This is a genomic window from Streptomyces montanus, from assembly GCF_005786655.1.
In the GTDB taxonomy this organism is placed as follows: domain Bacteria; phylum Actinomycetota; class Actinomycetes; order Streptomycetales; family Streptomycetaceae; genus Streptomyces; species Streptomyces sporangiiformans.
The window spans coordinates 1-48741 of record NZ_VBZC01000054.1; the positions used below are offsets into that span (position 1 = coordinate 1).

44 protein-coding genes and 1 pseudogene are annotated in these 48741 nt (G+C 70.7%); 26 read left to right on the forward strand and 19 right to left on the reverse strand.

Annotated features, from left to right (window positions below; genetic code table 11):
* A partial coding sequence (gene nagZ, locus FE633_RS35555) for a beta-N-acetylhexosaminidase (protein WP_138049295.1) occupies nucleotides 1-1102 on the reverse strand: 1102 nt, incomplete at its 3' end.
* A gap of 237 nt (nucleotides 1103-1339) precedes the next feature.
* On the opposite strand from nagZ, the gene FE633_RS35560 reads away from it, so the two are divergent.
* Both FE633_RS35560 and FE633_RS35565 read left to right on the forward strand, forming a co-directional pair.
* Nucleotides 1340-2011 (forward strand): polysaccharide lyase family 7 protein, encoded by a 672-nt coding sequence (locus FE633_RS35560; RefSeq protein WP_138049296.1) that lies wholly within the window; start codon nucleotides 1340-1342, stop codon nucleotides 2009-2011.
* 103 nt (nucleotides 2012-2114) lie between these two features.
* The gene (locus tag FE633_RS35565) at nucleotides 2115-4430 is read left to right on the forward strand and encodes a glycosyl hydrolase family 95 catalytic domain-containing protein (protein WP_138049297.1); all 2316 of its coding nucleotides are present in this window, start codon (nucleotides 2115-2117) and stop codon (nucleotides 4428-4430) included.
* Between the two features lie 89 nt (nucleotides 4431-4519).
* Here the strand turns inward: FE633_RS35565 and FE633_RS35570 are convergent, their stop codons facing one another.
* The gene (locus FE633_RS35570; protein ID WP_138049298.1) at nucleotides 4520-5404 is read right to left on the reverse strand and encodes a PhzF family phenazine biosynthesis isomerase; all 885 of its coding nucleotides are present in this window, start codon (nucleotides 5402-5404) and stop codon (nucleotides 4520-4522) included.
* Nucleotides 5405-5463: 59 nt separating this feature from the next.
* Complete coding sequence (locus FE633_RS35575; protein ID WP_138049299.1) at nucleotides 5464-6075, reverse strand: hypothetical protein; 612 nt, start codon at nucleotides 6073-6075, stop codon at nucleotides 5464-5466.
* Nucleotides 6076-6168: 93 nt separating this feature from the next.
* On the opposite strand from FE633_RS35575, the pseudogene FE633_RS35580 reads away from it, so the two are divergent.
* The 7 genes and pseudogenes from FE633_RS35580 to FE633_RS35610 form a co-directional block, all read left to right on the forward strand.
* Nucleotides 6169-7080 (forward strand): annotated as a pseudogene (locus FE633_RS35580) (NAD(P)-dependent oxidoreductase); the annotation flags it as partial.
* A 416-nt stretch (nucleotides 7081-7496) separates the two neighbouring features.
* A complete protein-coding gene (locus FE633_RS35585) occupies nucleotides 7497-10070 on the forward strand; it encodes a sensor histidine kinase (RefSeq protein ID WP_138049301.1) in 2574 nt (857 codons plus the stop codon).
* A gap of 14 nt (nucleotides 10071-10084) precedes the next feature.
* Nucleotides 10085-10510, forward strand: a complete 426-nt coding sequence (locus FE633_RS35590; protein WP_138049302.1) for a roadblock/LC7 domain-containing protein — start codon at nucleotides 10085-10087, stop codon at nucleotides 10508-10510.
* 1 nt (nucleotide 10511) lies between these two features.
* Nucleotides 10512-10868: a DUF742 domain-containing protein gene (locus FE633_RS35595; RefSeq protein ID WP_138049303.1), complete on the forward strand. Its 357-nt coding sequence runs from the start codon at nucleotides 10512-10514 to the stop codon at nucleotides 10866-10868.
* On the forward strand, nucleotides 10855-11451 hold the full coding sequence (locus FE633_RS35600; RefSeq protein WP_138049304.1) for a GTP-binding protein: 597 nt from the start codon (nucleotides 10855-10857) through the stop codon (nucleotides 11449-11451). The genes FE633_RS35595 and FE633_RS35600 overlap by 14 nt, the downstream gene beginning before the upstream one ends.
* A 111-nt stretch (nucleotides 11452-11562) precedes the next feature.
* Nucleotides 11563-12672 (forward strand): phosphorylase family protein, encoded by a 1110-nt coding sequence (locus FE633_RS35605; protein WP_138049305.1) that lies wholly within the window; start codon nucleotides 11563-11565, stop codon nucleotides 12670-12672.
* Nucleotides 12673-12700: 28 nt separating this feature from the next.
* Nucleotides 12701-12949, forward strand: coding sequence for an effector-associated domain 2-containing protein (locus tag FE633_RS35610; RefSeq protein ID WP_138049306.1), 249 nt, complete (start codon nucleotides 12701-12703; stop codon nucleotides 12947-12949).
* Between the two features lies 1 nt (nucleotide 12950).
* Here FE633_RS35610 and FE633_RS35615 read toward each other — a convergent pair whose 3' ends face one another.
* The 12 genes from FE633_RS35615 to FE633_RS35665 all read right to left on the reverse strand — a co-directional run bounded on the left by FE633_RS35615 (nucleotide 12951) and on the right by FE633_RS35665 (nucleotide 24964).
* Nucleotides 12951-14831: an HEXXH motif domain-containing protein gene (locus tag FE633_RS35615; protein ID WP_138049307.1), complete on the reverse strand. Its 1881-nt coding sequence runs from the start codon at nucleotides 14829-14831 to the stop codon at nucleotides 12951-12953.
* A gap of 48 nt (nucleotides 14832-14879) precedes the next feature.
* Nucleotides 14880-15050 carry a hypothetical protein gene (locus tag FE633_RS47510; RefSeq protein ID WP_171060252.1) on the reverse strand — a complete coding sequence of 57 codons (171 nt, stop codon included), beginning with the start codon at nucleotides 15048-15050 and terminating at the stop codon, nucleotides 14880-14882.
* Nucleotides 15051-15160: 110 nt separating this feature from the next.
* Complete coding sequence (locus FE633_RS35620; RefSeq protein ID WP_246113981.1) at nucleotides 15161-15895, reverse strand: hypothetical protein; 735 nt, start codon at nucleotides 15893-15895, stop codon at nucleotides 15161-15163.
* A 276-nt stretch (nucleotides 15896-16171) separates the two neighbouring features.
* Nucleotides 16172-16543, reverse strand: coding sequence for a PadR family transcriptional regulator (locus FE633_RS35625; protein ID WP_138049345.1), 372 nt, complete (start codon nucleotides 16541-16543; stop codon nucleotides 16172-16174).
* A 307-nt stretch (nucleotides 16544-16850) separates the two neighbouring features.
* Nucleotides 16851-17978, reverse strand: coding sequence for a caspase family protein (locus tag FE633_RS35630; RefSeq protein ID WP_138049308.1), 1128 nt, complete (start codon nucleotides 17976-17978; stop codon nucleotides 16851-16853).
* 10 nt (nucleotides 17979-17988) lie between these two features.
* Nucleotides 17989-18342 (reverse strand): effector-associated constant component EACC1, encoded by a 354-nt coding sequence (locus FE633_RS35635; protein WP_138049309.1) that lies wholly within the window; start codon nucleotides 18340-18342, stop codon nucleotides 17989-17991.
* 191 nt (nucleotides 18343-18533) lie between these two features.
* Nucleotides 18534-18926 (reverse strand): hypothetical protein, encoded by a 393-nt coding sequence (locus tag FE633_RS35640; protein WP_138049310.1) that lies wholly within the window; start codon nucleotides 18924-18926, stop codon nucleotides 18534-18536.
* A complete protein-coding gene (locus FE633_RS35645) occupies nucleotides 18926-21430 on the reverse strand; it encodes a DUF4132 domain-containing protein (RefSeq protein ID WP_138049311.1) in 2505 nt (834 codons plus the stop codon). Before FE633_RS35645 ends, FE633_RS35640 begins: the two co-directional genes overlap by 1 nt.
* Before the next feature lie 80 nt (nucleotides 21431-21510).
* Complete coding sequence (gene msrB, locus FE633_RS35650) at nucleotides 21511-21918, reverse strand: peptide-methionine (R)-S-oxide reductase MsrB (protein WP_138049312.1); 408 nt, start codon at nucleotides 21916-21918, stop codon at nucleotides 21511-21513.
* A 61-nt stretch (nucleotides 21919-21979) separates the two neighbouring features.
* Nucleotides 21980-23368, reverse strand: coding sequence for a UDP-N-acetylmuramate--L-alanine ligase (gene murC, locus FE633_RS35655; protein WP_138049313.1), 1389 nt, complete (start codon nucleotides 23366-23368; stop codon nucleotides 21980-21982).
* A gap of 243 nt (nucleotides 23369-23611) precedes the next feature.
* Nucleotides 23612-24085: an indole-3-glycerol phosphate synthase gene (locus tag FE633_RS35660; protein WP_171060253.1), complete on the reverse strand. Its 474-nt coding sequence runs from the start codon at nucleotides 24083-24085 to the stop codon at nucleotides 23612-23614.
* Nucleotides 24086-24157: 72 nt separating this feature from the next.
* A complete protein-coding gene (locus tag FE633_RS35665; protein WP_138049314.1) occupies nucleotides 24158-24964 on the reverse strand; it encodes a pyrimidine reductase family protein in 807 nt (268 codons plus the stop codon).
* Between the two features lie 37 nt (nucleotides 24965-25001).
* On the opposite strand from FE633_RS35665, the gene zapE reads away from it, so the two are divergent.
* The 8 genes from zapE (at nucleotide 25002) to FE633_RS35705 (ending at nucleotide 32934) form a co-directional block, all read left to right on the forward strand.
* Nucleotides 25002-26096: a cell division protein ZapE gene (gene zapE, locus FE633_RS35670; RefSeq protein WP_171060254.1), complete on the forward strand. Its 1095-nt coding sequence runs from the start codon at nucleotides 25002-25004 to the stop codon at nucleotides 26094-26096.
* Nucleotides 26097-26305: 209 nt separating this feature from the next.
* Nucleotides 26306-26800, forward strand: coding sequence for a hypothetical protein (locus FE633_RS35675; protein WP_138049315.1), 495 nt, complete (start codon nucleotides 26306-26308; stop codon nucleotides 26798-26800).
* 149 nt (nucleotides 26801-26949) lie between these two features.
* A complete protein-coding gene (locus tag FE633_RS35680) occupies nucleotides 26950-27540 on the forward strand; it encodes a carbonic anhydrase (RefSeq protein ID WP_138049316.1) in 591 nt (196 codons plus the stop codon).
* Between the two features lie 50 nt (nucleotides 27541-27590).
* The gene (locus FE633_RS35685) at nucleotides 27591-29036 is read left to right on the forward strand and encodes a SulP family inorganic anion transporter (RefSeq protein ID WP_138049348.1); all 1446 of its coding nucleotides are present in this window, start codon (nucleotides 27591-27593) and stop codon (nucleotides 29034-29036) included.
* Nucleotides 29037-29283: 247 nt separating this feature from the next.
* Complete coding sequence (locus FE633_RS35690) at nucleotides 29284-30297, forward strand: slipin family protein (protein ID WP_246113982.1); 1014 nt, start codon at nucleotides 29284-29286, stop codon at nucleotides 30295-30297.
* 93 nt (nucleotides 30298-30390) lie between these two features.
* Nucleotides 30391-31764 (forward strand): PhoX family protein, encoded by a 1374-nt coding sequence (locus FE633_RS35695; RefSeq protein WP_138049317.1) that lies wholly within the window; start codon nucleotides 30391-30393, stop codon nucleotides 31762-31764.
* Between the two features lie 116 nt (nucleotides 31765-31880).
* Entirely contained in the window at nucleotides 31881-32066 is a 186-nt protein-coding gene (locus FE633_RS35700; RefSeq protein WP_138049318.1) for a hypothetical protein, read from the forward strand.
* An 85-nt stretch (nucleotides 32067-32151) separates the two neighbouring features.
* The gene (locus FE633_RS35705; protein ID WP_425473270.1) at nucleotides 32152-32934 is read left to right on the forward strand and encodes a peptidyl-tRNA hydrolase; all 783 of its coding nucleotides are present in this window, start codon (nucleotides 32152-32154) and stop codon (nucleotides 32932-32934) included.
* 4 nt (nucleotides 32935-32938) lie between these two features.
* Here FE633_RS35705 and FE633_RS35710 read toward each other — a convergent pair whose 3' ends face one another.
* A complete protein-coding gene (locus tag FE633_RS35710) occupies nucleotides 32939-34573 on the reverse strand; it encodes a CocE/NonD family hydrolase (RefSeq protein WP_138049319.1) in 1635 nt (544 codons plus the stop codon).
* Between the two features lie 186 nt (nucleotides 34574-34759).
* Here FE633_RS35710 and FE633_RS35715 point away from each other — a divergent pair, with 186 nt between their 5' ends.
* The 5 genes from FE633_RS35715 to FE633_RS35735 all read left to right on the forward strand — a co-directional run bounded on the left by FE633_RS35715 (nucleotide 34760) and on the right by FE633_RS35735 (nucleotide 41088).
* Nucleotides 34760-35476, forward strand: coding sequence for a TetR/AcrR family transcriptional regulator C-terminal domain-containing protein (locus FE633_RS35715; RefSeq protein WP_138049320.1), 717 nt, complete (start codon nucleotides 34760-34762; stop codon nucleotides 35474-35476).
* 322 nt (nucleotides 35477-35798) lie between these two features.
* Nucleotides 35799-37193 (forward strand): MbnB/TglH/ChrH family RiPP precursor modification enzyme, encoded by a 1395-nt coding sequence (locus FE633_RS35720; RefSeq protein WP_138049321.1) that lies wholly within the window; start codon nucleotides 35799-35801, stop codon nucleotides 37191-37193.
* Between the two features lie 407 nt (nucleotides 37194-37600).
* Complete coding sequence (locus FE633_RS35725; protein ID WP_138049322.1) at nucleotides 37601-38476, forward strand: DUF4142 domain-containing protein; 876 nt, start codon at nucleotides 37601-37603, stop codon at nucleotides 38474-38476.
* A gap of 103 nt (nucleotides 38477-38579) precedes the next feature.
* A complete protein-coding gene (locus tag FE633_RS35730; RefSeq protein ID WP_138049323.1) occupies nucleotides 38580-39350 on the forward strand; it encodes a TIGR04222 domain-containing membrane protein in 771 nt (256 codons plus the stop codon).
* Between the two features lie 148 nt (nucleotides 39351-39498).
* Nucleotides 39499-41088, forward strand: a complete 1590-nt coding sequence (locus FE633_RS35735) for an alpha/beta hydrolase (RefSeq protein WP_138049324.1) — start codon at nucleotides 39499-39501, stop codon at nucleotides 41086-41088.
* A 39-nt stretch (nucleotides 41089-41127) separates the two neighbouring features.
* Here the strand turns inward: FE633_RS35735 and hemQ are convergent, their stop codons facing one another.
* Nucleotides 41128-41859 (reverse strand): hydrogen peroxide-dependent heme synthase, encoded by a 732-nt coding sequence (gene hemQ / locus FE633_RS35740; protein WP_138049325.1) that lies wholly within the window; start codon nucleotides 41857-41859, stop codon nucleotides 41128-41130.
* A 4-nt stretch (nucleotides 41860-41863) separates the two neighbouring features.
* Nucleotides 41864-43333: a protoporphyrinogen oxidase gene (gene hemG, locus FE633_RS35745; protein ID WP_138049326.1), complete on the reverse strand. Its 1470-nt coding sequence runs from the start codon at nucleotides 43331-43333 to the stop codon at nucleotides 41864-41866.
* Between the two features lie 162 nt (nucleotides 43334-43495).
* On the opposite strand from hemG, the gene FE633_RS35750 reads away from it, so the two are divergent.
* Both FE633_RS35750 and FE633_RS35755 read left to right on the forward strand, forming a co-directional pair.
* Entirely contained in the window at nucleotides 43496-44500 is a 1005-nt protein-coding gene (locus tag FE633_RS35750) for a DUF4349 domain-containing protein (RefSeq protein WP_138049327.1), read from the forward strand.
* Between the two features lie 27 nt (nucleotides 44501-44527).
* A complete protein-coding gene (locus FE633_RS35755; protein WP_138049328.1) occupies nucleotides 44528-45925 on the forward strand; it encodes an FAD-dependent oxidoreductase in 1398 nt (465 codons plus the stop codon).
* A gap of 227 nt (nucleotides 45926-46152) precedes the next feature.
* Here FE633_RS35755 and FE633_RS35760 read toward each other — a convergent pair whose 3' ends face one another.
* Complete coding sequence (locus tag FE633_RS35760; RefSeq protein ID WP_138049329.1) at nucleotides 46153-46479, reverse strand: hypothetical protein; 327 nt, start codon at nucleotides 46477-46479, stop codon at nucleotides 46153-46155.
* A 113-nt stretch (nucleotides 46480-46592) separates the two neighbouring features.
* Between FE633_RS35760 and FE633_RS35765 the strand changes: the two genes are divergently transcribed.
* Together FE633_RS35765 and FE633_RS35770 are read left to right on the forward strand one after the other, a co-directional pair.
* Nucleotides 46593-47411 carry a rhomboid family intramembrane serine protease gene (locus tag FE633_RS35765; protein ID WP_138049330.1) on the forward strand — a complete coding sequence of 273 codons (819 nt, stop codon included), beginning with the start codon at nucleotides 46593-46595 and terminating at the stop codon, nucleotides 47409-47411.
* Between the two features lie 145 nt (nucleotides 47412-47556).
* Complete coding sequence (locus tag FE633_RS35770) at nucleotides 47557-48651, forward strand: serine hydrolase domain-containing protein (protein WP_138049331.1); 1095 nt, start codon at nucleotides 47557-47559, stop codon at nucleotides 48649-48651.
* The last annotated feature ends 90 nt before the right edge of the window (nucleotides 48652-48741 follow it).

Consider the following 48741-nt stretch of genomic DNA (forward strand, 5'->3'; position numbering starts at 1 on the left):
CCGGGGCGGTCCGGCCGCGGACCGCCCTGCGAGCGGCCTCCAGCCCGGTCTCGGCGTCCCACCCGGCGACCGCGCCCGGGGTCGCGTAGCGCTCGGCCAGCCGGAGGACCCGCGCGGCGGCCTGCCGTACCCGCTCCTCCGGCAGGGCCCCGGTGCGCAGCGCGTCGAGCACCGCGTCCCGGCAGGCGACCGTGGTCTCCAAGTCCGGGACGGCGACGATGACCTGGTCGGCGCCCGCGGCGAGGGCGAGCCGGGCGCCGGCGGCCTCGCCGTAGCGGTCGGCGATGGCCTTCATCTCCAGTGCGTCGCTGACCAGGACGCCGTCGAAGCCGAGTTCGTCGCGGAGCAGGCCGCTCAGGATGCGGGGGCTCAGGGTGGCGGGGCGGTCGGGGTCCAGCGCCGGGAAGACGACATGGGCGCTCATCAGCATGGGCACACCCGCGGCGACGGCGGCCCGGAAGGGGGCGAGGTCCAGATCGAGTTCGTCGTACGACCGTGGGTCGACCGCCATGTCGTGGTGGCTGTCGGTGACCGTGCCGCCGTGCCCGGGGAAGTGCTTGGCGCAGGAGGCGATGCCGCGCGCCTCGGTCGCGGTGATCCAGGCGTGCACGTGGCGGGAGACCAGATGGGGGTCGGCGCCGAAGGAGCGGGTGCGCACGATCGGGTTCCGCGGATGGTGCTGCAGGTCGGCGACGGGGGCGTACGAGGCGGTGATGCCGAGCGAGGCCAGATGTCCGGCCAGCGCGTCGGCGCACCGGGCGGTGACCTCGGTGTCGTCCACGGCTCCGAGCGCCCAGGAACCGGGAACCTCGGGCGCGCCCGCGTTCACCAGATGGCCGATGCCGCCACCCTCGTTGTCGATGCCCACCAGCAGATCGGGGCGGACCGCGCGCAGCTCCCGGGTGAGTTCCCGCACCTGCCGCGCGTCGCGCACATTGCGGGTGAACAGGATGACCCCGCCGAGACCGCGGTCGATGAGCCGTTTCAGGGTGTCGGGGATGCTCGTGGTGCCCTCGAATCCCGCGACGAGGCAGCGATGGACGGCCTCGTCCAGGTCGCGGGGCAGGGCCGGTCCGACGGGCGCGTGCTCGGAGTGGGTCACCCCGGGAATCCTCTGGCTCGTTCAGCCGAAAGTCAATGATTCGATGGATTACCGATTCAAAGAGGACGTCCGTCAACCCGCAACACGCCCTATAGACGCAGGTCCAGGCCAATCGCTTTACACATCGGATCTCTACCTGAACGTCCGCCATATTGACGCACTGCTGGACCAGTTCTACGTTGCGCCCAGGCGATAGCTCCGATGAATCTCATACATCCACCGACAGGAGCTTGTGACATGAACCCAACAAGACGGACGGTTCTCGCGGCCGGAGGCTTACTCGCCGGAGGCGCCGCCTGGGCGATGAGCCCGTCGACGTCCTCCGCCGCACCCGCGTCCCCCACGGACGGCTGGAAGAAGACCACGTTCACGTACGGCATGCAGAAGCCGTGGAACCTCGACCTGAGCGACCGGTACAGCAACAGCGGCGGCGTCCACCGGATGTGGGTGTACAGCACCGACGAGCCCATGTCGCAGAGCAGTTCCACCGATCCGCGCACCGAGATGCGCTGGAAGCAGGAGTACACGTCCGGGCGGCACATGTGGGACGCCGACGTGTACATCCCGTCCGGCACCGACGGCGCGACCTTCGTGCAGATCCTCCGGGTGATCCACCCCGAGGGCACCCCCGCCACCGACTTCATGCTCAACGCGTACAAGGCGAGCGGCGGCAGCGTGCGGGCGTACGACCGCACGGTCCTGAAGACCAACGCGTACGACTCCTGGTTCAACGTCAAGCTCGCGCACAACGCCTCCGACCGCAGCGTCAACGTCTACTTCGACGACGAGCTGGTGCTGACGACCCAGGACCGCGGTCCGGCCACCCGCCACTTCAAGAACGGCGTCTACCACCACGGCAGCGGCCGAGCCGAGGCCCGCTTCCGCAACCTCACGTACTGGACGCGGTGAGCGTGCGGCTCGATCGAGCGCGACCAGGAGAACCGCCGGTTCACATCCGGTCTGTTGAGCCACCGCCACCCCTCTTGGAGGCACCCGTCTTGGAGGCACCCGCATGACCTCACGGAGAGCAGTTCTCGGTTCGGCGGCCGTCGGCACGGCGCTGGCCGCACTGCCCGAAGTCGCCCACGCCGCCACCCCCTCGCAGGCCGCCACCCCGCAGGCCGCCGCCCCCTCCGGTGCGGCCGATACAGGCGACGGCCGCTGGCGGCTCCGCAACCGTATGGACTCGGACGGCGCGTGGGCCGAGTTCCTGCGCCGGCAGGACCTGGTGTGGCGCAGAATGCCCACGCTGTGGCACGAAGGGCCGTTCCTCGGCGATGGACGGCTGGGCAGCATGGTGTACCGGGAGCCGGGAGCGAACAGCATCCGCTTCACCGTCCAGCACGGCGAAGTGCAGGACCACCGCCCCGAATTCGGCAGCGGCTGGGGCACCTGCCGGCTGCCCGTGGGGCATCTGACCCTCGACCCGGTCGGCACCATCGGCGCGGTCGACTGGCGCCTGAGCCTGTGGAACGCCGAGCTCACCGGCACGATCACCACCGACAAGGGCTCCCTGACCCTCTCCGCCCTCATCCACGACGGGATCCTCGCCGCGCGTGTGACGGCCGACGGCGACGAGGAGGTCCGCTGGACGTTCCACCCCGAGGAAGCCATCAGCCCCCGGAAGATCAGCGAGGCACCGCCCGCCGGATACGTCGCCAACCCGCCCTGGACCACCCGGACCAACGGCGACGTGGAACAGGTGCTGCAGCCGCTCACCGGCGGCGGCCAGACCGCCACGGCCTACCGCCGCTCCGGCGGCTCACTCCTGCTCAACGTCGCCCACAGCCATCCCTCGGACACCCGGGCCGGCGAGGCCTCGCTCAGGAAGATCCAGCGCGCCGCTTCGTACGGAGAGCTACGCAGGCAACACACCCGCTGGTGGCACGCGTTCTACCGCAAGAGCTTCGTCTCGATCCCCGACGAGCGGCTGCAGAGCTTCCACTGGATCCAGCTGTACAAGGTCGCGTCGGCCAGCCGTGCGGGAGGCCCCGTGATGGCCACCTCGGGGCCCTGGCTGGAGCCCACCCCCTGGCCGGCCGTCTGGTGGAACCTCAACGTCCAGCTGGAGTACTGGCTCATCCACGGCTCCAACCACCTGGAACTCGACTCGCTCGCCACCACGCTCCGCCAGAACCAGGAACAGCTCATCGCGAATGTGCCCGCCGCCTACCGGGCGGACAGCGCCGGAGTCGGCCGCAGCTCCGACATGTTCGCGAACCGGGGCGTCAGCACCCCGGGCAGCGGCGGCGAGGCGGGCAATCTCACCTGGGCGCTGCACAACGTGTGGCTGAGCTACCGCCACAGCATGGACGAGGCGCTGCTGCGCGACACGGTTTTCCCGCTGCTGCGCCGCGCGATCAACTACTACCTGCACTTCCTTCAGCCGGACAGCGACGGCAAGCTGCATCTGCCGAGCACGTTGTCCCCGGAGTATCCCGTCGTGCCCCCGAAGGACACCAACTACGATCTGGCGCTGATCCGTTGGGGCTGTACGGCGCTCCTGGAGGCGGCGGAGCGGCTCGGCGTGGACGATCCGCTGAAGCCGCGGTGGCAGGAGGTACTCGCCAAGCTCACGCCGTATCCGGTGGACGACAACGGGTTCATGATCGGCGCGGACACCCCGTACGCCCAGTCCCATCGCCACTACTCGCACCTGCTGATGGTGTATCCGCTGTACCTCGTGAACTGGGAGCAGCCGGAGAGCCGTGAGCTGATCGAGAAGTCGGTGGTCCACTGGCACGCGCTGACCGGTTCCCACCGCGGCTACAGCTACACGGGTGCGGCGTCGCTGTACGCGATGATGGGCCGCGGCGACACGGCCCTGTCGTATCTGAAGAAGTTCTTCGACACCACCACGCGCTACCCGTGCCGGGCCAACACCCACTACACCGAAGCCGGTCCGGTCATCGAGACACCGCTGTCGGCGTCGCAGTCCCTGCACGACATGCTCTGCCAGAGCTGGGGCGGCGTACTGCGGGTCTTTCCCGCCGTGCCGGACTCCTGGGCCGATGTCACTCTGCACGACTTCCGCGCCCAGGGAGCCTTCCTCGTCAGCGCGGTCCGCACCGGAGGCGTCACGCGCTTCGTCCGCGTACGGAGTCTGGCGGGCGAGCCGCTCGAACTCCGGCACGGTCTGACCGGCGGCCCGGTGACCGCACTCCTCGACGACGGAAGCCGCGCCCGCACCCGCCCCACGGACGACGGCACCCTCGCCGTCGAACTCCCCAAGGGCCGCGAGGTGTTGCTGTACGCCGGCGAACGCCCCGACCTCGTCATCTCCCCGGTTGCCCCGGGCGAACCGGGCGAGCCCTGGGGCCTGCCGTAGGGACGGTCGCGGTACGTCATCGGGGGCCCGCGTCCCGGCCAGGAGCTCAGCGGCCCGTAGCTTCTCCGGCTACGGCAGCTCCTGGTCCGTCAGCGCGGGTCCCCGATGGGCTGCGCCCGTCCGGTGACCCGTACCCGCGGATCCGTCGGGTCGACGTCCACCCGCAGTTCGCTGGGGCGCCCCATGTCCTCGCCCTGCCGGAGCGTGAGGGTCATCGGCTCCCGGACCAGCCCGAGGGTCCGCAGATACCCGCCGAACGCGGCGGCGGCCGCTCCGGTCGCCGGGTCCTCCACCACACCGCCGACCGGGAAGGGATCACGGGCGTGGAACACGTCGTCCGCCTCGCGCCACACCAGCTGGAGCGTGGTCCAGCCGTGTTTCCGCATCAGGTCCGCGAGGCCGTCGAAGTCGTACGCGAGGTCCGCGAGCCGGGCGCGGGAGGCGGCGGACAGCACGAGGTGTTCCGCCCCGCCGAAGGCCACGTGCGGCGGCAGATGCGGGTCCAGGTCTCCCGGCGCCCAGCGCAGCGCGGCGAGCGCCGCGTCGGTCTCCTCCGGTGTGGCCGGGCGGGAGCTCGCGGGGACGCTGGTGAGCGTGGCGCGCGCCGACCCGTCGGTGCCGGTGGCCGTCGACACCGGAATCTCCCCGGCCGGGGTGTCGAAGACGAACGTGCCGGGACCGATCCGTTCGGCGAGCGCCACGGCGGTCGCGACGGTGGCGTGCCCGCAGAACGGAACCTCGGCGAGTGGGCTGAAGTAGCGCACCCGGAAACGCCTGTTCGCGTCGTCCCGGTCCGTGATGAACGCCGTCTCCGAGTACCCCACTTCGGCGGCGATGGCGAGCATGCGGGTGGCGTCGAGGGCGGCGGCGTCCAGGACGATGCCGGCGGGATTGCCGCCGACCACGCCCGACTCGGCGAAGTCACCCGGGGTGAAGGCGGAGTAGCGCAGGACGTCCGTGGTTTCGATGGTCATGGTTCCCACGCTCCCACGGGGCGGGCCCCATCGTCACTGCCATATCGTCGGCCACGGTCTCAGCCGAACCAGACGACCAGGCGTACGTTCTCGTCCCCGTGCTCGGCGGCAAGGTCCCCCATCGTTTTCCAGACGGGCGCCCACCGCTCATCATCCGGAGGGGCCTGCATCCGCGCCGTGAGGACCACGGGCCGGTACACCACGCCGTCCAGGCGCACCTCGCCGCCCGGCGGCCATTCCGACGGTGCGAGGAGAAGATCCCCGCCAAAGGTGTCGGCCGCCGCGTCGCCCAGGTCGGGCGTTGCCACCACGACGTCCCGCAGGACGAGTTCGCCGTCCTCCCCCGGCCGCCACTGGCCGGCCCAGGACCAGGCAGGCCGGTCGGCCAGTGGCGCGTCCCAGTCGACCGCGGCCACGTCGGCCCAGGTGGCGTACGTATGGCTGTGCTGGTAGTCGCCGACGCCGGTCTTCCGTACCGGATCGGAGACGTCGTCGGGAAGTCCGCGGCCGGCGAAGAGCGGACGCTCCACATCCCCCGTCCCGCCGAAGCCGAAAAGGCACTCCCACGCGTCGCGGTCCCGCCCCAGCCGGAAGGCCGGCAGGTCGGCCTCGACTTCCCAGCACCCCGCGGCCGAACGGACCTCGATCGCGCCGTCGATGTCTGCCCCCATGAGCGATGAGCCTAGAGCAGTGAACCAGTTGCGTGACGAGTCGGATCGTGGGCAGGCAAGCGGCAAGCAGCAACCAGCTCACTCAGCAAAGGACAGAAGGTTCAGCGCATGACCGACAAGCTCACCGTGAGCGTCCTGGGCACCGGGATCATGGGGGCCGCGATGGCCCGCAACCTCGTCCGGGCCGGACACACCGTCAGGGCCTACAACCGCACCCGGGCCAAGGCCGAGCCGCTGGCCGCCGACGGCGCGCACATCGCCGACACCCCGACCGAAGCCGTCCAGGACGCCGATGTCGTCCTCACCATGCTGTACGACGGTCCCGCCGCCCTGGAGGTCATGCGGCAGGCCGCGCCCGCCCTGCGCCCCGGCACCGCCTGGGTGCAGTCGACCACCGCCGGTATCGAGGCCGTCGGCGAACTGGCCGACTTCGCCGCCGGGCACCACCTGGTGTTCTACGACGCGCCGGTTCTCGGCACCCGTCAGCCCGCGGAGGCCGGGCAGTTGCTCGTCCTGGCGGCGGGGCCGAGCCAGGGCCGTCAGGCCGTGACGCCCGTCTTCGAGGCCGTCGGCGCCCGCACCGTGTGGACCGGCGAGGACGGTGCGGCGGGCAGCGCCACCCGCCTCAAGCTCGTGGCCAACAGCTGGGTCCTCGCGGCCACCACCGCGGCCGGGGAGACCCTGGCCCTGTCCCAGGCCCTCGGCGTGGATCCGCAGAGCTTCTTCGACGCCATCGCCGGCGGCCCGCTCGACATGGGCTACTTGCGCACCAAGTCCGCGCTCGTCCTGGAGGACCGCCTGTCACCGGCCGACTTCACGGTGACCACCGCCGCCAAGGACGCCCACCTGATCGTGCGGGCCGGCGAGCAGCACGGCATCCGCCTGGACGTGGCCGCCGCCGGCGCCGAACGCCTCACCCGCGCCGCCGCCCAGGGGCACGGCGACGAGGACATGGCCGCCGCGTACTACGCCAGCTTCGACGAAGCACGGCCCTCGGGAAGTTGAGTTCGCGGGCACGTGCCGGCCCGGGCGGTTGACCTCGCGGACAGCGCGGACCTTGCGGACCGTACGGGCCGTGCGGTCCGTGCGGACGGTGGAGACGGTGGAGAAACCGCGAAGTGTTCGTGGTGGGGCCCAAGTCCGCACGCGCCAGGGCGAAAACGGGCCAAACCGCGAGGATACGACCGCGACAGTGTGACGCACGGCCGACGGAGCCCCTGATCGGGGCGCTGTCTTACTAGACCATCACCAAGGTTTTCGGTCTCTCACGGTGCGTACGGGCACTTGTACGGATAGCATCCTGCGCACCCCCTCTGCCGTACTGGACGCGTGGCCCCCCACCGCGCCCGTCCCCGTCAACCCCTTCCCCTTTCCCCGCTGTCCCATCCGCTCACCGCTCATTTCATTGCTCTAGGACGACGATGTCTCCACGGACAGGTCCCCGACGCCGTCTCGGCTCCATACGTCTCTCCCTGATCCTTCTGGCGCTGGTCCCGAGCGTCACCCTCGCCGCCATGTGGGGTTTGACGACCGCGCAGATCTTCTCGGAGGGACTGCGGCTGCGGGCCCAGACCGAACTGAGCAGGTCGACCGGGGCCATGGGCACCGACGCGACGCTCGCGCTGCAGAGGGAGCGCAGCCTGTCGGCCGTGTGGCTGGCCTCGCCCGGCGGTTCCAGAACCGCCCTGGACAAACAGCGGAGACAGACGGACGCGGAGGTCGCGAGAATCGTCGGCCGGTCGGAGGCGATCAAGGAGGCCCCCGACCGGATCGGCGACCGGCTGTACTCGGTCATGGCCGGGGTGGGGAGCCTGGAGTACTACCGGAGCCAGGTCGACAAGCCCACCGACATCACCGGCGAGCAGGCACTGGGCCAGTACACGTCGATCATCGACGACCAGATCCACGCCTTCCAGGAACTCTCCCAGGTCGACGACGCGGACCTCACCTCGCAGGCCGGTCCCCTCGTCGGACTGGAACACGCGGCGGAACTGGTCTCCCAGGAGGACGCGCTGCTCACCCTGGCCTGGCCGTCGGGGCAGCTGAAGGAGGCGTCACGGGCCCGTTTCGTCGAGCTGGTGAACGCCCGGCGCTGGCTCATCGAGGACCAGGTCGTGCCCTCCCTGAGCGGCACGGCGAAGGCCCGGACCGAGCGCATCCTCCAGGGTCCGGACTGGAAGACCCTGGAGACCGTCGAGGACCAGGTACTGGCGGCCCGCACGACGGGCAGCGGTGCCGCCCGGAAGATCGACCTGCCGGAGGCGCGGCAACGGTGGAACGGCGCGCTGAACAGCCTCTCGGCCCAGTACTCGAGTCTGATCCGGCAGCAGACCGGGGACCTGCTCGACCGCAGCGGTGACAAGGCCGACGACCTGCTGATCAAGGCGGCCTCCCTGAGCGCGAGCGGACTCGTCGCGCTGCTGCTGTGTGTCGTCCTGTCCTGGCGCATCACCCGCTCCCTCTCCCGGCGGCTGCGCGGGCTGAGGGTGGCCACACTCGGCCTGGCGGAGGAGCGGCTGCCCGACGTGGTGGCACGGCTCGACCGGGGCGAGAAGGTCGACATGGCCTCCGCCACACCCGAGCTGGACTACGGCCGGGACGAACTCGGCCAGGTGGCCCAGGCGTTCAACACCGCACAGCGCACCGCGGTCCACACCGCGGTGGAGCTCGCCGACACCAGACGCGGCTTCCAGAAGGTGATCCTGGGCATCGCCCGGCAGAGCCAGAACCTGGTCAATCTGCAGCTCAGCAAGCTCGACGCGCTGGAACGCGAGCACCAGGACCCGAACATCCTCAAGAGCCTGTACGAACTCGACTCCACCGCGAGCCAGCTCCGCCGCTACGAGGAGAACCTCGTCATCATCAGTGGCGAGCAGCCCCGGCGCAGCTGGACCGAACCGGTCGCGCTGATCGACATCCTGCGCAGCGCCATCGGTGAAGTCGCCCAGTACCAGCGGGTGGAGGTGCACACCGACGAGGAGGTGTGCCTCGCCCCACCCGCGGTGGCTGACGTCATCCATCTGCTGGCCGAACTCATCGACAACGCGACCGCCTACTCCCCCGCCCCCAGCCCGGTCAGTGTGCGGGCCGGTCTGGTGGCCAAGGGCCTGGTCATCGAGATCGAGGACCGCGGCCTCGGCATGTCCGAGGAGGACTACGAGTCGTTCAACGCCCAGCTGGCGGTGGAGCCACAGTTCGACGTGGTGGCGCTGGCCGACGACCTCCGGCTCGGCATGTTCGTGGTCGCCCGGCTGGCCACACGGCACGGCATCGCCGTCACCCTGCGCTCCTCGCCGTACGGCGGGACCACCGGGATCGTGCTGATCCCGCACGACATCGTGGTGCGCGAGGACCTTGACCAGCCTGCCACGGAGGGGCGCCCGGACACGGAGACCGCCGTCACCGGCCCGGCCTTCCCCACGGGATCCCCGGCGGGCTCCCCGGCGGGCTCTTCGGCGGACTCCCCGGCGCCGGAGCCGCTCGTGGCCGCCAACGGGTCCACGGGCACCTCCGTCCCGGGCAGGCCGATCCACGAACGCACACCGGAGGCGCAGCCTTCGGCCGCCCGGGCGCGGGCGTCCGAAGCCCCCGCGACCGACTCCGCATCGCGGTCCGCCACCGCCAACGGCACCGGCACCGCGCCGGGCGCTGCCCGGCGCGACGGAATCGCTCCGCTGCCGCGCCGGGTACCGCAGACCAGCCTGGCCGCCGAGCTGCGGGAGGACTCCGACCCCGCCCAGGCCGACGACGCCTACGAGGACTTCACCGCGGAGCGGGCCGCCTCCTCGCTCTCGGGCTTCCAGCGCGGGACGCTCCAGGCCCGCGACGACGACGCCCGAACGCGGGACGACGAAGGGGAGGGAACCGCACCGGAGGGAACCGCACCGGAGGTCCTGGACGCGCAGGTCCCCGCCGCAGACATGTCATCCCCCAAGCTCTCGGCTTCGCTCGACCAGGGGGGACCCCCATCCTCGACTCCGCCCGCAGACAGTTGATGAAGGACAGAGAAATGACACGCCCCATCCCCGCCACACACAGCCAGCTCGACCAGCTGCTCACCGGCCTGGTGGACCGGGTCGCCGAGGTGAACCACGCCGTCGTGCTTTCCGAGGACGGGCTGGTCGTCAGCAAGTCTCTGGGGTTCCTGCGTGACGACGCCGAACGGCTGGCGGCGACCGCGTCCGGCCTGATGAGTCTCAGCAAGGGCGTCAGCATGGACTTCCGCGGCGGCCCCGTACGCCAGGCACTCATCGAGATGGCCAACAGCTATCTGATCCTCACCTCGGCCGGACCCGGCGCCCACCTCGTGGTGCTCACCAACCAGGGCGCGGACGTCGGCGTGGTGGCGTACCAGATGAACATGCTGGTGAAGAAGATCGGCGAGCACCTCAGCGCGGCACCACGTGGCACCGTCCCAGCCGCCAACGGCGAGTGAGGTGAGCGGAGGCGACGCGGCCGGCCGTCTCGTACGGCCGTTCGCCCTGACCGGCGGCCGGACCCGGCCGGACCGCACGGACTTCACCCTCATCACGACGGTGACCGCGGTGGACCCACCACCCACCTGGGGCGCCCGGCCGCAGCCCGAGCACACCCGGATCCTGCGGCTGTGCGCGCGACCGGTCGCCGTCGCGGAGGTCGCCGCTCATCTCGACCTCCCGGTGAGCGTGGTCGCCATCATGCTCTGCGACCTGCTGCAGGCGGAACGGATCACCATCCATCCGCCCCACCCCGTCTCAACCACCCCGGACCTGGACCTGCTGCAGAAAGTGAGGGACGGCCTTGGCCGGCTCTGACCCCAACACCCGAGGGACGCCAGCACCCGACACGGTCAAGATCCTGATCGCCGGAGGATTCGGCGTGGGCAAGACCACCATGGTCGGGTCGGTCAGTGAGATCGTCCCGCTGCGCACCGAGGAACCACTGACCTCGGCCGGCCTGAAGGTCGACGACCTCGACGGCATCGAGAAGAAGCACGCCACCACCGTGGCCCTGGACTTCGGCCGGATCACCATCAGCCCGAAGCTCATCCTGTATCTCTTCGGCACCCCAGGACAGCAGCGCTTCTGGTTCATGTGGAACGACCTGGCACTCGGCGCCCTGGGAGCCGTGGTCCTCCTCGATGTCCGCAGACCGGAGTCCAGCTTCGCCGCCATCGACTTCTTCGAGCGGCGTGACATCCCGTTCGTCGTCGGCGTCAACGGCTTCCATGGGATGCATCCGTACGAGCCCGAGGAGATCCGCGAGGCGCTGGCGCTGCCGGAGGGGACCCATGTGCTGCTCTGTGACGCACGAGAACGCGAGTCGTGCCGGGACGTACTGATCGCCCTGATCGACCAGTTGATCGCCTCTTCCACCCACGTGCCCCAACAGGGCTGACCATGTGAGGGGAGGGCCGGCTCGCGGGCGCGCGCCGCCCGTCCGCATGGTTCCCCTGGCCGCGCGCATCCCTCACCATGGAGGTCCGGATCGTGGAGGGGGGGACGGTCTGTGGATGCGGAGAAGATCGACGTCTTCATTCTCACTGCCATCGAGACCGAGTACACGGCCGCCGCTCATCACCTCGATCCGGGCCGAGTCAGACGAACCCTTGATGGTGCGACCTATGAGATCGGCCGTTTCTCGGGGGAACACGGCCGCGTGACGGTCGGCGTGCAGTTGGCCGGACCCGGAAACGAGATGGCGGCGGCCCTGTGCGAGCGGGCGATCGCCCTGCTGCGTCCTGCCGTTGTACTTCTCGTGGGGGTGGCGGGAGGCCGCAAGGACGCGGCACTCGGTGACGTGGTGGTGGCCGACACGGTCTACGGCTATGAGACCGGCCGTGACGAGGAGAACGGCTTCCTGCCACGGATCAAGTCGTGGCCGTCGTCCTTCGCCCTGGTGCAGAAGGCTCGTCTGATCGCGGCCGACAAGCGGTGGCAGAGCCGTATCGTGCCTCCTCCCGAGCGGGCTCCCACCGCGCACATAGGCGCGGTGGCGGCGGGGGCCAAGGTGGTCGCCCATGCCCGGTCGGCCTCCGGCCGCCTGCTGAGCGACATGGCGAGTGACACGCTGGCCGTCGAGATGGAAGGGCTGGGTCTGCTCACAGCCGCCCGGATCAACCCTCATGTGCAGGCCCTGGTCGTACGGGGCATCTCCGATCTGCTCGGCGACAAGGACGCGGCGCACGACGCCCACTGGCAGCCGGTGGCGGCCCGTCATGCGGCGGCGTTCGCCTTCGAGTTGATCTCCGTGTCGCACACCGGCCGCCGGTCGCACACCGGCCGCCGGTCCGCGTCGTTGCCGGGAGCGGAAGAGCGGGCTCACCCTCCACTGACCATCCGTCAGCTCGGCACCCTCGCCGGGTTGTTGCTCAAGGTGCCGGGCCTGACCAGTCCCATCTCCTGGCAGCAGCTGCTCGACAGCCTGCCCGGGCTCGGAGTCATGACGAGCCGGCAGCCGAACCAGCACCTGGAGGCGGTGTCACTGCTGCGGACCTGCGAGGCCTACGACGGCTGGACCCGGTTCATGGAGGCGCTGGACTCCCTGTGGCCCGGCGCGCCCGCAGTGGAAGACATTCATCTGTACCTCGTGGAACACCAACTGCTGGAGGAGCGGTAGTCGCACGCGGCGACGAAGGGATGGGGGAATGACTGCCATCGGGGGCGGCGGTCTCGGACTCGTACGGGAGTTGGCAGGAGCCTTGGCGCAGTGCGCCAGTTTGCAGGAGCGGTCCTCGCGGACCCTGTGCCTGCGGCTCATGGCCAAGGAACTCGGTGCGCCTCCGACCGTCAGGGAGTACGACGTGGCGCACTACTTTCTCGTCGAACTCGCCTCGGCCTGCCTGGAAAGCCCGCGCACGATGCGCGCCGACTGCGACGTGGAGGTGTATCGCTGACTCAGCCGCCCGGCCCGGCCTCAGCGGCCGCCCCCGCGATCCAGGCGGCGACCGACTCCGGGGTCTGCCGGGCCACTTGGCGCACCAGCTCACGGTAGACGGCGGCGACCACCTCGGGACGGTGCAGCAGGGCGTCCCGAGCCGGCCCCTCGGGCAGGCTGAGCCCCAGTCCGGCCCAGAGCGTCGGATCGGCCGGGTTCTCGGCGACCCTGCGCCGGTAGCCGGCCAGCGCGGCATCCCGATCGCCCGCGGCCCAGGCGTAGTCGGACGCGGAGGCTCCGGCACCGCCCTGCGGATCGCCGCGCAGGAGTGCGAAACGCTCGGGGTCGCCGAAGCGGATCCGGACCAGCCGGGTACGTACCTCCTGCGCCGTCGGACCGGCCAGCGGGCGCACGGTGGGGTAACGGCGCGGTGGTTGCGTCCGGTGGGCGGCGGCGTCCGCCCAGGCACGGATCGCGGCGGTGTCCGGGTGCAGTTGGGAGAGGCGGAAGACCATCCGGTGGTCGTCCCGGGCCTCGTCGGCGGCCAGGGCCGCCGCGGCGGGTACCGGTTCCTTCAGCAACGCGGCGAGAGTTCTCTCCACGCCGCGCAGGAAGCGCTCGCCCAGGTCGGCGAACGACCCCTCGGCCCACAGGGTGCGGAGCCCTTCCTCCACCTGGCTCCTGCGCAGAGCGAACTCGAAGTCCGCCTCCGCGCGTTCGGCGTCCGAGATGTCCGTCCGCTCGCGCAAGGCCTGCCAGAAGGACGCCACACCCAGAAAGGCGTACACCCCGTGCAGGATCCCCCGCAGCGGCCTCGGGTCTGCCCGCCAGGGTGCGTAGTGGTGCTCCTCGAGTCCACCGTGCAGCAGGGTGACGAGGTCGAGGAGTGCGCTGAGCTTCGTGTGCTGGGCCTCGTGGACCAGTGCCGCGGCCATGTCGACGGGCCGGTGCGGCTTGCTCATCAGCACGCCCCCGTACGCCTCGGGGGCGCTGCCGCTGAAGAGTTCGGAAGGGCTGCGGTCGGGCAGTGGGGTGACCGCGAGCAGGCTGCCCGCGATACCGGCGGGGTCGACCCTGCTCTGTTCGACGACGAGGTGCCAGGCGGCCTCGTACATGTCCTGCCAGGCTGCCGCCTCGCTGTCGCTCATCCGGACGACGGGTGACCGGCGCAGGTAGTGCCGCCACGGGTCCAGGCTGTCCAGCAGTGGAGCGCACCTCAGGTCCCCCCGGGCCGGCCGCAACCGCCGCAACGCCCACCAGCCCGGAGCGTCCTGGCCGAGGTCGTCGGGTAAGGGAACGGTGCCCGAGGGACATCGCACCCCGGCTCCACGCCGGTCCCGGAACACCTCGGCGGCCACGCCGGAGGGTGCACCGGGGAGCACGGCACAGCCGAGCGACGGCAGCAGCACACCGGTGTCCTGGAGCGGGACCGGGGCACGGAACCGTATCCCGGCCTTGAGTGCCGCCGCCGCGGCGACGGCGTGTACCTGCCCGGAGTCACCCCAGACCGGACGCCGCGCCGCGGCACCGGATCCGGCGCGCAGATCGCGCAGCGTCTGCCCCAGCCAGCTGCCCACGCAGGGATGGAGCAGGACGGACTGCACCGCGTCGCGGTCCTCGCGCTCCGCCCGGGCGAGGAGATCCCAGGCCTGCTGCGCCGTCGGCAGCGGGCCCGGCGGAGCGTCGTGACGGTCCACGGCCTCCACCAGGGCGCGCAGCAACAGCAACCGCCGGCTGAGCTGCGCGGCCCGCAACACCGCCACTGCGGCGTCGCCACCGCTGCCCTGGGCGAGTTCCAGGAAGTGGTCCACGGCCAGTCGGTGACGGGCCCATGCGGTGAGGGACGGCGCGGGATCAGACCCGGTCTCTTCGCCTCGGGGCGTGGGTCCGTCAGACGACATCGCTCACCTCACCGAGGGCCGGCCCACGACATCCGTGTTCTGCGGATCTCAGCATCCGGCATCCCTGGCATTGCCCAGCGTCGGCGGATTGTCGACGAGCTCGAGCAGACGCCGGGCGTCTTCGGCCAGCCCCGCGGAGTCAAGGGAATCGATGGCCGCCAGCGGCACTTCCGAGAGATCCACGAGTTCGGTCTCGACAGCGGGCGCCGACAGATCCACGGCCCGTCCCCCTCTTTGCCGACAACACGCGCGTCCCTTCATGGTTACGCAATCGAACGTGTTGTGAAAGACGGCGACCGCCCAACCTCACGACAACTGGCCACCGCGCGTCAGCGCGTGGCGAGGTCGCGGCCGCCCACGACGGCCAGCGCCACGACCAGCAGCGCCAGGACGCCCACCTGGCCGAGGGCACCGCCGAGGACCACGGCGGGCATGGGGACGTCGAGCCACGGATACAGCGCGGCGACACGCACCGCGAGGAGCAGCAGGCCGAGTACCGCCAGGGCGACGCCGCCTCCGGCGGTGCCGTGGTCCGTGCGACGGGCGCGCCACAGCAGCCAGCCAAGCGCTCCGAGGGCGAAGCACGTGGCCGGCGCCCAGACCGCGTCGGCCGCCATGGGCAGCACGGCGGAGGCGCCCATCACCACGCAGCACGCCATGAACACGATCCCGGGCGAGCCGAAGGGCAGGGACGCCTGCGGGGCGTCGCGATGGTGGGCCACGCAGAGCGCGAGCGCCGCCAGCCAGGCGAGGAGCGCGGAGGCGGTGGCGAACAAGGGCTCCGGCGCAACCGATGTGGTCACCAGCGGCGCGAGCAGCGGCCAGAGCGTGGGCAGCGCGGCGATCAGCACGGACGCCCGGGCGAGGCGTCGGCGGTCGTGCAGGAGGGCGAAGAAGCCGACCGTCCACAGCAGAGGCAGGATCCACTCCGTGACCGTGACGACTCCGGCGGGCAGGCCGTGCCCGGTGAAGTCCGAGAGGAAGAGGTTCCACTGCGTCGGCCCGTGACTCGACGCCCAGGTCAGCGCCAGCACGCGGTCGACGACCGCCGAGGCCGCCTGCAACAGGACGGCGAAGAGCGCGAACAGGCGGACCGTAGATCCGACGCGGTCGTAGGGGCGGGGCGCGCCCGACGGCTCCCAGCCGGCTGCGCAGCGCGAGGGCGGCGATGCTCGCCACTTCGCCGAACGTGGGCCGACTCAGCTCCTGGGTCTCCTGGTCGACGTCCCACAGGTAGGTGTCGACCATCTCGTCCTCCCGCGCCCGTCGGTAGTAGGCGGGGAGCAGGCGCAGTACGGTGCGGTAGCGCGTCTCCAGCAGCGTCTTCGTCATGCGCGTGGTCATGCGATGCCTCCCGCGAGCCCGGGGCCGGTGGCGGGCGGGGGGACGGCCGGTCCGGGGGCGCGGCGGCCCTCGGCGATCCGCGACTTCGCCGCGCTGGCTCCGGCCGCCATCCGCTCCGCCTCTGCCGTGAGGGCGCGGAGTCCCTCGTCGGTGAGGCGGTAGTAGCGCCGCAGCCGGCCCTGCTGCACTTCTTCTCGATCCAGCACGATCAGCTGGTCGGCGGTGAGCCGGTCGAGCACTCCGTACAGCGTGCCGACGCGCAGTTGCACAGCGCCGTCGGACAACTCCTCGACCTCGCGCAGGATTCCGTACCCGTGGCGTGGCTGGTCGGCGAGGGCGGCCAGGACGAAGAACGCCGCCTGGGTCATGTTCCTCATTGCCATGCGGCCCAGAATATATCGGCTACCGATATATGTCTCGTAGCCGAGTCACAAACCCCAACTTGCCTGCGGCACAGACGCGGGTGTGTGTGCCGCACCGCTCATAACCGCTCGCTCCCGCATCCTTCGCCTGTATAGGCCGGCGGCACAGCTGGTTCGCCCTGCCCGCCAGGCAGCGCCGTACGACCGGGTGGCGCTCCGCACCGGCCCAACGGCGGCCGACCGCCCGTGAGGACGGCTCGGCCTGGAGAGTGAGCCGCGCGTACGGTCGCCCGTGCACCGCACGGACACGTACTCAAAAACGCGGCGTGTTCGGGTCGGGTACGCGGTTCAACCAGTGCTCGAGGCTGAGGCGATCCGCCTTGCAGTCCGCTCCACCGCCAGGGGCTGCGGCTTCCAGGTCTCCGATGATCCCTTTGAGGATCTCCGCTGCCCGGGCGGCATTTCCGGCCTCGCCTGCCAGGGCGGCGTGGGCCCGGCGATATCGCAGCACCTGCGGGTCGACTCTCGGGAAGACGGACATCGCGTCGGCGGCTATCTCGGCAAAAAGGGTGCCCGCATGGGCCACGTACTCGGAACGTGGCGACGAGTCCCTGCGTCCGAACTCCGCGACGCGCTGGGCGAATTGTGCGCGGGAACGAAGCCCTGTCCTGCTCAGCGAGGTACCGAACGCGGTGTTGCGCACCAAGGCCACGTCCTCGGTGATGTCTGTTGTCCTGTGCCGCGGGGCAGGCAGCGTCCGCTCCGGTTCATCGTCCGACGGGCACGGTGTGGTGGGCACGAGGACGGCCAGTCGCCGGTAGAGAGTGCTGAGGTCGAGGAATTCGGGACCGTCCGGGAGCCCTTCGGTGAGCAACCGCAGCAGCGCGGTGGTGAACCCGGTGTTCCGCTCGTCCGCGTTGGTCAGTGCCCGGTACGGCCTGCCGGTGGCACAGAGCACATGGACGTCGCCCACGGCGCTGTCGTACAGAGCACGTCCCGCGAAACAGCAGTCCAGGATCACCACTTTCCGCTGCGCTCGAACATGCTTGAGCGCAGCAAAGAGGGAGTTGACGGAAAGGCCGGTGCGTGCGGCATCGCGGGGCTTGTCGATCGACTCCGGCAGCGCCAGGCACAGTTGGTCCTCCGTGTCGAGGATGCCGTGTCCGGCGAAGTAGAAGAGGACGAGTCCACGCTTGGTCGGCCCGGGCAGAGTGAGGATGTTGAGCACCTGCGCCGGTGTCGGAGGGTCCACGACCGTGTGCACGGTCAAGGGGTCGAACAGGCCTGTCGGCCCGGTGAGTACCTGCTTCAGATCTGCCACGTTGGCCGCGGCCTGCGGAAGTGGAGGAAGCTCGCTCGGCGCGATGTGGCCGGCCGTGCCGACGAGTACCGCCAGGCTGTCCGAGCGGTCGGGCACACGGGAGGGCCAATGCGTGTACATCAACTGTGCCCTATCGCTGCAGACGCTGGCGAAGGGAGCGCTCGACGGTGGGTACCTGGTCCGGGCTGGTGACCACGACCGATTCCGACTCGCCAGTCGACAGACGGATGGTGAACTCCACGGGTCCGCTTGCCGAGCGCCGGGTCAGCCATGTCCCCAGGAGGGTGATGAGGGGCGGCGCGACGGCGACCACCACCTGCAGGAGATCCGCCAGCCCACCCTGCTCCCCCGACTGTGGCGGAGCAACCCGCGCCTTGGCGTCCACGTCGATGTCCTCGGCCGACTCCAGCCAGTGAGCCAAGCCGCGCGTGTCGGCGTCGACCTCCTTGGGTGTGCCGGCGAATTCGAAGGAGAACTCGAGCACCGCTGCCCCCCGGTGAGTGGTCGAAGAACCCTGCCAATGGGTCAACTGACCCCCAAGCCACCATAGTTGCGCAGTAATCACTTGAACAGAGCATGTCGGCAATATCCCTGTGATGACGTCATTCAGTGCGGTTGGAATGGTTCCGGACAGCCCGCGAGAGACGGCCACGGCACCCACAGGAATCCGGACTCTCAGCCGCCGACGAGGGCGACGAGCTTGATGAAGACCAGGTCGGGATCGATCGTGAGATCCACGACTTCGTCGAGGTCCTCGACCTGGCGATCGCCGGCCAGCACGAAGAACCCGTTGGCCAGGAAGGCGCGTTCGGCGATCTCGGCCTGGCGCTCCCCGTCGATGCGGCGGGGCTCGCGGAGACGGTAGCCGTTCAGCTCCGCCTCGGCGTCGTCGGGGCGGACGAGGCCGTTGAAGCAATCGCTCGGGCGGGCGTTGTGCCGGGTGACCTCCTCGCGGACCCGGAGCCTGATCAGCTCCCGTACGGTCATCCGTTCCGGCAGCCCGGCGACCTCCCACTCGGTGACCGGCTTGCCCGTCGCGGTCTCGTCCCGGAACGTCACGGTGGCCATCAGGCACCTCGCTTGATCTGCGTGAGGATGGTCTCGTCGGTGATCTTGGTGTCGGCGGCGAGCAGGAATGCCTTGCTGAGGATCAGGGAGAGCCGTTCGTCCTCGAACGGCAGGAAAATCTTGCCGGCGCCCTTGCCGCGGGACGGGACGATGCACAGGTAGGCGTCGTCGGGCTCCATCAGGATGTTGGCCGAGCCCAGATGGATCTTGTACGTGCGCAGATCGCCGCGGACGATCAGGAAGCGGCCGTCGAGCGAGCACCGGCCGGCGATCTTCAGGCGCGGCAGGATCCGTTCCAGCGCCTCGCGGCGGACCTCGGCGCTCGCCGTCAGCGCACCGAACGTGGCCGTCCGCCAGTACGCGGCATGGCGGTCCTCGCCCCGGTCGGTCCACTCGGGATCCGCCGCGATCGAGGTCACGCCCACGAACAGATCGACGTCCCGCATCGCCTCGCTGAACACCAGCGGGGGCACCTCGGCCAACGGAACCTCCCGCCGGCGCCGGCCGTCCCGCCGCTCGAAGCGGACCTGGTCCGTCGCGGCGTGCTCGGGCGCGTAGCTGCCGTCGTCGTCCGCGGCGGGTTCGTGGTGGAAGCAGGCCCGCCACTCGCCGTCGCCGAAGTCGGCCCGCGCCTTCCCGTCGTAACCGCCGTCGTGCCGGCCGAGGAAGTTGGCCTGCCAGCCGCGCTCCTTGAACAGCGCGTAGAGCTGCCGGTAGTGGACGATGTGGGCGGCGAACCGGTTGGAGTAGACGCCGGTCTCCTCCTCCGCCGGGGTGAGCAGGTAGAGCTCCCGAAAGGCCTGCTTGAACGGCTGCCGCAGCCGCTCGGCGACGAGCCGCTCCCGCCACGCCCTGATGTCGTCCGTCGACGCCCGGATCGGATGCCACAACCGGACGCGCTCGGGCCGGCCGGGCGGCTCGGCCATCGGTGCCACCGCACGCCACTCGTCGTCGGCATCCTCGACGTATCGGAATTCCCAGATCAGGCCGCGGACGAGGACCCCGGTGACCGGATGGTCGCGGTAGTAGCGGCACCATTCGTCGTACGGCCACTCGCGTCCGGCCGACATCAGCGCCTCGACGCGGGCCCGCTCACCCGACAGTGTCCCCCGCACCTCCTTGGCCAGGGCCTTCAGCTCCTGGAGCTCGTCCGGGAAGCCGTCCTTCACTGCCGCCGGAGCCGTGCGGGACGTCGCCCCGTCGGGGCGCGTGAAGGTGAGCCGCACGGTCGCCGCGTCATCGATCGCCAGCCGTACCCGGTGTCCGCCCAAGTCCCGTTCCAGCGAGCCGTCCGGCGCCAGGCCGTGGTCCGGCACGCTGCGCTCGATGAGCTGCTGCGCCGTGATGCCCTGCTTCCCGGCCGCCGTCACCAGCGCGGTGTCGAGCTGCTTGCGCAGAGCCCGGTGCTTGATCCGGGACTGCAGCCGCCACAGGGCCTCCAGAGAGGCCGGATCGCCCGTCTCGGCCAGCGCGTTGATCGCCGCGCCCGCGAGCTTGAGGTCCTCGACCACGCCGGTTCCGAGGCCGCCGGTCCGCAGAGCGAGCGCGCCGAGGTGCTGCACCGCGGCCGGGCCGCCCGTCAGCGCGGCCGCCCAGACGACGCCGCGCGCCAGGTCCCCGTCGTTCTGGTGGACGACGTAGTGGTAGTGGTAATCGGCTTGGAGCCGGCCGGTGTGCGCACCGCTTCCCCTGCTGCACAGCGGATCGTCCCCGGCCAGCGCCCGCAGGACGTCGGCCACGAGGTCCCGCGCCGACGCCGCCTCCGCGAGTTCGAGGCACGTCCGCCGCCACCTCTGCGCGGGACGCGGACCCGACAGGCTTGCCAAGTGCCGTACGAAGCCCGCCAGTTCCGGCGTCGGCGAGGTCTTCGCGCGGTCGCTCAGCGCGGAGGCCCAGAGAGCGTCGGCGGGGATCAGTCCCTCGGGGATGTGCGCCTCGTCCACGCTCGCGAGCAGCGCGCGGAGGCGCTGGACGAGCGACGCGCGCAGGCGCGCCTCGACCGTGGTGTCCATGAGTTCCGTGTGTGCGTGCCGCAGCCAGGGCATGACCGCACGGCGGCCGTCGGCGTCGAGCTGGTCGGCGGCGTTCAGCACGAGGCCCAGCGAATGGGCGAACCGGTAGCCCATGGCGTACTCGGTGGCGCGGAGCAGCATCACCGCGACCTCGTCGGGCGTCCAGCCGCGCACCCGTGAGATCAGGGGCTCGATCTCGGTGTCGTACTGCCAATAGCTCGTGTTGTCGAAGCGGGCGGCCAGCATGAGGCACAGGACCGCGGCCCTGCCCTCCTCGTCCGCGCAGGCCGCGAGCCGCCCGTCGATCTCGGCCTGGGTCGCCGCGCCCGCCGCCCTGGATCGCCGGTGCTCGTGCCCCATGGACCGCCGGAACTCGGTCCGCTGACGTTCCAGGAGGTCGACGAGCCAGCGGACGCGGTCGAGCGCGGCGGACCTCACGTCGTCGAGCGAGTCGTTCCTACGGGATTCGGCCACCAAGGCGTCGTACAGCATGGCGGGATGATGGCAGAGGGGACTGACAATGCGATCAGCCCGAAGGATCCTCGCGTCTGTTCATGTGATCTCCGGGTCCATCACTCCTCGTCCGCGACCAAGCGCAGCGAAATCGAGTTGATGCAGTACCGCTGATCCGTCGGCGTCGGGTAGCCCTCGCCCTCGAAGACATGGCCCAGGTGGGAGCCGCACCTGGCGCAGCGCACCTCCGTCCGCACCATCCCGTGCGAGCGGTCCTCGATCAGTTCGACGGTGTCGGCGGACTTGGGGTCGTAGAAGGAGGGCCACCCGCAGTGGGACGCGAACTTCGTCTCCGAGGTGAAGAGTTCGGCGCCGCAGGCACGGCAGGAGTAGACGCCCCTCGTCTTGGTGTCGGTGTACTCGCCGGTGAAGGCGGGCTCCGTGCCCGCCTTGCGGAGGACGGTGTACTCGGCCGGGGTCAGTTCCGCCCGCCACTGCTCGTCCGGCTTTTCGACGTCGTACGACATGAAGCCCAGCCCCTTCCTTCGGCGGACGGTTACTTCGGCAGTCGCTTGCTTCGCCCGTCGCTCACGCCGACAGGCGGTCCAGGATCCGCGGGCCCAGGTCCGTCACGTCACCCGCGCCCATGGTGAGAACGAGATCACCCCGCTCGGCCATTCCCGCGATCACGGCAGGGATGTCCGCCTTGTCGTGGACGGGCGTCACGTCGGCGCCCGCGGCCCTCGCCGCCTCGATGATCAGCTCGCTCGTCACACCCGGGATCGGGTCCTCGCGCGCCGGGTAGATGTCCAGGACGACCGAAGCGTCCGCCAGGGACAGCGCCTGGCCCATCTCCTTGCCCAGCTCCTGGGTGCGGGAGAAGAGGTGGGGCTGGAAGACCACCAGGATGCGGCCGGAGGCACCCGCCCGCATCGCCTCCAGGTCCGCGGTCATCTCCGTCGGGTGGTGCGCGTACGAGTCGATGACCTGCACGCCGGCCGCCTCGCCCTTGAGCTGGAGACGGCGCTTGACGCCCGTGTACGCCCCCAGCGACACCGCCAGCTCGGCCGCCGGCACGCCGAGCGCCACGCCCGCGGCCAGCGCGGCCACCGCGTTGTACGCGTAGTGCCGGCCGGGGACCGAGACCCCGAAGGTCAGCTCGGCGCCGTCCAGCAGGACCTTCACCTCGCTCTTCAGACCCTGGGCGGTGACCGAGAGGATGCGTACGTCGGCGTCCGCGGACTCGCCGTACGTCACCACCCTGACGCCACCGGCCGTGACGCGTCGCGTCAGCTCGCGCGCCCCCTCGTGGTCCGCCGCGATCACCAGCGTGCCACCCGGCACGACCTTGTCCACGAACGTCTCGAAGGACTCGTAGATCTCGTCCATGGACGCGTAGTTGGCGTGGTGGTCCAGTTCCACGTTGAGCACGATCGCCACCTCGGGCGCGTACTTGTGGAAGCTGCGGTCCGATTCATCGGCCTCGGCGACGAAGATCTCGCCCTCACCGTGCAGCGCGTTCGAGCCGGGCGCGTCCAGGTCGCCGCCGATCGCGTAGGAGGGGGCCAGCCCCAGCTCCGACAGCGACACCGCGAGCATGGAGGTCGTCGTCGTCTTGCCGTGCGTGCCCGCCACCGCGATCGCCCGCAGGCCGTGCATCAGCGAGGCGAGGGCGTCCGAACGGTGGACGACCGGGATGCCGAGCTCGGCGGCACGGGCCAGCTCGGGGTTGTCGGCGCGGATCGCGGACGAGACGACGACGCAGCTGGCGTCGGAGGCCAGATGGTCCGCGGCGTGCCCGATGTGCACAGTCGCCCCCAGTGCCCGCAGCGCCTCGGCCGTCGCGGACTCCTTGGCGTCGCTCCCCGCCACCTTGGCCCCACGCTGGGCGAGGATCTTCGCGATGCCCGACATTCCGGCGCCGCCGATGCCGATGAAGTGCGGTCGGTCCATGGCGGTAGGAAGGCCGGCTGCCATGCGTGTTTCTCCCCAAGATCCGATACGACGAGGCTGGCGCTCGTGGAAAGAGCGCGCCCCCACCCTATTCCGTGCCGAGGGGCGACCGCCCACGCACGCGGCGCGGGTCGCCCCGCAAGGGGCGCGGGGCTGTGACATGTGCGGCTCCGCCGCGCGGGCGCGGCCAGCCACACACATCCCGCACCCAACGAACCACAGCAGCGCCCACGTCGCCCACGGCCCAGCCCAGCGGCAGCGCCACCGCTACACCTTGCTGTGCGAGAAGAGCTTCAGCACCGGTACGCCCACCTTGTGGCGCGCCCGCGAGGCCCAGTCCCGGTGGAAGAACTCCTCCACGTAGTGAGGGTCGGTCAGCACGATCACCTCGTCGGCGTCACTCTCGTCGACCAGGGACTTCAGCGCGTCCAGCGGGTGGTCCTCGATGAGCCGCCCCTCGGCCTGGCTGCCCGAGGCGCGCAGGGCGACCAGAGAGACTTCGAGGGCCTGCTGCCCCTGGCCGGCCGCTTCCTCGCCCTCCGGGGTCTCGCGCTCGCGGGCAGCCTCGTCCAGCTCGCCGAGCGCCACGTCGTCGATGGCCCGCAGCAGCCGGTCCGCCTGGTCGCCGCGGGGCTGGAGCAGCACATGGAAGGCGACCTCCTCGTCCCCGTGCAAAGTGGTGACGAACTCCACGTCGGCGGACGTCAGGGCCTTCTCGATCATCAATACGCTTGTGAACACGACAGGCGCCCCTTCGGCAGGTCCGTAATGACAGGTCCGTAGCAGTAGGTCTGTAGCGACAGGTCCGTTTTGTCAGGTTCGACGGTATCGACTGAAGAGAAACCCGGCCTCCTCCAGCAGAGAGACCAGCTCGAACCTCTTGGGTACGGCCGGCGCGGGCCCTCCGGCGATGCGCTGCGCGTCGCCCACGGTGAGCATCGGGGAGATCGTCAGGCAGAGCTCGTCCAGGACCTCGGACGCGACCAGCTGGCCGAGCAGGCGCGGCCCGCCCTCGGTCAGCAGCCGACGCAGACCGAGGTCGCCCAGTGCGCGTACGGCCCGCGCGGGGTCCACACCCATGCCGTCCCCTGCGATCACCACCTGGGCGCCGGCCTTCTCGGCGGCCGCGATCCGGTCGGGCGCGGCGGCGGCTCCCGTGAGCAGCAGCGTGGGCACCAGGGGCGAGGTGAACAGCGGGAGCGCGAAGTCCAGGTCGAGGCTCGCACTGACCACGGCGATGGCGGGCGCGGGCCCCTGCCCGGCCGCCTCCCGGAGCGCGGCGAAAGCCTCACGCGCGCGTGCCGGACGGTATCCCTCCTGGCGTACCGTTTCCGCGCCGACCAGCACCACGTCCGCGAGCCCTCGCAGGGTGCCGAAGATCCGCATGTCGGCTTCGCTGGAGATGGGCTGCGAGTGACCCTCGTGCTGGGCGGCGCCGTCGAGCGTGGAGACCATGTTGGCGCGCAGCCAGGGTTCGTGGACGTCGGGATAGGCGTAGGCCTCGGCCAGCTCCTCCAGGCCCCACCCACGATCCGTGGCGTCGTCCGGCGCGTCCCTGCCGCGGGCCCCGCCGGAGGCCCCGGCCACTGTCTCGTCGGTCACAGGGAACAGGCGTCGCATATCGTGCAGTGTTGCACGGCCCGTAGAGTGGGGAACCGTGCCCACCTCCACCGCCGCCTCCGCGACCGACCCGATAGCCGATGAGTCCCCGCTGTCCCTGTGCGCCCGTGAGCCGCACGTCCCCGCGGACCGGCTGGTCGCCGAGATGGTGCCGCCGCCGCGCTTCGACTCCGTCCGCTTCGCCACGTACATTCCGGACCCGAACCAGCCCAGCCAGACCGAGGCCGTCACGGTGCTGGACCACTTCGCGGCCGGTCTGGGTGGCGCGCACGCCACCGGTGCCGGCAAGCGCCGCTGGTTCTCCCGCAAGCCGGAGAGCCGGCCGGCCGGCCCCCGCGGTGTCTACCTCGACGGAGGCTACGGCGTCGGCAAGACGCACCTCCTCGCCTCCCTGTGGCACGCGACCCCGGCGGAGCCCGCGCTCAAGGCCTTCGGCACCTTCGTGGAGCTGACGAACCTGGTCGGCGCGCTCGGCTTCCAGCAGACCGTACGGACGCTGAGCGACCACCGCCTGCTGTGCATCGACGAGTTCGAGCTCGACGACCCCGGCGACACCGTCCTCGTGTCCACCCTGCTGGGCAAGCTGGTCGAGGCGGGTGTGGCACTCGCGGCCACGTCGAACACACTGCCCGGCAAGCTCGGCGAGGGCCGGTTCGCGGCGGCCGACTTCCTGCGCGAGATCCAGGGTCTGTCGGCACACTTCCGTGCACTGCGCATCGACGGCGAGGACTACCGCCACCGCGGGCTGCCCGAGGCCCCCGCGCCGTACTCCGACGAGCAGGTCACGAAGGCGGCGTACGCCACCGCGGGCGCCTCGCTCGACGACTTCCCGCATCTGCTGGATCATCTCGCCCGGGTCCACCCCAGCCGGTACGGCGCGCTCACCGACGGACTCAAGGCGGTCTGCCTCACGGACGTGCAGCCGGTCCCGGACCAGTCGACCGCGCTGCGGCTCGTCGTGCTCGCCGACCGGCTGTACGACCGCGAAGTGCCGGTGCTCGCCTCGGGGCTGCCCTTCGATCAGTTGTTCAGCGAGGAGATGCTGAACGGCGGCTACCGGAAGAAGTACTTCCGGGCGATCTCGCGGCTCACCGCGCTGGCACGCGACGCCAAGGGGCTGGTGAAGGGCTGATCGCCCGGATCGGATCACCTGGATCGCCCGGACCACCCGCACGCCCTCGCTTCGGGACCCCCGGGCCCCCGGGCCCCGCTTCAGCTTCCTTCAGCCTGCTTCAGGTTCTCTTCAGGGTGAAACGTTAAGTTAACCCTGCAAACAACTTCCCGGGTTAACCTACGTGTTGACGAGAGAAGTCTTGATGGGATGCGACCGAGAGGGGGCACATGTTACGAGGCACGACGGCCCGGACGCAGAGCGTCCTACTCGCCGCCGTCCTACTGGCCCTGCAACTCTTCGCTCCCACCGTTTCCTTCGCGTCCGCACACCCCACCCACGTCATCTCGTCCGAGGACCGCACCGCACCTGAGACACAGGCCGTCCGTGACGCCGCAAGGATCAAGAGCACGGTCGGCACCGAGAACAAGGTCGGCACGGAGACCGAGAGCGCGGCCGACGCCGCGACCAAGAGCTCGGTCAACACCGAATCGGTCAGCTGCGGTACGGACAAGCACCTCGACGGCAAGACGCCGCCCTTCCGGGTCCGCGACCGGCAGCGCTCCGCGGACTCCGCTCCACAGACGCCCACGCGCCCGCTGCTGACCCGGGATCCCACGATCGCCGACGGGGACACTTCACACACGGTGGGCGCCGCGTCGCTCCGTACCACCAGATCATCAGCTGCCCACTCCACAGCGGCACTTCAGGTTTTCCGCTGCTGATGTGACCGTCGGGCGCCAGCCGACCACGACCCACCCTCACCACGCCACGTCCGCCGAGCGCGTCGACGTGGGGGTCCTGTCGGCGTGCCCGCATGCGCTCTGTTTTGTACACCGACGCGCCATCAAGGCGCGCCAGGAGGAACTGACACATGCAGCCCCTCATCGATCACGCACGCTCCTTCGGCAAGCAGTCCGCTGCACGCCCCGAGGAGTTCGCCCGCCTCGCCGAAGGCCAGTCCCCGCAGGCCCTGTTCATCACCTGCTCCGACTCCCGGGTCGTCCCGGCCCTGTTCACCGGAGCCCGGCCCGGTGAACTCTTCGAGCTGCGCACCGCGGGCAACATCGTCCCCCCGTACGCCTCCGGGCAGCCCACGGGCGAGGCGGCCACCATCGAGTACGCGGTGGAGGTGCTCGGCGTCAGCGACGTGGTCGTCTGCGGCCACTCCCACTGCGGCGCCGTCGGCGCGCTGGTACGCGACGAGGACCTGACCGCCGTGCCCGCCGTGCGCGACTGGCTCGCGCACGCGACGCCCCGTCCGGAAGGCACGGTCGAGGACCCGACCGTCACCGACGCCGTTCAGGCCCACATACTGACCCAGCTGCTGCGGCTCCGCTCGTACCCGTGCGTGGCCCAGCGTCTGGCAGACGGGCAACTCCGCCTGCACGGCTGGTTCTACGAGATCCATACCGGATCCGTACTGGCCCATGACGTGCACTCCGACGCTTTCACGACGCTGTGAGCGCCCCGATGAGCGATTCCGTGAACAGCTCGAACCTCTCAGAGAACCGGATGAAGTTCCCTCATCTGCGGCAGGACTTCGCCGCCTCACTCGTCGTCTTCCTCGTCGCCCTGCCGCTGTGCGTGGGCGTGGCGGTCGCCTCCGGTGTACCGGCCGAACTCGGCCTGGTCACCGGCATCGTGGGCGGACTGGTCACCGGATTCCTGCCCGGCAGCAGCCTGCAGGTCTCGGGTCCGGCCGCGGGTCTGACCGTGCTGGTCTTCGAGGCCGTACGCGAGTTCGGGCTGCCCGTGCTCGGTGTCCTCGTGCTGGCCACCGGTCTGATCCAAGTCCTCATGGGTGCCCTGAAGTTGGGGCGTTACTTCCGGGCCATCTCGGTGGCCGTCGTCGAGGGCATGCTGGCCGGCATCGGGCTCGTCCTGATCGCGGGACAGCTCTACTCGGTGGCGGGCATGGAAGCACCCGCCTCGGGCCTGGCCAAGCTGGGCGGACTGCCGGGGATGCTCGCCGATGCCGCCGGATCCGCCGAGGCGCTGGCCTCGATCGGCCTCGGAGCCGGCACCATCGCCGTACTCGTACTGTGGAGGCGCCTGCCGAAGCGGGTGCGTACGGTGCCGGGGCCGCTCGCCGCGGTCGCGCTCGCCACGCTCGTGACGCTGGTGTTCGGACTGCCGGTGGCGACCGTCGAGGTACAGGGTCTGCTCGGCTCGCTCCAGCCGCCGGGGATGGATGCCTTCGGTGAGCTGGGGAACGTGGCGGTGCTCGGCACGGTCGCGGCCTTCGTCCTGATCGCCTCGGCGGAGTCGCTGTTCAGCGCCGCCGCCGTGGACCGGCTGCACGAGGGGCCGCGGACCGAGTACGACAAGGAACTGATGGCCCAGGGCGCGGGCAACACCGTCTGCGGCATGCTCGGCGCCCTGCCGATGACCGCCGTGATCGTGCGCAGCTCGGCGAACGTCCAGGCGGGGGCGCGGACCAAGGCGTCCCGGGTGATGCACGGCGCATGGCTGCTGCTGTTCGCGGTCCTGCTGCCGGCCGCGCTCGCCTACATTCCGCTGCCGGCGCTCGCGGGCATCCTGGTCCACGCGGGCTGGAAGCTCATTCCGCTGCGGGAGATCGCGGCGATGTGGCGCGAGCACCGGGGCGAGGCGCTGATCCTGGTCGTCACGGCCGTGTCGATCGTCGCGGTGAACATGTTCGAGGGCGTCCTGATCGGGCTCGGCCTGGCGATCGCCAAGACGGCCTGGGAGGCCTCGCACATCAAGCTGGAGGTCATCGACAAGGGAGCGGGGCCGGTGCAGGCGTACCTGTCCGGCAACGCCACCTTCCTGCGGCTGCCGAAGATCCTCGACAACCTGGAGTCGCTGCCCCAGGACCGGCCGGTGGAGCTCGACATGTCCGGCCTGCATCACCTGGACCACGCCTGCCGTACCGCCCTGGAGAACTGGGCCGAGCGGCACAGCGCGACCGAGCCGGTGAAGGTCACCACGCCGTAGTCACCACGCCGTAGTCACCCCGGGACTCAGGGCGATCTCCTGGCGGGCTCGCCCAGAGCCCTTGGCGGGCCCGCCCTGATCTCCTGGCGGGCCCGCCCTGAGCTCCCGCCGCGGCACCCGCCCCACACCTGGCCCGAGGCTCGACCAGAGCCTTAGGCCAGGCATATTGTGATAACAAGTTCACAGTCGGACATTTCGGCGACTCGAACGACAGCTCTGGCAGCGCGAAGGGCAGGGGGTCGTCATCATGGTTGAGGAGCTGGTGGCCGCGGGCGTGACGGCCGGTATCGCCGGGCTGGTGTACCTCTCGGCGGCGGCACGGATCGTCAAGCAGTACGAACGGGGTGTGGTCCTGCGCCTCGGGCGTCTGCGCGGAGAGCCGCGCCCGCCCGGTTTCACGATGATCATCCCCGCCGTCGACCGGCTGCGCAAGGTGAACATGCAGATCGTGACGATGCCCGTGCCCGCCCAGGAGGGCATCACCCGGGACAATGTCACGGTGCGTGTCGACGCGGTGGTCTACTTCAAGGTGGTCGACGCGGCCAACGCGGTCATCCGGGTCGAGGACTACCGCTTCGCGGTCTCGCAGATGGCGCAGACCTCGCTGCGCTCGATCATCGGCAAGAGCGACCTCGACGACCTCCTGTCGAACCGCGAGAAGCTCAACCAGGGCCTGGAGCTGATGATCGACAGTCCGGCGGTGGGCTGGGGCGTGCAGGTCGACCGGGTCGAGATCAAGGACGTGTCGCTGCCGGAGACGATGAAGCGGTCGATGGCCCGGCAGGCCGAGGCCGACCGTGAGCGCCGTGCCCGGATCATCAACGCCGACGCGGAGCTCCAGGCGTCGAAGAAGCTGGCGCAGGCCGCCGGAGTGATGTCCGACCAGCCCGCCGCGCTCCAACTCCGCCTTCTGCAGACGGTGGTGGCCGTCGCAGCCGAGAAGAACTCGACCCTCGTACTGCCCTTCCCGGTGGAGCTGCTGCGGTTCCTGGAACGGGCGCACCAGGGGCTGGAGACCGACCAGCCGCCGGGCGGGAAGCAGCGGGCCGGCGCGGACGGATCGGCCCTGGCGGAATCGGCCCTGGCGGAATCAGTCCTGGAGGAATCGGTCCTCAAGGAACCCGCCGTGGAGGAATCGGTCCTCAAGGAACCGGCCGTGGAGGGACCGATCGTGGAGGAACCGGTCATCGAAGAACCGGTCACGGAGGATCAGGTCAGCCCCTTGACTCCCCCACCGTCCACGTCATCCGACGATCAGTGAGAGCGCCACGCTACGCGCGTGGTTCACGTCGTCCGGACCACGTGATACACACAGGCGGGTCAACATCCTGTCCGCCAACAGGAAGGCTGCTCCATGTCCGCCACACGACGGCAAATGCTCGCCCGTTCCGGTGCCCTGGGAGCGGGCATCGCGTTCTCCGGGGCCCTGTCCGAACTCTTCGCCGGCACGGCAGCGGCGCTGGGCCACACCGGATACGGCCCTCTCGTTCCCGATCCGGACGGCCTGCTCGACCTGCCGGAAGGTTTCCGCTACCGGGTGCTGTCGCGTGAGGGCGACGAGCTCCGATCCGGTGAGGGCCCGGTGCCCAGCAACCACGACGGCATGGCCGCCTTCGCCGGGGCTTCTGTCGGCAGACACCGCCGGGTCCACCTCGTACGCAACCACGAGAACCGTGTCACCGCGAAGTTCCAGGTCCCGACGGTCGAGGGGCTCACCTACGACCCGATGGGCAAGGGCGGCTGTACGGCGCTGACGCTGGACGAGCGCGGGAAGGTACTCGGGGAACGCGTCGCGATCGCCGGGACGGCCGTCAACTGCGCGGGTGGGCCCACCCCTTGGGGCACCTGGCTGACCTGCGAGGAGACCGAGGACAAGGCCGGAACGAACGGCTACACCAAGGACCACGGCTTCATCTTCGAGGTCGACCCGGCCGACCCGCACCGCACCGGGGCCGTACCGCTGACCGCGATGGGCCGCTTCCAGCACGAGGCGATCGCCGTCGATCCGCGGCACGGCATCGTCTACGAGACCGAGGACGCCTTCCAGAAGCCCTTCGGCCTGTTCTACCGGTTCCTGCCCAAGAAGCCCGAGGGCGGCCGCGGTTCGCTCCGCGCGGGTGGGCGGCTCCAGGCGATGCGCGTGCCGGGCGTACCGGACCTCTCCACGATCCAGGAGACGGGCGCCACCTTCGACGGCATCGAGTGGGTGGACGTACCGGACCCGCTCGCGGCCCAAACCCCCATCCGTCTGCAGGACTTCGGCCCCAAGGGCATCACGCACGCCCAGAAGCTGGAGGGCTGCTACTGGGGCGGGAAGAGCGTGTACTTCGTCTCGTCCTTCGCCCGCAGTGCCGAGGGGTCGGCCGCCGACCACTTCGGCCAGATCTGGCGCTACGACCCGGGCGCGCGCCGACTCACCCTGGTGATCGTCTTCGGCCCCGACACCGACGTACAGCTGCCCGGCGAGGAGCCGGACAACATCTGTCTCGCGCCCAGCGGCGGCCTGATGGTCTGCGAGGACGGCGAGGGCGCGCAGCACGTCTTCGGCGTGACACGGCGCGGCGAGGTGTACGCGATGGCGCGCAACCGGCAGAACATCGGAACACCCGAAAAGCCGGAGTGGGGCGAATTCGCGGGCGTCACCTTCTCCCCCGACGGCAGGACCATGTACGTGAACTGCTACACGCCCGGCACGACGTTCGCGGTGACGGGCCCCTGGCACAGGTAGCACTGCGATCCAAGGGATCCAAGGACACCACTGCCCAGGCCGGACCGACCGACCGGCCTGGGCAGGTCCGCATCCGTCGCTGCCCCGCTGCCGGCCCACCGGCCTACGCTGGAGTCATGAGCGAAGAGATGAGCGAGCGCCGCGCCACCGGGGCGCCGGGGCCACCGCCCGACGGCGGCCCGCCCTTCGCCGAGTGCGTCCTGTGCCGCGAGCCCACCGAGTACCCGGAGTCGTACAAGGGGATCACGCTCTGCCCCGTCTGCGAGTGGCGGGAGGCGGAGCGCACCGCTTGCTCGGGGTGATCAGGTCCGGCGTGTGGTGAGCGTGCGGAGCGTGAGGTCGACGCCGCGCAGCGGAACCGATCTTCCGCCTGGCAGACTGGACGGCGTGAGCAGCGACGAGACGATCACTCCCCCAAGTTCTCGGCTTCGCTCGAACAGCGGGGACCCCCATGGCGGCGGGCCCCGTACCGAGGACAGCCCCTTTCGCCACGAGGCAACCACCCGTGACGAGGCACCGCAGTTCGTGCTGCCGCTCGTGGTCCGCATCGAGCGGAACGAGCCCCCGGCACGCACGGACGCTCTCGAAACCGCGGCCCGCGCGGTTCTGGTGATGCTCAGCGACGAACGGTCGCTCGGGGACGGCGACTGGGCGCAGGCCGTGCGGGACTGGCAGGACGCCCGGATCCGCAAGGTGGTGCGGCGGGCGCGTGGCGCCGAGTGGCGGCGGGCCGAGTCGTTGCCCGGCATCACAGTGACGGGGAAGTCCGCGGAGGTACGTGTCTTTCCTCCCGTCCCCCTGAACGGCTGGCCGAAGGACCTGGCCCGCCTCCAGGTCTCCGGCACGGACCTCGACGACCCGGAACCACCGGCGGACGCCGACACCACGGCCCCCGTGCTGTGGCTGAGCCCCGATGTCGACATGTCGGCCGGCAAGGCCATGGCCCAGGCAGGCCATGGCGCCCAACTGGCGTGGTGGGAACTCCCGGACGAGGCCCGAGCGGCCTGGCGCGACGCCGGCTTCCCCCTCGCCGTCCGCACCCCGACGCCCACCCACTGGTCCCAACTCACCACGAGCGGCCTCCCGTTGGTACGCGACGCGGGCTTCACGGAAATCGCACCGGGCTCCTGCACGGTGGTCGCCGACCATCCGGCACTGCGGGGCGCGTGACCGCCTACGCGTCGGGGTGTTCGACGCCGGAGGGCCTCGCACTCGAGGAACCGTGGGGGAGCATCAACGCCGAGTCCGCATGGAGGCTGATGCGTGTCGGTATGAGGTCGACGGCGTCGGCCGGGGACTCTCCGGTGCCGGAATTGCGGGCGTAGCGCGGATGGGCACCTCCGCTGATCTGCCAGCGGATGCGGTGGCCGGCCAGGAAGCGGTAGCTGGTGGAACTCATGGGTACGGTGACCTCCGAGGGTGTCTGCCCCACCGTCCGCAGCTGAGCCAGCCCGTCACAGACGTTGGTGGAGCGGCCTTGCTCATCCACATCGCACAGGCGGGTGAAGACATCGGCGTATCCGGTGTCCGTGGAGATGCTCAGCCGCGCCGAGACCGGGCCGAGGATGTCCACGGGTTCGGCCAGCGGGGGGCCGGTGAACGTCAGGACGTCTTCCCGGGCCTCCAGGGCGCTGTTGTCCCGGGGGCCGGCGGTGCGGGAGAGCAGCGGGCCGCCGAGGGACGGGGTGGGGTCGGCCGGGTCGTAGCGGAAGGACGTCAGTGGTGCGGAGTTCGTGGGGGCCTCTCGGGTGAGATGCCCGTCCGAGGTGGGGAACCATGAGCCGGTGGCCGGGGAGAACGGCCAGTCGACGAGGTCACGCCATGCGTTTTCGCCGCCGATGTGCACGCGCACGCCGGTGGGGCGCAGGCCGGAGGGATCGGCGCACAGGTGCGCGCGCAGCCAGGCGAGACTCTCGGCGAAAACTTCGGGCCAGCCCTGCTGCAGTGCGGACGTATGGGTCCAGGGGCCGACGAGCAGGGCGGCGTCGCATCCGGCCCGGCGCAGTCGGGCGTACTGCTCGAAGGTCTGGTCGACCAGAGCGTCGTGCCATCCGGTGATCAAACTGGTGGGGACGCTCAGCCGCTCGGCCGCCCCTGCCAGGGACGCGCCGCTCCAGTAGGGGTCGTTGGCGTCCTGGTGCGTCACCACGTCGTCCAGCCAGGGCACTTCGTCTCCGAAGGCGGCCACGTACGCCCCGCGCAGCGGCCGCGCGGTGACGATGTCGCGCAGTCGGCGCTGCAGGCGCAGCGTCGCCCTCGCGAAGGGCGCGATCCCCCGGTGCTGGTACGCAATGCCTACGCCGACCACGAGGGCGTTCTCCAGCTGGAGGGCACCGTCCGCGTGGAACAGGGCGTAGGGGTCATGCAGTCCCACCTGCACCACCATCGCCTTCAGCTCGGGCGGCGGGTCCAGGGCAAGCGCCCACTGCACGTATCCCAGGTAACTGGGGCCGACCATCCCCAGCGTTCCGTTGAACCAGGGCTGCTCGCGCAGCCAGGACACCGCGGCCTGGCCGTCGGCGGCCTCGTTGCGCCACAGATCGAACTCACCCCCTGAGCCTCCGGTACCGCGGCAGCTCTGCAGGACCACGTGGAAGCCCTGTTCGGCGAAGAGCAAGCCGTACTGGGGGGACCACGGCAGGCCCCTGCCGTACGGCGAGCGCACCAGCAGGGTGGGGAAATCGCCGTCTGCCCGGGGGAAGTAGTGGTCCGTGATCAACGGGCTGCCGTCGGCGGCCGGCACCACCAGTCCCGGCTCCCAGCCGACGTCGTACCGCTTGGCCGGGAGACCACGCCAGATCGCTCTCATGATCCGTGAGGACAACGGCGGTTTCCTGGAAGGCGGTGCCCAGACCGGGCTCGGCACAGCGTCTTGGGTGCGTGATGCCATGGCTCCTTCATCCTCTCCTCTATTCTCGTACTACGTACGAGAATAGAGGATGCTTGGATGACACCCGCAAGGGCCTCGGTGACCGGGAAAAGGAGCACGAAGACCGTGACGCGTGATGGCGGGTCCGGCGCCACGGGCGTCGACCCTCAACAGCTCTGGCTGAGCACCGGCCAGTCCCGCAGGGGCCGCAGGCCCGCCTTCAGCCGCGAAGCGATCACGGCGGCCGCCGTCGCCCTGGCGGACGCGGAAGGCCTCGAAGCGGTCACCATGCGGCGGGTCGCCGCGCGGGTCGGAGCAGGGGTCATGTCGCTCTACAGTTACGCCCCCGACAAGGAGACACTGCTGGAACTGATGGTCGACCACGTCAGCGGCGAACTGCCGACGACGGGGCCCTCCACCGGTGACTGGCGCGCCGAGCTGAAGACCATCGCCCACGTCCAGCGCGCCCTCATGCTGCGACACCCTTGGCTGCCCGCCGCTCTGTCCACCCGCCGCAGCCTCGGCCCCAACTCCCTGGCCTTCCTTGAACACTCACTCGCCGCCTTGCGGCCGACCGGGCTGGACGGTGGGGCGAAGCTGGAGGTCTTCGCCCAGCTCACCGCATTCGTGGCCGGGCACGTAGCCCACGAGATCACGCAGGCCGCGGCCGCCCAGTCGCCCGACCGGGCCGCGGCCGAGGCCCGCTACCTTGCCGCTGTCGCCGCGGACGGCCAGCACCCGGAACTCGCCGAAGTCCTCTCCGCACCCGGGCGCCCTCTCGACCCCGAAGCGACGTTCGCCCGGTTCCTCAACCGCCTGATCGACGGCCTCGGCACGGACTGACGACCCGGCTCGCACGGGCGCTCGACGTCTGAACCTCAAGTTGAACATCGGCAACGTTCCGTACGTATTCCCTGGTACTGGCCAAGCAGGGCACGTGACAAGTACATGTTTCAATGAGCGGTTCGATCCCCTGGTGGAGGCTCATGTGCGGCTTCCCGGCAGCCGTGGCGGTCCTGCCGGAACCTCAAATGTTGCTCTGAACGTCCCCGCCGATGGGTTCGGCTCCACGTCCCGGGGCCATGACTCGGTCACGCCGGATTACAGGACCGTCGAAGGAGACGACACACACGTCCTGGTGAAACCGTGGTGAAGGAGGGGGACGATGCAGCAACTGGGTACGGGAATCGGATGGCGGCCGGAGATCGCCGACGCCGTGGAGCGCATGCCCGGCATCGACTGGGTCGAGGCCGTGGCGGAGAACGTGTGCCCGGGACATCTCCCCGAGTCGCTGGTGCGCCTGCGCGAGCGCGGTGTCACCGTCGTCCCGCACGGTGTCTCGCTCGGCCTCGGCGGTGCGGAGCGGCCCGACTCGGGTCGCCTCACCACCCTTGTCGAGCGCGTCGAGGCACTGGGCTCGCCCCTCGTCACCGAGCACATCGCGTTCGTCCGCGCGGGCGGCGCCCTGACCGCCTCCGAGCGGCTGGAGGCCGGGCATCTGCTGCCCGTCCCGCGCACCCGGGACGCCCTCGACGTCCTGTGCGAGAACATCCGTATCGCGCAGGACGCGCTGCCCGTACCGCTCGCCGTGGAGAACATCGCGGCACTGATCTCCTGGCCCGGAGAGGAGATGACCGAAGGGCAGTTCCTGTACGAACTGGTCGACCGCACCGGCGTACGCCTCCTCATCGACGTGGCCAACCTCCACACCAACCACGTCAACCGCGGCGAGGACCCCGCCAAGGCCCTCGACGAGCTCCCCGTCGAGGCCATCGCCTACGTCCATGTCGCCGGCGGCTTCGAACGCGACGGTGTCTGGCACGACAGCCACGCCCACGCCGTGCCTCCGGCGGTCCTCGACATCCTCGCGGACCTGGCGTCCCGGGTACGTCCGCCGGGGGTGCTCCTGGAGCGGGACGAGAACTTCCCCGAACCGGCGGAGCTGAAGCGGGAGTTGGGGGCGATACGGGAGACAGTGGAGAAGGGGACTCCCGCGGAGAAGGGCAGCGCTGCCGCGACGGCGGCAACCTGCAGCGATGCCGCATCCGAAACCTCCGCCGACGCGCCTTCTTCCTCGCCCGACGAGGCCCAAGAAGCCCGAGAAGCCCAAGAGACCCAAGACGCATCGCCGCAGACGGACACCGATCCCGCACGTCAACGCCTGGCCCTCGCACAGGCCGCGCTGCTCTCCGCACTCGTCGCCGGGACCCCGGTGCCCGAGGGCTTCGACCGGGGACGGCTGGCCGTGCAGGCGCGCGCACTCGCCTCGAAGCGGGCCGACGTGGTGGCCAAGGTCGCTCCGGAGCTGCCGGAGATCCTCGCGGGGGCGTACCGGACGGCGTTTCTGGCGTATGCGCACGGTCACCCGATGACCGACGGCTACCGGCACGACGCGATGGCCTTCGCCGAGTATCTGCTCCTCGACGGCCGACTCGAAGACGCGGACGTGCGCCGGAAGGTGAGGGACTGGTGGCTGGAGCGCTCGGGCCCCACCCCGCTCTCGCAGCGCCCGACGGCCCGGCTGGCGCGCGCCACCCGGCGGGTCCTGCTGAGGCGTTGAACGGCCTCGGCACCGAAGGCACCCAAAGAAGTAGGTGTCGAGGGGCTCTCGACGGAGGCGTAACTGCCGTCGGGGGCACGTGATATCGCTCACTCGAACGATACAGGCGCCCAGCCGTACGAGAAATCAAGCCACTTGCCTGCTCAGCGGCGCCCGGGCCTCGCCGGGCCGCGCGCCCGCGCACGCGGCGGAGATCCAGCCCGCAACGGTCGGACGCCGGTCCGCACCAGCACCGATCGCCCGCCGCCACTCCGCCTTCCACCTGTGCAAACGCCCGGTGCGCTAACCGACGAGCGCGTCCTCGTCCCAGCCGTCCAACGCCCTACCTCAGTTGGCGTACTCATCGCATTAAGGTGCCAAGCCGCACCCAAAGCCCACTAACGTGCGGTGCCGCAACAGGAGGCACCATGCGATCCATCAACAGCCGCGCGGTCTTCAGCGGTACCGGCATCATCATCACGGGTCTGGCGGCGACCCTCGTGGCCCTGTTCCTTCCACTGTGGTCGTACGCGGACCGTTCAGGAACCGGACTGGACACGTTGAACGCCGACACCGTGCCGACGCGTTTCGGCCCGTTGTCCGCCCAGGACCGGGACTTCATCACCAAGGTACGGCTCGCGGGTCTGTGGGAGCTGCCCGCCGGTCAGCAGGCCCAGGAGCGCGGCACGACCCGGGCCGTACGCACGGCGGGCGAACACCTCATCGAGGGCCACACGTTCCTGGACGCCCGCGTGCGCGACGTGGCTTCTCGGCTCAGCCTCGAACTGCCCAACCAGCCCAACGAGCAGCAGCGGGAATGGCTCAGCACGCTCAGTGGGGCTCGGGGCGAGGAGTACAACGTACAGTTCGCGAACATCCTGCGCAGGGCGCACGGCAAGGTCTTCGGCCTGGTCGCCCAGGTCCGCGCGCACACCCGCAACTCACTGGTGCGCGCTCTCGCCGACGACGCGAACACCACGGTCCTGGACCACATCACGGTCCTTGAGGCCACCGGGCTCGTCGACTTCGACGCCCTGGCCCAGGACGCGGCCATCGCGAGCACTCCGCCGATGACCAACTCCCCCGCTCCGCCCGGCCCGACGTCCTCCCCCAGTCCGGCCGTCCCGATGTCCCCCTCGCCGAGCTACTCGCTGCCGTCGGCCGCGAGCAGCCCACCCCCGGAGAAGACCGGACAGCACAAAGCCTCCGGCACCGGCAAGAACAAGAGCACGAGCACGAGCACGAGCACGAGCAACGACAAGAGCCAGGGACAGAGCAAGGACAAGGACAAGGGCGAGAACTAGTCCGAGCACGAGCAGAACAGGACGTCAGTCCACGACGACGCCGCTCCGGCCAAATCGTGAATAAACGATGGCGCCTCGTAGCCCCGTCGCATAGAAAATCCGCATGTTCTGGGTCTTACTCCTGCTCCTGGCCTGGGCCGTGGCCGGCACCGCATGTATCCGGCTGTGCCTGGCCGCCGTACGCGCCGCGGCCGTCGGCACGGAAGCCGCTTTCGGACGCGATCTGACGCTCTACGAGGCGGCGTTCCTGTCGGGCGGTCCCGCGCGGGTCGCCGATCTGACGCTGGTGTCGATGGCCCGGCAACGCCGGCTGCTGCTCGCCCACACGGGCTGGGCGACCGTCGTGGACCCGCACGCCCGGGACGAGATGGAGCGCACGGTGCTGGGCGCCATAGGCCCCGACGGACAGTCACGGATAGCGCCCGTCCGGACGGCCGCGGCGACCGCGGAGGCCGTACGCGCACTCGCCGACCGGCTTGTCGCGGCGGGCCTCGCCGTGCCGGACACCGCCCGCTCCACCGTCGCGGACGCCGTGCGTCATGTGCGGAACGCCGCGGCCGGCGTGGTGGCCCTCGGCACGATCGCGCTGCTGATGCCCTCTCAGGCCACAGAGGGCCAGGCGCTGGTCGCCGTCTGGTTCACCCTCCCCCTCATCCTCACGCTGAGCTGCCTCGCCATCGCCCGTGTCGAGGTCCACCCGTACACGCGCTGGGCGTCCCCGGCCGGCCAGCGGCTGCTCGGCGGCCTCGTACGGCACGCGGACAGCGCCGGCGACGACCGTACGTACCTCACCTCGGTCGCCGTACGCGGCATTCGCGCCATCGGTGAGCCGGACCTGCGGGCGGCCTTCGCGCATCGCAAGCCGCACCGCTAGCCGGGCATCGGGGTCATAGAAACGACACCGGCGGACCGGTGCTTTACTTCGCCACACATCAAACGAAATATCCCTTTGTTGTCGTTGTCGTTGTCGTTGGCGTTGTCGTTGCTGTTGTCGTTGTCGCCGTGCGCCGAAGGGATACACGATGAGAGCTGCCGCGCTTTACGGGGTCACCGGGGTCTTGGTCCTGACCGCCGCCGTCGTCGTCGCCGCTCCCGCGGGCAGTGCCGAGCCCTTGCCCGGTCCGGCCGAGCGACAGGGCGTGGCCGTCGCCGCCGCGCGCGCCGCCGCCGAAGGGATCCGCTTCGGGAAGTGCTCCGAGGAGCAGGACACCCCGGGCAGTCTCCAGTGCGGCACGGTGACGGTGCCGCTCGACTACGCGCACCCCGACGGCGAGAAGATCGAACTGACCGTCAGCCGCGTACGGGCCACCGGCGAGAACGCCGGCCTCAAGGTCCCGCGGCTGGGTTCGCTCGTCTTCAACCCGGGCGGTCCCGGCGCCTCCGGCATGTACTTCCCGCTGGCCGGCCTGCTCCCCGAGTGGAAACGCGTCGCGGCGGCGTACGACCTCGTCGGCTATGCCCCGCGCGGGGTGGGCCGCTCCGCTCCGCTGTCCTGCCAGGAGCCGAAGCGGCTCCTGAAGGGGCCCTCCCAGCTGCCGACGGACCCCTCGGAGTCGTACAAGAAGGAGCGCATCGCGCAGGCGAAGACCTACGCGCGCGGCTGCCTGCAGCGCTCCGGCAGCCGGCTGCGGCACTTCTCGTCGCTCAACAACGCGCGCGACCTGGACGTCCTGCGGGCCGCGCTCGGCGAACGGAAGCTGACCTTCATGGGCGCTTCGTACGGCACGTACTTCGGCGCCCTGTACGCGACGCTGTTCCCCTCGCACGTGCGCCGGATGGTCTTCGACTCGGCGGTGAACCCGGACCCCGAGCGGATCGGGTACCGGAACAGCCTCGACCAGTCGGCCGCCTTCGAACGGCGCTGGGCGGACTTCCGCGCATGGGTCGCCCGGCACGACAAGGTGTACGGACTGGGCAGCACGCCCGAGCAGGTGCTGCTCGGCTACGAGAAGGCGCGGGCGCGGCTCGCCGCCGAGCCCGCGGGCGGCAAGGTCGGACCGGGGCAGTTGCAGGCGGCGTTTCGGCAGGCCGCTTACTACGACGACTACTGGCCGCAGCTCGCGCCGGCGCTCTCCGCGTATCTGCGGGGCGATCCCAAGCCGCTGATCCAGCAGGCCGGGCCGTATCCGGAGGTGGTGACCGAGCAGGAGAACGGCAACGCCGTCTACACGGCCATCGAGTGCAACGACGCCTCCTGGCCGACGGACTGGCGCGTCTGGGACCGGGACAACACACGCCTCGCGCGCGTGGCCCCCTTCGCGACCTGGGACAACGTCTGGACGAACCTGCCGTGCGCGTACTGGCCGGTGCCCCACCAGAAGCCTCTTGACGTGCGGACATCACCGGGTGAGCTGCCGCCGACGCTGATCCTGGCCGCCGAGCGGGACGCGGTCACGCCGTACGCCGGGGCGCTGGAGCTGCGCCGTCGGCTGTCCGGCTCGGTACTGGTGACCGAGCGGGCGGTGGGCACGCACGGCATCGGGGGCGGCAGCAACGCGTGCGTCAACGGCCACCTCGAGGCCTATCTGCTGGAGGGCCGGCTTCCGGCGCGGCGCGCGGCATGCGCACCGCGCCCGGAACCGACGCCCAGCGCATCGCGGGACGCGCGGTAGCCCGGTGTCAGGCGAGCCGAGACCGGGCGCGCACGGCTGTCAGGCGAGCCCGGCGACCAGCTCGGCCACCGACTTGCGTCGGCCCGTGTAGAACGGGACCTCTTCGCGCACGTGCATACGCGCCTCGGAGGCGCGCAGGTGACGCATGAGGTCGACGATGCGGTACAGCTCGTCGGCCTCGAAGGCGAGGATCCACTCGTAGTCACCGAGGGAGAACGAGGCGACCGTGTTGGCCCGCACGTCCGGGTAGCCGCGAGCCATCTTGCCGTGGTCGGCGAGCATGCGGCGGCGGTCCTCGTCGGGCAGCAGGTACCAGTCGTAGGAGCGCACGAACGGATAGACGCTGACGTAGTCGCGGGGCGTCTCGTCGGCGAGGAACGCCGGGATGTGCGAGCGGTTGAACTCGGCGGGCCGGTGCAGCGCCATGTTCGACCAGACCGGCTCCAGAGCACGGCCCAGCTTGGTGCGACGGAAGAGGTTGTACGCCTCCTGGAGCTGGTCGGCCGTCTCCGCGTGCCACCAGATCATGAGGTCGGCGTCGGCGCGCAGCCCCGACACGTCGTACGTGCCGCGGATCGTGACGTCCTTGGCGGCGAGCTGGTCGAAGAGCTCCTGCACCTCGTCCGCGTAGCCGGCGCGGTCCTCGGGGAGGACGTCTCGCAGCTTGAAGACGGACCACAGGGTGTAACGGATGACCTCGTTGAGGTCCTTGGCCAGCTTGCCCTTGTTCGCGATCTTGGCGGGGCCGGTGGTGGGGGCGTCGTCACTCATGAGGCTATTCTCCCGCGCCGCCGTGCAAGCTCTGCACCGGGTTGGTGATCAACTCGTCCAGTCCGCCGTGGTCGCCTCGCAGCTGGTCCACGGCGGCGCTCGCGCTCGCGATGCACGCCGGGATACCGACGCCGTCGTACGCCGCTCCGCACACGGCCAGCCCCGGCAGCTTGGCGATGTGCTCGCGGATCCGCGCCACGCGCGCGTGGTGCCCGACCGGGTACTGGGGCAGTCCGTCGTACCAGCGCGTCACCCGCGTCTCGACCGGCTCCGCGTCCAGACCGGTCGCCGCGCGGAGATCCTTTCGGGAGACGTCCACCAGGTCGGCGTCCGGACGCTGAAGGACCTCGGTCTCCTGATACCGCCCCACGGACGTGCGGAGCACGACGAGGTCGGGGTTCTCCTCGGCGATCCAGCCCCATTTCTGGGACGCGAACGTCGACGCCTTGATGGTGCGCCCGTCGACGGGCGGCACGAGAAAACCGCTGCCTTCGGGGAGGCGGATCTCGCCGCGCCGGTAGGCGAGGGTGATCAGGGCCATGGAGGCGTACTCGACGGTGGCCAGCTCGGCAGCGGCGGCGGGCGCCTCGGCGCGCAGCAGGGATGCGGCCGCGGACGCGGGGACCGCGACGATCACGGCGTCGGCGTGCAGGACGCGGCCGCCCGCGACGATGCGCCAGAGCGCGCGCGGCTGCGACGGCTCGGCCCTGCGCAGTTCGGTCACCGGGGAGTCGGTGACGATCTCGCCGCCTCGCGCCCGCACCGACTCCGCCACCGCGAGCGGCAGTTGGCCGACGCCGCCCTCGATGCCCATGAAGACCGGCCCGGTCTGCTGGGCGGCGGCCGCCCGGGCCTGGATCTCGCGGACCGCCTCCGTCAACGACGTGTGCGTGCGGGCCGCCGCGTAGAGCTGCGGGACGGCGGAGCGCATGGAGATGCGGTAGGCGTCGCCCGCGTACACACCGCCCAGCAGTGGCTCGATCAGGCGGTCCACGACCTCGCGGCCGAGCCGCCGCGCGACGTACTCCCCCACCGCCACGTCGTCGCCCACCTCCGTGCGCGGCAGGTCACGGTCGCGCTCGATGCGGCGCAGACCCTCGTCGGAGAGGACTCCGGAGAGGACGGACGCGTCCGCCGGGACGCCCATGACGTGTCCCTTGGGCATGGGCCGCAGCGCGCCCCGCGTCCAGATCGACGCGCTCGCCGTCGCGGGCACCTGGAGCCGGGCGTCGAGGCCCACTTCTCGGGCCAACGCCACGGCTTCGGGCCTGCGGGCCAGCATCGACTCCGCGCCGAGGTCCACCCGCGCGCCCGCGATCTCGCCGGGGAGCAGCTTGCCGCCGAGCCGATTCGAGGCCTCCAGGACGGTGACGCGCGCACCGCCGTCCAGCAGCCGGTGGGCGGCGGCCAGACCGGCGATGCCGCCGCCGATGACGACGACATGACCCGTGCCCGTATGGCTGTCTGCGTGCATGTCTCCACTCTCCCAGACCTCTCCCCGAGCCCCGTCCCGGGTGCCGGTGTCCGGGACGAGTCCCGACCGTGACCTCTTCGGGACCGGATTCGTCCAACGTCGCGACCCGCTCGGGCGTCGTAGGAGCGTCACACTTCACGACACCCTCGGGGGTACGCCGACATGCAGACACGTGGCACCACGTCCAGGCACCGATTCGTACGACCTGTGCAGACCCTCTCGGCGCTGCTGCTGGCCGTTGGCCTCGCCCTCACGGGGTGCACCGGCGCGAGCGACAGCGGCGCCAGTTCGACATCGGCCGACAAGGCCGCCGCGCCGGGAGAAGACGCGGGCGCGGGCGCGCAGTCCGGCAGCGACGCGCGCGGCGGCAAGGGCGACCAGGCCGCCGCCCCGCCGAAGCTGACCACCCACATCATCCGCACCGCGTCCCTGACCGTGCAGGTCAAGGACGTGCCGAAGTCTCTCGACGAGGCCCGCACCGTGGTCGAGAACGCCGGCGGCGTCGTCGGCAGCGAGACCACGGACCGCGACTCCAAGGGCCATGAGCGCTCGCGGGTCGTGCTGCGGGTGCCCTCGGACAAGTACGAGGAGGTACTCGCGGACCTGGAGGGCTCCGGCAAGCTCATCGACCGGAGGGCGAAGGCGCAGGACGTCACGGAGCAGGTCGTCGACGTGGAGAGCCGCATCAAGTCGCAGCGCGCCAGCGTGGCCCGCATCCGCGAGCTGATGGACCAGGCGACCAAGCTCAGCGATGTGGTCACCCTGGAGGGCGAGTTGAGCAGCCGTCAGGCCAACTTGGAGTCCCTGCTGGCCCAGCAGGTGTCCCTGAAGGACCGGACGAGCCTGGCCACCATCACGCTGTCACTGTCCGAGACCCCGGTGAAGAAGGCGGCCGAGGACGAGGACCCCGGGTTCGTGGACGCGCTCGCGGGCGGCTGGGACGCGTTCGTCACGATGTTCCGCTGGATCGCGCTGGCGCTCGGCGCGGTGCTGCCCTTCGTGGTGGGCGCGGCCCTGCTTCTGCTGCTGTGGGCGCGTTTCCTGCGCACCCGGCTGCCGCGCCGTCCCGCCGCGGCGACCGCGACCGCGGGTGCGGGTGCGGGTGCGGGTGCGGGTTCTCTGCCGGTCGCTCCGCCCGTGCGGGAAGAGGGCGGCGAACGGGACTGAAATGCCGCGCCCTCGTAGCGTGTTCGTATGAGCATGAGCCGTACGAGCGGTACGAGAGAGCGACTGGTGATCGTCGGAGGGGACGCGACGGGCATGTCCGCCGCGTCCCAGGCGCGCCGTATGAGGGGCCCCGAGGAGCTGGAGATCGTCGCGTTCGAGCGCGGCCACTTCAGCTCCTTCTCCGCGTGCGGCATCCCGTACTGGGTGGGCGGTGACGTCGCCGAACGGGACCAGCTGATCGCGCGCTCGCCCGAGGAGCACCGGGAGCGCGGGATCGATCTGCGGATGCGTACGGAGGTGACGGAGCTCGACGTCGCGGCGGGCCGGGTGCGTGCCCGTGACCTCGAATCCGGGGCCGAGGAGTGGACGTCGTACGACCAGCTCGTGATCGCGACGGGCGCCCGCCCGATCCGGCCGCCGCTGCCCGGTGTCGACGCCCCCGGTGTGCACGGCGTGCAGACCCTCGACGACGGACAGGCGCTGATCGACACGCTGGCCCGCACGCACGGCCGGCGCGCGGTCGTGGTCGGCGCGGGCTACATCGGCGTGGAGATGGCCGAAGCGCTGATCAAACGCGGGTACGAGGTGACGGTGGTCAATCGCGGCCCGGAGCCGATGGCCACGCTCGACCCCGACATGGGCCGTCTGGTGCACGAGGCCATGGAGGGCCTGGGCATCACGATGGTGAACGACGCCGAGGTCACCAAGGTCCTCACCGGGGAGGACGGCCGGGTGCGGGCGGTCGCCACGGAGGACGCCGAGTACCCGGCGGACGTGGTGGTTCTCGGCATCGGCGTACGGCCGGAAACGGCGCTCGCGAAGGCGGCGGGGCTGCCGCTGGGCGACTACGGCGGGCTGCTCACCGACCAGGCGATGCGGGTGCGCGGGTACGAGAACGTGTGGGCGGGCGGCGACTGCGTGGAGGTCCTCGATCTGGTCTCGGGCCGCCGGCGGCACATCGCGCTGGGCACACACGCCAACAAGCACGGGCAGGTGATCGGTGCGAACGTGGGCGGCGGGTACGCGACCTTTCCGGGCGTCGTCGGTACGGCGGTCAGCAAGGTCTGTGATCTGGAGATCGCCCGCACCGGGCTGCGGGAGAAGGACGCGCGGCGGGCCGGCCTCCAGTTCGAGACGGTCACCATCGAGTCGACGAGCCGCGCGGGCTACTACCCCGACGCCGCGCCGATGAAGGTGAAGATGCTCGCCGAGCGGCGCACCGGGCGGCTCCTCGGAGTGCAGATCGTCGGACGCGAGGGGGCGGGCAAACGCGTCGACATCGCGGCGGTTGCGCTGACCGCGCGCATGACGGTGGAACAGATGACGACCCTGGACCTGGGCTACGCCCCACCGTTCTCCCCGGTCTGGGACCCGGTACTGGTGGCGGCCCGCAAGGCGGTAACGGCGGTACGCCTCCGCGGGTGACGCGCCCCTTCAGGGGCGCGGGGCTGTTACCTATGCGGCTCCGCCGCGTGGGCGCGACCAGCCACAGCCAGCCCGCAGCCGAAATGCGAACCCCCTCCCCGGTGCGGGCCGGAGGCAATCGCACGCGCGCGTGGCTCTCCGCGCCGGCCACGCGCGCGTGCAGCACGACAACCCGACCCAGGCGCCCCGAGCCCAAGGACACCTGAGCCGGATGCCCCCAGGGCGCCTCAGGCCCCCTGAGCGGTCCCGGGAGCCGTGCCGTTGATCTTCTCTATGGCCTGCCGCGCCTGCTCACCCGGAGAACGCGGAAGCGACGAGACGGTCGACACCTGCGGCTGCGCCGACTGGGGTCGCGCGTGCGTACCGGGCTGACGGCTGCGCAACCGGTGACTCGCGGCCTCGTCGAGGGTCACCGGCCGCTGCATGCTCGCGGCAAGCCGACCGGCTTCCTGGCCGAGCGCGGCCACGTCCTCCCACGGCAGTCTGAGCACGATGGCGACTTCCGCCTCGCCATCCGGCGTGGCGATCATCGGCGGAGTGACTCGGTCGTTCATGACCTGTTCCTCACGTGTTGCTGGAATCACGGGCGGTTGCCGAGACATACGCACGCGCCCGCTGTCGTGTTCAGTGCCGTTCAGAAGGGCCGTGTCACGGGCAGGAGACCCTCGTGGTCATTCCCGTCCATGACGTGAACCCGGTACGTCGCACACCGTTCGTGACGTACGCGCTGATCTGCGCCAACTTCGTGGTCTTCCTGGCCACCCCGGGCGTGGTCGATTCGCTGACGGGCGAGAGCGGTCTGGCACAGCTGTGCCGCCTGCAGGCGTTCCTGGACCAGTGGGCAGCCGTGCCCCAGGAGCTGATCCACCAGCGGACGCCGCCCGTCGTGCCGACCGGCGACGTGGGCCTGGGCCCGCAGGGCCCGGGCTGTGTGATCGGTCCGCCCGACTACGACAAGTCGCCCCCGCTGTCGGTCCTCACCGCGATGTTCCTGCACGGCAGCTGGCTGCACCTGCTCGGCAACATGCTCTTCCTGCTGATCTTCGGCAACAACATCGAGGACCGCCTGGGGCACGTGCGCTATCTGCTCTTCTACGGGGCATCCGGCTACGCGGCGGCGTACGCCTACGCCCTCGCCAACAACACCTCCGACGACCCGCTGATCGGCGCGTCCGGCGCGATCGCCGGTGTCCTGGGCGCCTACCTCGTCCTCTATCCGAAGGCCCGGGTCTGGGTCCTGGTGCCGTTCCTGATCTTCCTGCCGCTGCGCCTGCCCGCCTGGATCGTCCTGGGCTCCTGGTTCGTCCTGCAGGCGGTGTACTCGTCCGGCGCGGGCGTCTCCGCGGCCGGCACCGTCGCCTACCTGGCCCACGTGGCCGGCTTCCTGGCGGGCATGCTCCTCGCCTGGCCCCTGCGCCCCGGCACCCCGCCCCCACCGGAGCCGCGCGGCCTGCTGTTCGGCAGACGGGCACGCCCGGGCCGGTGAGACGCCAGGGGCACCTCCCCGACGCGCTACCTCAGGGGCGAGGCACATTGAGTCGCATACCCCAGAGGGGTATCTTGAGGTTGAAGGCGCGGCCCTGACACTCGTGAGGGTGGTCGCCCTACGGCCGACGGAGGAGACGAGCACGATGAGCATTGAGGGTTTCACCGAGCCCGGGTACGACGAGGTGCGTCAGGTCTTCCAACGACTTGTGGACAGCGGCCGGGAGACGGGTGCGGGTCTGTCGGTCTGGCGGGAGGGCCGCGAAGTCGTCCGGCTGAACGCGGGGTGGGCCGATACCGGTCGGAGCCGTCCGTGGCGCGGCGACACCTTAGTCATGCCGTACTCGCTGTCGAAGGCGTTCGTCACGCTCGCCGCCCTGTCCGCGGTACGCCAGGGCGCGTTGGCGCTGGATGAGCCGATCGCCAAGTACTGGAGGGAGTACGGAGGCCGGGGCAAGGAGGGGACCACCCTCCGTCACGTACTCACTCACCAAGCCGGCCAGCCGCGCTTCCCGGCCGAAGCCGCGGGCCTCGACCTGCTGGACGACGCCGCGCTGCGGGACAGCCTGGCTCGGGCGGCACCGGAGTACGTGCCCGGAACGTCCCTCGGGGAACATGCACTGACGTACGGCCACCTGGTCGATGGCATTCTGCGCGCGGCCGCCGGAACGACGTTGGGCGCGCTGTTCAACGACGTCGTGCGGCCCGCGCTGGATCTCGACGCCTGGTTCGGAGTGCCGGACTCCGCCCTGGACCGCGTCGCCGACCTCGAGTACGCGCACCACGACTGGCCGCAGCAGCTCCACGCCGCGCCCTGGCTGGGGATACCGGCCGGCGCCCTGGACACCGAGCGGACGAACTCCCAGGTCTGGCGGCAGTCGGTGTTCGGCGCGGTCAACATGCACACGACGGCGACCGCCATGGCGGAGTTCTTCTCTCGTCTCACCAGCGAGGACGGGCCGGTGCGCCAACTGCTGGGGCCGCAGCTGCACACGGAGCTGCTCACCTCCCAAGTCACTGATCACGACGAGGTCTTCGGCACCCGGATCACATGGACGCTGGGCTTCGTACGGGACAAGGGAAAGATCGCCAAGGGCGGTATCGGCGGCTCCGCGGCATGGTGGTCGCTCCGGCATCACCACGCTTGCGCCTACCTGACGCGCCGATTGGACGATCACTCCCGCGCCGCCGAGATCGCCGCGGCGCTGGGTGACGACCTGACCGTGGTGGGCGAGGACTGAGTGTCGGAGCGGGGGCGAGCGGATGTCATGCCGCTCGCCCCCGCCCCATCGCGCGACGGCCCGGAGAACGGTGTGGCCGGCCGACGGCGT

Bases quoted from the DNA above. Each gene is read 5' to 3' on its own strand.
- FE633_RS35560 (WP_138049296.1), top strand. From the start codon at position 1,340: ATGAACCCAACAAGACGGACGGTTCTCGCGGCCGGAGGCTTACTCGCC.
- FE633_RS35565 (WP_138049297.1), top strand. From the start codon at position 2,115: ATGACCTCACGGAGAGCAGTTCTCGGTTCGGCGGCCGTCGGCACGGCG.
- FE633_RS35570 (WP_138049298.1), bottom strand. From the start codon at position 5,404: ATGACCATCGAAACCACGGACGTCCTGCGCTACTCCGCCTTCACCCCG.
- FE633_RS35575 (WP_138049299.1), bottom strand. From the start codon at position 6,075: ATGGGGGCAGACATCGACGGCGCGATCGAGGTCCGTTCGGCCGCGGGG.
- FE633_RS35585 (WP_138049301.1), top strand. From the start codon at position 7,497: ATGTCTCCACGGACAGGTCCCCGACGCCGTCTCGGCTCCATACGTCTC.
- FE633_RS35590 (WP_138049302.1), top strand. From the start codon at position 10,085: ATGACACGCCCCATCCCCGCCACACACAGCCAGCTCGACCAGCTGCTC.
- FE633_RS35610 (WP_138049306.1), top strand. From the start codon at position 12,701: ATGACTGCCATCGGGGGCGGCGGTCTCGGACTCGTACGGGAGTTGGCA.
- FE633_RS35615 (WP_138049307.1), bottom strand. From the start codon at position 14,831: ATGTCGTCTGACGGACCCACGCCCCGAGGCGAAGAGACCGGGTCTGAT.
- FE633_RS35625 (WP_138049345.1), bottom strand. From the start codon at position 16,543: ATGACCCAGGCGGCGTTCTTCGTCCTGGCCGCCCTCGCCGACCAGCCA.
- FE633_RS35630 (WP_138049308.1), bottom strand. From the start codon at position 17,978: ATGTACACGCATTGGCCCTCCCGTGTGCCCGACCGCTCGGACAGCCTG.
- FE633_RS35640 (WP_138049310.1), bottom strand. From the start codon at position 18,926: ATGGCCACCGTGACGTTCCGGGACGAGACCGCGACGGGCAAGCCGGTC.
- FE633_RS35645 (WP_138049311.1), bottom strand. From the start codon at position 21,430: ATGCTGTACGACGCCTTGGTGGCCGAATCCCGTAGGAACGACTCGCTC.
- msrB (WP_138049312.1), bottom strand. From the start codon at position 21,918: ATGTCGTACGACGTCGAAAAGCCGGACGAGCAGTGGCGGGCGGAACTG.
- murC (WP_138049313.1), bottom strand. From the start codon at position 23,368: ATGGCAGCCGGCCTTCCTACCGCCATGGACCGACCGCACTTCATCGGC.
- FE633_RS35665 (WP_138049314.1), bottom strand. From the start codon at position 24,964: ATGCGACGCCTGTTCCCTGTGACCGACGAGACAGTGGCCGGGGCCTCC.
- FE633_RS35675 (WP_138049315.1), top strand. From the start codon at position 26,306: ATGTTACGAGGCACGACGGCCCGGACGCAGAGCGTCCTACTCGCCGCC.
- FE633_RS35680 (WP_138049316.1), top strand. From the start codon at position 26,950: ATGCAGCCCCTCATCGATCACGCACGCTCCTTCGGCAAGCAGTCCGCT.
- FE633_RS35685 (WP_138049348.1), top strand. From the start codon at position 27,591: ATGAAGTTCCCTCATCTGCGGCAGGACTTCGCCGCCTCACTCGTCGTC.
- FE633_RS35690 (WP_246113982.1), top strand. From the start codon at position 29,284: ATGGTTGAGGAGCTGGTGGCCGCGGGCGTGACGGCCGGTATCGCCGGG.
- FE633_RS35695 (WP_138049317.1), top strand. From the start codon at position 30,391: ATGTCCGCCACACGACGGCAAATGCTCGCCCGTTCCGGTGCCCTGGGA.
- FE633_RS35700 (WP_138049318.1), top strand. From the start codon at position 31,881: ATGAGCGAAGAGATGAGCGAGCGCCGCGCCACCGGGGCGCCGGGGCCA.
- FE633_RS35710 (WP_138049319.1), bottom strand. From the start codon at position 34,573: ATGAGAGCGATCTGGCGTGGTCTCCCGGCCAAGCGGTACGACGTCGGC.
- FE633_RS35720 (WP_138049321.1), top strand. From the start codon at position 35,799: ATGCAGCAACTGGGTACGGGAATCGGATGGCGGCCGGAGATCGCCGAC.
- FE633_RS35725 (WP_138049322.1), top strand. From the start codon at position 37,601: ATGCGATCCATCAACAGCCGCGCGGTCTTCAGCGGTACCGGCATCATC.
- FE633_RS35730 (WP_138049323.1), top strand. From the start codon at position 38,580: ATGTTCTGGGTCTTACTCCTGCTCCTGGCCTGGGCCGTGGCCGGCACC.
- FE633_RS35735 (WP_138049324.1), top strand. From the start codon at position 39,499: ATGAGAGCTGCCGCGCTTTACGGGGTCACCGGGGTCTTGGTCCTGACC.
- hemQ (WP_138049325.1), bottom strand. From the start codon at position 41,859: ATGAGTGACGACGCCCCCACCACCGGCCCCGCCAAGATCGCGAACAAG.
- hemG (WP_138049326.1), bottom strand. From the start codon at position 43,333: ATGCACGCAGACAGCCATACGGGCACGGGTCATGTCGTCGTCATCGGC.
- FE633_RS35750 (WP_138049327.1), top strand. From the start codon at position 43,496: ATGCAGACACGTGGCACCACGTCCAGGCACCGATTCGTACGACCTGTG.
- FE633_RS35755 (WP_138049328.1), top strand. From the start codon at position 44,528: ATGAGCATGAGCCGTACGAGCGGTACGAGAGAGCGACTGGTGATCGTC.
- FE633_RS35760 (WP_138049329.1), bottom strand. From the start codon at position 46,479: ATGAACGACCGAGTCACTCCGCCGATGATCGCCACGCCGGATGGCGAG.
- FE633_RS35770 (WP_138049331.1), top strand. From the start codon at position 47,557: ATGAGCATTGAGGGTTTCACCGAGCCCGGGTACGACGAGGTGCGTCAG.